Source organism: Sporosarcina cyprini (genome assembly GCF_022048975.1).
Taxonomy (GTDB): Bacteria; Bacillota; Bacilli; order Bacillales_A; family Planococcaceae; genus Sporosarcina; species Sporosarcina cyprini.
In genome coordinates, this window is sequence record NZ_JAKMHX010000006.1 from 1 (window position 1) to 57671 (window position 57671).

General features: G+C 42.0%; 51 protein-coding genes and 1 pseudogene (1 of these 52 running past the window's edge). 8 read left to right on the forward strand and 44 right to left on the reverse strand.

The window, feature by feature from the left end:
* Window positions 1–45: 45 nt before the first annotated feature.
* The 6 genes and pseudogenes from L7D49_RS00270 to L7D49_RS20285 all read right to left on the reverse strand — a co-directional run bounded on the left by L7D49_RS00270 (window position 46) and on the right by L7D49_RS20285 (window position 7746).
* Window positions 46–715 (reverse strand): annotated as a pseudogene (locus L7D49_RS00270) (Type 1 glutamine amidotransferase-like domain-containing protein).
* Window positions 716–998: 283 nt separating this feature from the next.
* Window positions 999–3131, reverse strand: a complete 2133-nt coding sequence (locus L7D49_RS00275; protein WP_238078771.1) for a DEAD/DEAH box helicase — start codon at window positions 3129–3131, stop codon at window positions 999–1001.
* A gap of 14 nt (window positions 3132–3145) precedes the next feature.
* Entirely contained in the window at window positions 3146–4462 is a 1317-nt protein-coding gene (locus L7D49_RS00280; RefSeq protein ID WP_238078772.1) for an ATP-binding protein, read from the reverse strand.
* Window positions 4462–6384, reverse strand: coding sequence for a TerB N-terminal domain-containing protein (locus L7D49_RS00285; RefSeq protein ID WP_238078773.1), 1923 nt, complete (start codon window positions 6382–6384; stop codon window positions 4462–4464). The genes L7D49_RS00280 and L7D49_RS00285 overlap by 1 nt, the downstream gene beginning before the upstream one ends.
* A 188-nt stretch (window positions 6385–6572) precedes the next feature.
* Window positions 6573–7571 (reverse strand): HNH endonuclease, encoded by a 999-nt coding sequence (locus L7D49_RS00290; RefSeq protein ID WP_238078774.1) that lies wholly within the window; start codon window positions 7569–7571, stop codon window positions 6573–6575.
* Window positions 7561–7746 carry a hypothetical protein gene (locus L7D49_RS20285; RefSeq protein WP_336246352.1) on the reverse strand — a complete coding sequence of 62 codons (186 nt, stop codon included), beginning with the start codon at window positions 7744–7746 and terminating at the stop codon, window positions 7561–7563. Before L7D49_RS20285 ends, L7D49_RS00290 begins: the two co-directional genes overlap by 11 nt.
* A gap of 641 nt (window positions 7747–8387) precedes the next feature.
* On the opposite strand from L7D49_RS20285, the gene L7D49_RS00300 reads away from it, so the two are divergent.
* Window positions 8388–9443 (forward strand): acyltransferase family protein, encoded by a 1056-nt coding sequence (locus L7D49_RS00300; protein WP_238078776.1) that lies wholly within the window; start codon window positions 8388–8390, stop codon window positions 9441–9443.
* Window positions 9444–9492: 49 nt separating this feature from the next.
* Here the strand turns inward: L7D49_RS00300 and L7D49_RS00305 are convergent, their stop codons facing one another.
* From L7D49_RS00305 to L7D49_RS00350, 10 genes are all read right to left on the reverse strand, one after another.
* On the reverse strand, window positions 9493–10203 hold the full coding sequence (locus L7D49_RS00305; protein WP_238078777.1) for a GDSL-type esterase/lipase family protein: 711 nt from the start codon (window positions 10201–10203) through the stop codon (window positions 9493–9495).
* 517 nt (window positions 10204–10720) lie between these two features.
* Window positions 10721–11944, reverse strand: coding sequence for an amidohydrolase (locus tag L7D49_RS00310; protein WP_238078778.1), 1224 nt, complete (start codon window positions 11942–11944; stop codon window positions 10721–10723).
* Window positions 11941–13188 carry an amidohydrolase gene (locus L7D49_RS00315; RefSeq protein ID WP_238078779.1) on the reverse strand — a complete coding sequence of 416 codons (1248 nt, stop codon included), beginning with the start codon at window positions 13186–13188 and terminating at the stop codon, window positions 11941–11943. The genes L7D49_RS00310 and L7D49_RS00315 overlap by 4 nt, the downstream gene beginning before the upstream one ends.
* A 152-nt stretch (window positions 13189–13340) precedes the next feature.
* A complete protein-coding gene (locus L7D49_RS00320; protein WP_238078780.1) occupies window positions 13341–13931 on the reverse strand; it encodes an ankyrin repeat domain-containing protein in 591 nt (196 codons plus the stop codon).
* Between the two features lie 330 nt (window positions 13932–14261).
* Window positions 14262–15029 carry a 3-hydroxybutyrate dehydrogenase gene (locus L7D49_RS00325; protein ID WP_238078781.1) on the reverse strand — a complete coding sequence of 256 codons (768 nt, stop codon included), beginning with the start codon at window positions 15027–15029 and terminating at the stop codon, window positions 14262–14264.
* Window positions 15030–15075: 46 nt separating this feature from the next.
* Window positions 15076–16398 (reverse strand): GntP family permease, encoded by a 1323-nt coding sequence (locus tag L7D49_RS00330; protein WP_238078835.1) that lies wholly within the window; start codon window positions 16396–16398, stop codon window positions 15076–15078.
* A gap of 27 nt (window positions 16399–16425) precedes the next feature.
* Entirely contained in the window at window positions 16426–17088 is a 663-nt protein-coding gene (locus L7D49_RS00335) for a 3-oxoacid CoA-transferase subunit B (protein WP_238078782.1), read from the reverse strand.
* 17 nt (window positions 17089–17105) lie between these two features.
* Complete coding sequence (locus L7D49_RS00340; protein ID WP_238078783.1) at window positions 17106–17798, reverse strand: CoA transferase subunit A; 693 nt, start codon at window positions 17796–17798, stop codon at window positions 17106–17108.
* Window positions 17799–18020: 222 nt separating this feature from the next.
* A complete protein-coding gene (locus L7D49_RS00345) occupies window positions 18021–19364 on the reverse strand; it encodes a sigma-54 interaction domain-containing protein (RefSeq protein ID WP_238078784.1) in 1344 nt (447 codons plus the stop codon).
* A gap of 187 nt (window positions 19365–19551) precedes the next feature.
* Entirely contained in the window at window positions 19552–19893 is a 342-nt protein-coding gene (locus L7D49_RS00350) for a VOC family protein (RefSeq protein ID WP_238078785.1), read from the reverse strand.
* A gap of 111 nt (window positions 19894–20004) precedes the next feature.
* Between L7D49_RS00350 and L7D49_RS00355 the strand changes: the two genes are divergently transcribed.
* On the forward strand, window positions 20005–20514 hold the full coding sequence (locus L7D49_RS00355; RefSeq protein WP_238078786.1) for a TetR/AcrR family transcriptional regulator: 510 nt from the start codon (window positions 20005–20007) through the stop codon (window positions 20512–20514).
* Window positions 20515–20585: 71 nt separating this feature from the next.
* On the opposite strand, the gene L7D49_RS00360 is transcribed toward L7D49_RS00355, so the two are convergent.
* The 12 genes from L7D49_RS00360 to L7D49_RS00415 all read right to left on the reverse strand — a co-directional run bounded on the left by L7D49_RS00360 (window position 20586) and on the right by L7D49_RS00415 (window position 32688).
* On the reverse strand, window positions 20586–22340 hold the full coding sequence (locus tag L7D49_RS00360; protein ID WP_238078787.1) for a sensor histidine kinase: 1755 nt from the start codon (window positions 22338–22340) through the stop codon (window positions 20586–20588).
* A gap of 2 nt (window positions 22341–22342) precedes the next feature.
* Complete coding sequence (locus tag L7D49_RS00365; RefSeq protein ID WP_238078788.1) at window positions 22343–23110, reverse strand: response regulator transcription factor; 768 nt, start codon at window positions 23108–23110, stop codon at window positions 22343–22345.
* Between the two features lie 68 nt (window positions 23111–23178).
* On the reverse strand, window positions 23179–24282 hold the full coding sequence (gene msrAB, locus L7D49_RS00370; RefSeq protein WP_269135798.1) for a bifunctional peptide-methionine (S)-S-oxide reductase MsrA/peptide-methionine (R)-S-oxide reductase MsrB: 1104 nt from the start codon (window positions 24280–24282) through the stop codon (window positions 23179–23181).
* A gap of 33 nt (window positions 24283–24315) precedes the next feature.
* Window positions 24316–24846 carry a redoxin family protein gene (locus L7D49_RS00375; RefSeq protein WP_238078790.1) on the reverse strand — a complete coding sequence of 177 codons (531 nt, stop codon included), beginning with the start codon at window positions 24844–24846 and terminating at the stop codon, window positions 24316–24318.
* Window positions 24847–24860: 14 nt separating this feature from the next.
* Window positions 24861–25577: a cytochrome c biogenesis protein CcdA gene (locus L7D49_RS00380; RefSeq protein ID WP_238078791.1), complete on the reverse strand. Its 717-nt coding sequence runs from the start codon at window positions 25575–25577 to the stop codon at window positions 24861–24863.
* A 222-nt stretch (window positions 25578–25799) separates the two neighbouring features.
* Window positions 25800–26243, reverse strand: coding sequence for a YueI family protein (locus tag L7D49_RS00385; RefSeq protein ID WP_238078792.1), 444 nt, complete (start codon window positions 26241–26243; stop codon window positions 25800–25802).
* A 295-nt stretch (window positions 26244–26538) separates the two neighbouring features.
* Window positions 26539–26856 carry a hypothetical protein gene (locus L7D49_RS00390; RefSeq protein ID WP_238078793.1) on the reverse strand — a complete coding sequence of 106 codons (318 nt, stop codon included), beginning with the start codon at window positions 26854–26856 and terminating at the stop codon, window positions 26539–26541.
* 561 nt (window positions 26857–27417) lie between these two features.
* The gene (locus L7D49_RS00395; protein ID WP_238078794.1) at window positions 27418–29286 is read right to left on the reverse strand and encodes a P-loop NTPase fold protein; all 1869 of its coding nucleotides are present in this window, start codon (window positions 29284–29286) and stop codon (window positions 27418–27420) included.
* Between the two features lie 175 nt (window positions 29287–29461).
* Entirely contained in the window at window positions 29462–30175 is a 714-nt protein-coding gene (locus tag L7D49_RS00400; protein ID WP_238078795.1) for a hypothetical protein, read from the reverse strand.
* Entirely contained in the window at window positions 30148–30432 is a 285-nt protein-coding gene (locus L7D49_RS00405; protein ID WP_238078796.1) for a hypothetical protein, read from the reverse strand. The genes L7D49_RS00400 and L7D49_RS00405 overlap by 28 nt, the downstream gene beginning before the upstream one ends.
* A 304-nt stretch (window positions 30433–30736) precedes the next feature.
* Complete coding sequence (locus L7D49_RS00410) at window positions 30737–31525, reverse strand: Nmad3 family putative nucleotide modification protein (RefSeq protein ID WP_238078797.1); 789 nt, start codon at window positions 31523–31525, stop codon at window positions 30737–30739.
* 50 nt (window positions 31526–31575) lie between these two features.
* Window positions 31576–32688 carry a hypothetical protein gene (locus L7D49_RS00415; RefSeq protein WP_238078798.1) on the reverse strand — a complete coding sequence of 371 codons (1113 nt, stop codon included), beginning with the start codon at window positions 32686–32688 and terminating at the stop codon, window positions 31576–31578.
* A 378-nt stretch (window positions 32689–33066) separates the two neighbouring features.
* Between L7D49_RS00415 and L7D49_RS00420 the strand changes: the two genes are divergently transcribed.
* Both L7D49_RS00420 and L7D49_RS00425 read left to right on the forward strand, forming a co-directional pair.
* Window positions 33067–33900 (forward strand): abortive infection system antitoxin AbiGi family protein, encoded by an 834-nt coding sequence (locus L7D49_RS00420; RefSeq protein WP_238078799.1) that lies wholly within the window; start codon window positions 33067–33069, stop codon window positions 33898–33900.
* A complete protein-coding gene (locus L7D49_RS00425) occupies window positions 33894–35108 on the forward strand; it encodes an abortive infection system toxin AbiGii family protein (protein ID WP_238078800.1) in 1215 nt (404 codons plus the stop codon). Before L7D49_RS00420 ends, L7D49_RS00425 begins: the two co-directional genes overlap by 7 nt.
* A 644-nt stretch (window positions 35109–35752) precedes the next feature.
* On the opposite strand, the gene rlmD is transcribed toward L7D49_RS00425, so the two are convergent.
* On the reverse strand, window positions 35753–37123 hold the full coding sequence (gene rlmD, locus L7D49_RS00430; protein WP_238078801.1) for a 23S rRNA (uracil(1939)-C(5))-methyltransferase RlmD: 1371 nt from the start codon (window positions 37121–37123) through the stop codon (window positions 35753–35755).
* A gap of 356 nt (window positions 37124–37479) precedes the next feature.
* On the opposite strand from rlmD, the gene L7D49_RS00435 reads away from it, so the two are divergent.
* Complete coding sequence (locus L7D49_RS00435; RefSeq protein WP_238078802.1) at window positions 37480–38052, forward strand: hypothetical protein; 573 nt, start codon at window positions 37480–37482, stop codon at window positions 38050–38052.
* Between the two features lie 51 nt (window positions 38053–38103).
* Here the strand turns inward: L7D49_RS00435 and cydS are convergent, their stop codons facing one another.
* From cydS to L7D49_RS00450, 3 genes are read right to left on the reverse strand one after another with little or no spacing between them, the layout of a single operon-like run.
* Entirely contained in the window at window positions 38104–38253 is a 150-nt protein-coding gene (gene cydS / locus L7D49_RS00440; RefSeq protein ID WP_238078803.1) for a cytochrome bd oxidase small subunit CydS family protein, read from the reverse strand.
* A 14-nt stretch (window positions 38254–38267) separates the two neighbouring features.
* Window positions 38268–39293, reverse strand: a complete 1026-nt coding sequence (locus tag L7D49_RS00445) for a cytochrome d ubiquinol oxidase subunit II (protein ID WP_238078804.1) — start codon at window positions 39291–39293, stop codon at window positions 38268–38270.
* Complete coding sequence (locus L7D49_RS00450; RefSeq protein ID WP_238078805.1) at window positions 39290–40636, reverse strand: cytochrome ubiquinol oxidase subunit I; 1347 nt, start codon at window positions 40634–40636, stop codon at window positions 39290–39292. The genes L7D49_RS00445 and L7D49_RS00450 overlap by 4 nt, the downstream gene beginning before the upstream one ends.
* Window positions 40637–41001: 365 nt before the next feature.
* Here L7D49_RS00450 and L7D49_RS00455 point away from each other — a divergent pair, with 365 nt between their 5' ends.
* Window positions 41002–41439 (forward strand): NUDIX hydrolase, encoded by a 438-nt coding sequence (locus L7D49_RS00455; RefSeq protein ID WP_238078806.1) that lies wholly within the window; start codon window positions 41002–41004, stop codon window positions 41437–41439.
* A 117-nt stretch (window positions 41440–41556) separates the two neighbouring features.
* Here L7D49_RS00455 and L7D49_RS00460 read toward each other — a convergent pair whose 3' ends face one another.
* The 12 genes from L7D49_RS00460 to L7D49_RS00515 all read right to left on the reverse strand — a co-directional run bounded on the left by L7D49_RS00460 (window position 41557) and on the right by L7D49_RS00515 (window position 56375).
* Window positions 41557–42471, reverse strand: a complete 915-nt coding sequence (locus tag L7D49_RS00460; RefSeq protein WP_238078807.1) for a diacylglycerol kinase — start codon at window positions 42469–42471, stop codon at window positions 41557–41559.
* A gap of 79 nt (window positions 42472–42550) precedes the next feature.
* Complete coding sequence (locus L7D49_RS00465) at window positions 42551–43120, reverse strand: thioredoxin family protein (RefSeq protein ID WP_238078808.1); 570 nt, start codon at window positions 43118–43120, stop codon at window positions 42551–42553.
* Between the two features lie 122 nt (window positions 43121–43242).
* Entirely contained in the window at window positions 43243–44673 is a 1431-nt protein-coding gene (gatB, locus tag L7D49_RS00470; protein ID WP_238078809.1) for an Asp-tRNA(Asn)/Glu-tRNA(Gln) amidotransferase subunit GatB, read from the reverse strand.
* Window positions 44670–46139, reverse strand: coding sequence for an Asp-tRNA(Asn)/Glu-tRNA(Gln) amidotransferase subunit GatA (gene gatA, locus L7D49_RS00475; protein WP_238078810.1), 1470 nt, complete (start codon window positions 46137–46139; stop codon window positions 44670–44672). Before gatA ends, gatB begins: the two co-directional genes overlap by 4 nt.
* Window positions 46140–46354: 215 nt before the next feature.
* Window positions 46355–46648, reverse strand: a complete 294-nt coding sequence (gene gatC, locus L7D49_RS00480) for an Asp-tRNA(Asn)/Glu-tRNA(Gln) amidotransferase subunit GatC (protein WP_238078811.1) — start codon at window positions 46646–46648, stop codon at window positions 46355–46357.
* A 276-nt stretch (window positions 46649–46924) separates the two neighbouring features.
* Window positions 46925–48052, reverse strand: a complete 1128-nt coding sequence (locus L7D49_RS00485; protein WP_238078812.1) for a CamS family sex pheromone protein — start codon at window positions 48050–48052, stop codon at window positions 46925–46927.
* 6 nt (window positions 48053–48058) lie between these two features.
* Window positions 48059–50074, reverse strand: a complete 2016-nt coding sequence (gene ligA / locus L7D49_RS00490) for an NAD-dependent DNA ligase LigA (RefSeq protein ID WP_238078813.1) — start codon at window positions 50072–50074, stop codon at window positions 48059–48061.
* Window positions 50075–50090: 16 nt separating this feature from the next.
* On the reverse strand, window positions 50091–52325 hold the full coding sequence (pcrA, locus tag L7D49_RS00495) for a DNA helicase PcrA (protein ID WP_238078814.1): 2235 nt from the start codon (window positions 52323–52325) through the stop codon (window positions 50091–50093).
* A 47-nt stretch (window positions 52326–52372) separates the two neighbouring features.
* A complete protein-coding gene (pcrB, locus tag L7D49_RS00500; RefSeq protein WP_238078815.1) occupies window positions 52373–53071 on the reverse strand; it encodes a heptaprenylglyceryl phosphate synthase in 699 nt (232 codons plus the stop codon).
* A 109-nt stretch (window positions 53072–53180) separates the two neighbouring features.
* Window positions 53181–53501 (reverse strand): YerC/YecD family TrpR-related protein, encoded by a 321-nt coding sequence (locus tag L7D49_RS00505; RefSeq protein ID WP_238078816.1) that lies wholly within the window; start codon window positions 53499–53501, stop codon window positions 53181–53183.
* A 57-nt stretch (window positions 53502–53558) separates the two neighbouring features.
* Window positions 53559–54647: a DUF3048 domain-containing protein gene (locus L7D49_RS00510; protein WP_238078817.1), complete on the reverse strand. Its 1089-nt coding sequence runs from the start codon at window positions 54645–54647 to the stop codon at window positions 53559–53561.
* Between the two features lie 9 nt (window positions 54648–54656).
* Window positions 54657–56375: an adenine deaminase C-terminal domain-containing protein gene (locus L7D49_RS00515; protein WP_238078836.1), complete on the reverse strand. Its 1719-nt coding sequence runs from the start codon at window positions 56373–56375 to the stop codon at window positions 54657–54659.
* A gap of 173 nt (window positions 56376–56548) precedes the next feature.
* On the opposite strand from L7D49_RS00515, the gene L7D49_RS00520 reads away from it, so the two are divergent.
* Together L7D49_RS00520 and L7D49_RS00525 are read left to right on the forward strand one after the other, a co-directional pair.
* On the forward strand, window positions 56549–57235 hold the full coding sequence (locus L7D49_RS00520; protein ID WP_238078818.1) for a class I SAM-dependent methyltransferase: 687 nt from the start codon (window positions 56549–56551) through the stop codon (window positions 57233–57235).
* Window positions 57236–57301: 66 nt separating this feature from the next.
* Window positions 57302–57671 carry the beginning of a spore germination protein gene (locus L7D49_RS00525; RefSeq protein ID WP_238078819.1) on the forward strand. 995 nt of this gene lie beyond the right edge of the window, so only the first 370 of its 1365 coding nucleotides appear in the window; the start codon lies at window positions 57302–57304; its stop codon lies beyond the right edge, outside the window.

Below are 57671 nucleotides of genomic sequence, written 5' to 3' on the forward strand. Positions count from 1 at the left end.
AGAGTTCTTAATTGAACTCTTTTTTGTTTTGCAGCCTATATTGAATTATGGTATAAACAGTTTCCAGTTCCCTTCGGTTATTACTTGCATCTCTCCATCGATTACTTTGATGGCAGTTTGATCATCAATCGCATACGCGGGCCCCTGCATTCCGGCTGCCCACTTCTCTGCATTCGCCATTGTTGTTGTTATATGGCAGCATTTCGTGTTCCAGATGCGGAAACATTGCAAAGTCGACAAGACCCAATGTTTCATCACTACCGTTTGGCGGCTTCCAACCTACAAAGAATTCACCAATGCTAGGTCCCATCACCATGCTCCCTGCACTCAATCCCACATAAACTGCATTCAGCGACGGCAAGAGATCTGCCAAACCAGATTGACACATCCAGTGGCACAGATAGAGTGCGTCACCGCCAGAAACTAGTAGGACATCTGCCTCTTGGACACGTAGCACCCAATGCTTTTCGTCGATGCTAGGGAGTGCTGTAAGCTCCAGCACACCGACTGATTTCCAACCAAGCCCGACCATGGAATCAGATTTTCCAGTGATAAACTCTCAAACTTTATCCCCAGGGCCTACCCACGGATGTCCATACAGAGCGGTAGGGATGCAGAGAGCTTTAGACTCGGAAATCGGCTTGCCCAGCATGTCAACCAACGCATCATGATTGCTTTTCGTATTAATGCCGGCAGAAGTAAGTAGTAATTTCATATTTCAACTCCTTCTCTTTGTGTTCGATTGATGTATGTTAGTTAGATTCAATAAAAAAGAACGAAGTCCTTTATTCGGAATTCGTTCTTAAATTTAGCTATGGAACTACTTATATCTGTGTAGAATGTATGGGGCGTCACATAAAGATGCTGGTGAGTATATTCAAAGTGCATAGCTGAAATAGAATCAATCATTTCATAACCTAGATGATCCAGGATCAGTAAAACTGCCTCGCTATCATACAACCCACTTAAAGGTATTTATTGTTCTAGCCCTATAAACCTTAAAAAATTATTTTTCTAAAGGAATAATGTTTTAAATACTCTCTCATTCCATCAATATCTATCTCACTAGCAATATGCAGTTCATTTTGTATATCCTTTGGTAAGTAAGGGGAGAATTTCGAAAAGAAAAATTCCCGGTCTGTTGTATGTTTGATGAATGTTTCTGGAGTCCATTCTATCTTGTTCATTTCCTGTAACAGTCCTTCCAAATCAATGTTTCCATCAATTTTTATTCTCCCTGCCCCATCGACTGAATTAACAGCTACACCTAGCGAGCGTAAAGCCCATACTAAATTGCGAGTGATGGTTGTACCTGTATACGTTTCAAACACCATCTCCCCTTTTTCTTCCCATATGATTCTTTCTTTAGGTTTTACATTGTAATAATGATAGATGTTCCGCATATCTGCTAATGTAATATTTGCATTCTCATCAATGTAACCAATTTCTTCATGGGAACAGAGAAGTTCCATCATTTTCTCTCCAATACGTTTATGTATCTTTACCCCACCACCTGAATATTTCGGGGGTTTTCCGTTAACAGCTTTTTGTACATAAACTTTATTTTTATCAAAATCAATGTCTTTGACAGTCCAGAGTTTCCCTGCAAGGATAATGTTATCTCCAACATTCAACATCGATGTTTTATCCAAGGTTCCTATTTTTCGAAATCCTTCTAAAACCGTGAACTCTTCTGGTGTCATAAAAACTGCATAAAAGTCTTTGCTTCTAAGAATTCGCTCACCCTCGATACCTACGATTAATTCATTTTTACCTCTTATCTCCTCTAAGTGGTCATTTTCAATCATGTGGCGAATAACTTTTTCCACTCCCAGTTCGTCTAAATTATGGAAAATATGATTAGTTTTTAATTTGGATACCAATTTTTCAAACGTGATTCCGTTTGTTTCTTGGCAAATCGATAGGATTTGGTGAAACATGATGTCATATGGTTTCGGATACCCTTCCGCAGGTTCTATCCACTTTTCTAAAATAAGCTCCATAACGGCTAACGATTGAACTAAACTATCATCTTCCGTTGAATAAAGTTGCAACATCTGATTAGCGTTTCTTTTTCTTCCCGAACGCCCTAAACGTTGTTTTAAAGAGGAAACCGTAAATGTACTATCTACTTGAATAACAATATCTACATCTCCAATATCAATCCCAAGTTCTAAAGAACTAGTAGCTATTACAGTTTTCGGCAGCTTTGAATCTACCATTGTTTTTTCTACATATTCTCTTTCTTTTTTATCAATAGACGAATGGTGTGCATAATACGATTCACCAACATTATCTTTCTCTGCTAGTCTGTTTAAAAAGACTGTCGCTTCTTCTACTTCTCCTCTACTATTACAAAAAATAATGGCTTTTTGATTTTTAGTTAATTCTCGTATATCTTCAAACAATTCAACTGGCTTTTTACGGTCTTCACCTTTTTCAAAGTGCATAAGGTGATAAAGAAGTTCTTTGTCACTACCTTTCGCTTCGATGATTTCCACATTCTCTACGTTTTCGTAATTGACCCATTCTCTTACCAATTCAAAGTTATCGATGGTCGCCGACAACCCAACAATTCTTGCTCGTTCGTTAGTATAATCTTCAATGCGAGAGAGCAACGAACGTAGTTGTACACCTCTGGCTGTATTGATAAACGAATGAATCTCATCAATCACAATAAATTCCAGTCCATTAAATAGATGCCTAATGTGTTCCGTTCGATTGATAAACAGACTTTCTACAGATTCTGGCGTAATTTGTAGAATCCCAGAAGGTTTTTTGACAAACTTATTCTTATGACTTTGACCGACATCCCCATGCCACTTATGTACAGGAATATAGCTATGCTCACACAATCGTTCAATTCGATCAAATTGATTATTGATGAGGGCTTTTAATGGGGAAATGTACAATACTTTCAATTGGTCTTCTGCGTTATTCTCGATACAAGATATGATTGGCAAAAAAGCTGCTTCCGTTTTACCAGAAGCAGTTCCTGATGATACAATTACATCTTTGTTTGTTTTCATAATAATCGGTATAGTTTTATCTTGAATAGTGGTAAACTTATCCCATTTCATATCCCATATTTTTTTTTGCATTGATTTTGATAATAATTGAAACGAACTCATAAGGAAAAAACCCCCTACCCTTCGGTTCTCGAAAATCTAGAGTGAACATTTGATTCTGGTCGTTCCTCTCCTATTTCTTGCTCTCCAAACAACTTGACGCGATCGTAGTTTGGGTTTTGATGGAGTATATTTAATGCACCAATAAAATTCCTAATGACTTCCCCCACCGTTAAATTTTCTTCCGCACCCGGTCGAGCATACTCTTCTTGAATAAAGCGCATCACTTCATCATCTGTGATGTTAGTTTTATAACCATAATGAACTCCGTGAATATCCCTCAGTTTTTGCAGCAGAACAAATGTTTCGTCATACCTTAAGGGGATTAGATTAATAACAGGCTGTGATAAATCCCGAAATTCAGTTGTCTCAAAACGATTGGATTGTAACCTTCTTTTTAATGCCCCATAACTAAACAATCCGCGTCTCTCATCCTCTAGAAACTCCGGTGTGCCCCCAAGTGTAATATAGAGGCCTTCTATATTACCTTGAAGCGTATCATTGAAAATTTTTAAAATGGTTTCATAGTTCTTATCTCTTGTTTGCGGATGGGTTATTTTATATAAATTAATAGCTTCATCTAAGTTAATAACTAGTCCTGAATAACCAATTTGTTTTACGAACTGGGAAAGAACTTTAATGTATTCATAGTAATTGTCATCAGTAATGATATCTCGTACGCCTAGGTCAGCTCGAGCTTCCGTTTTGGTTTTGTATTCACCCCTTAGCCACCTAAGCGCACAACGTTGACGTTCACTATCATCTTCTACAAACCCCTTAAAATATAAAATTAAAATGCGCGCAAAATCATAGCCACCAATGAGATCATCCATTTTCGAAACCGTTTGTGTAATCTCTAGCTCTACATCTTTTACAAAATCAGGATTATCAAATTCTACAGCACCGTACCCCTTATCCTTGACGACCTTCATTTGGACTTCACCTATCCACCTATCTAATATAGTGGGTAAAGCCCCGCCATCCGGTACCGTTGACGTTGATAAATTTTTCATCAGCTCTGTATATAAGGCAACTCCTTTTCCTTCGCTTCCATAAAGTCGTCTCTCCGGGGTAAAGTCGGCCTTTGCCACAACAAACTTTTCATTAAAAGCGATTTGTTGAATCAAAGCTTGAATAAAACTTTTCCCACTTCCAAAAGGACCAATAAACAGTTTTGTAAATGAAGAACCTTTTTTAATGTTATCTAAATCATTTAGAATTTGTTTTGCTTCATCAGCTCGACCTACCATGATATATTGTAATCCTCTACTCGGCACAACTCCTCCTGAAAGAGAGTTAAGAATTGCAGAGGAATCTCTCTTTTTTATATTCATCATGCATACTCCTTTATCGATATTAGTACATTTTCATATTCCTCATAAATTACAATGGTATCCTCTTGATTTTCAAGAAGGTTATCTCCAAGATATTCACTAGCTTTTTCATTCAATTCGCTTAAAAACATTCCGAGCATAATACCTTGCTTCTTTACAAATTGATACGCTTCTTCTTGAGAAAATTGACCATCTACAAACTGTAACAAGAAGTCTTTTTCTATATCCGATAGAACCTCTAAAAACTCCTCTTCCCCTTCGACATCACCATCTGTACCCGCAAGTACAGAAAATACATCTACTTGAGAAGACTGGTTTTCAAGTATCTTCTGATTCGAATCGGTTTTCTCTACCTCTTCTTTCTCGGTTACCGGATTCTCCTCATTAGACGGTTCATTATCAGCCTCATGTTCCGCTTCACTTCTAGAGTTAATGATTTGTATCAACCCTTCGGTATCTGATTGTAATTTCGAAATCTTTTCTTTATCAAATTCGATTTGGAATTTCTTTGGTTCTTCCTGCCTTTCTTCTGGTGGGGGTGATGGAATTTCTCCACCCTGTTCAACTGCTTCTGATTGTTGGACCACCTTGAATCTTTTATTTGCATCTTTCGCTTTTTTTGTAAACAGTTCCATCATCATATCTTTTAACCCTTCGGGTAAGTACTCTTTCTCTACCTTGACTTCTCGTTTTTCACCATTCATTAATCGAGTAACATTTTCCGATAACTTGAATAAGGCAGTGACTTCATTAAATAAGTCCTCTGTCGGTTTTACCCTCTCTGTATAAACATGTATCGGATCATAATTTCTGTCAATTACAGCGGAACCAAATAAATGCCTGATTTCTCGCTCTTCTTTAGATTGAAACCAACGGTCAATCAACTGTATATCTTCTTTTTCATATATTTGTTTAAGTAGTAGAATGCTGTCTTTAAATACTTTATAAATTTTGTTCTTGTTCTTGGTGAAAAATACTGTTTCTCGATAGTTTTTCACATATGGTTTCCAAGAAGTAATTGATATTTTAGACAAGTCATTTTCTTTGTTCAGCATTTGTTGATACAAGGGAGGGACCTGTTTTCTTTCTGAAATCCACTCTTTTGCTAATTCTTGTTCCTTCACCTCATACAACATATCCGCTATCCATCGCTCAGAATAATTGATTAGTTTCGGAACTCTCTTTTTATATTCCTCATGTAATCTAACCATCATACTGATATTAAAGGCTGCATTTTGATTGAATGAGTAATTCATTAATTCATAAATAAATAAGATGATGTAACTTAAGTCTACATCCGGATAGTGTCCGTTTAATACTTGTTCTCTCCAATAAAAATACCATTTTCGTTGTTTAGTATTTAACTGATCAAACGTAGTCCAATAAGCATGCAAGGGGATTTCCGGGCACTCTTGTCCTTTCTCTTTCGCAAAGAGCAATGAGTCCTTTACAAAATTTGAATGCGAAAAGGTGAGTTCCATAAAAACACCGTTTTCAGAATGCGTTTTTTTCTTTAAATTCCTGATTTCGTTAATGCTTTCCAAAATGTCTTTTGGTGTTTGAATATGTTTATATTCAGGGAGTATAATATTATCCTCAATGTAAAACGACAAATTATTCTTCAAGACACTCTTTTGAGGAATCGACTCTTTTACTCTTTTAGTTTCTTTCTTTTTCTCTTGCCTTTGCTCGGCTTCAACAACATTTTTGATTTTGTTTGCACCTTCGCGATTAGAAAGTAGCTCATGCCACTTTTTGATAAAGAATATATCAATCCACCCTAAAAAAATCGGGATATAAGTCCAATAAAAGACAAGATACAAGATCCCTCTCATATACCTTTTGTAGTAAAATGCATGGATTCCGAGTCCGCCCAAAAAGATTGCAAGTAAATACCCTATCGTTTTGGATTTTGTGTTCAAAATATAGCAACCTCCTCTTTTCTCACATTCTCCTAAGTAAATACTTTTTTGGTGAATGTATATCTTTTGACCTATAATTAGAAGTTATTAAGTATACCATTAATATCTTAAATAAAGTTCCGGGCACCAAACAATTCAGAATCGCGTCAGTGCCGTATGCCGGTGTCTGGTACTCTAATTAAGTATTATTATCCAAATTTCCTTTTTGGCACCCAAATATCTGTATAACCATTTTCATAGGAATATGAATATAGCTGATTCAATTTATCAAAAGTATAATATTTCATATCTACTCTGTTATTTATAGCGTTATTACTAACAAGTACTCCATTTCGGTCGATTAGCATCTCCAAATAATTCTTATCTGCAAGTTTATCACTCTTTAACAGATTGCATGTCGCACATGAAATTACCAGGTTCCACAACTGATCTGATTGAACAAAACTCCAAGGAATAAAATGGTCAACATGTAATTGTTCCTTCTTCCTGATTTCCCGCTCACAATAAAAACAAGTCCCGTCAAAGAAAGATGAGAGTATCTGATAGAAGGAATCCAGTGAAGAGCGTTTCGAAACGTTTTCGACTTTTGTAAGAAGTGTCTGAGTATCACCTGCGTTATTAAACTTCTCCAAAAACACAGCAAGGTGATAATTCGATAAGTATTTCAGTACTCTTTGGTACCTTTGGAAAAAGGAATAGAAAGACGGGTTGAACCGAATTATTTCACTTTTGTTATCAAAATCATAGATGGTCCCCTGCGTGTCACCGTAAATTGCACCCATAACATTAATCTTACACTTTTGCTTTACCTTTTTAACAATGGACACTTGTATTTCTTCCGAGAGTCTATCGAATACTAAGCTGCTCGGTATTTGGTATTTCTCTTGAAAACCAATGAGTACAGTTTGGACTTCTGCTTTTTTATAGACCATATTGATTTGGTTTAGTCCATGATGGATAACTAAATTCCAATAGATTTTAGCAAAGCTGTAGAAGATCGTGTCATAATGCAACTCCAACTTTCCATTTGCGTTGTAGAGGTTTTCAATTAAGGATTTCATTAACACAAACTTATACGTTGTGGAGTTCTTGGATTTTGCAGAGAAGATATAATTGAAATGTCCCCAAATATCCTTGTCTGACATGTAGGTAGTTTTTATTTCGCCGACTTGTAGTTTATAACTCATCACAGACCTCGACTAGATAGATTTTCTTTTCAAACCTACCGCGATTCTTCGCTTTTTCCAACCGAACCTTTTCAATCTCATCAAATGTAGATACATGTATCCCTCCCAATGAATGAATTAGTTCTACTATGTCTGCCAACTCTTCGATTGCTTCCTCATCACTACCAGCGTTCAAGTATTCTTCTATCTCCTCTGATAGTTTCTTTCGTAATTCAACCTTATAATCTATTTCATCCAAGACTCTACAGCTATATGCACTTCCGCTGTTCTTGATAATTTCCGGAATCCGATTATGAACTAATTTATTGTAATTGGGCACCGTTACCACCCCTTAGATGATTTATACCTATTAGTATATCTCACTATGTTACATAAAAATATCAATTGCACATTCTGTCCTAAATCTCGCTGAGGTATTGGGAATATTCTCCATTTTTATGCAACCTTTATAGTTTTCAGTGAAAAGGTCGAAGTCAAAGTCAATCCGCCAACACGTACAACTGAGATGAAAACAGGTTCAATGATTTTGGTGTTTATCGTCTTTATTGCAGTCGGCGCCCGTTAGTTTCAGGAGGACTGGCGAATATATTAACTTCTGTTGAACTCCCTGCCGCAATTTTCTTCAGCAAGAATTATCTGAGTTGAAACCATCTCTTCTGTTCAGTGGTTAGGAATTCTTTTATAGACACCACAAGAATCCTTTATCTCCGCATTTTACCGTTTATTTATCAATTACATATCTATATTGTTACAAAACGCTATTAACACGAAAAGGGGGTATATAATAGCAGCATATTTTTTTAGAGGTGTATATTGATGAAGAAAAAACGGATAACGTGGGTGGAAATTATGAAAGGATTCTTAATGATCCTTGTCGTTATCGGGCATTATCCAGGAGAGCTCGACTTTCCACTCGCGAAATATATTTATTGGTTTCATATGCCTGCATTTTTCATATTAAGCGGATTGTTCTTTAAGCCGGTTTTAGATAAAAAGGATATAAAGCCCACGATTCACAAGCGTTTCATGCAATTAATCATCCCTTACCTATTTTTCCTTGCTAGTATTACACTAGTCCGTTATGGAATGGAGATTTTTTCTGGCAATTGGAATTTTGAATGGTATCTTAATGACTTATGGACACTTGCCATAGGGGGGCGTTTTATTCGAGGAGCATATGGTGTTTTCTGGTTTGTGACGACATTATTCTTCACGTATTTATTATTCATGTTGTTGACAACCTACTTCAATCGAATGAAACAGTTTATAATCCTAGGTCTCTTTTATGTTTTCGCACATTTTGAGAGCATCATCGCTATGAAAGTCATCGGCGGCAAGCCCTCCGAAGCAGCGCAATCGATTCCAATGATTTGGAACATCGATGTTGTGCTGATGGCAATCGTCTATTTTGCAATCGGGTATTATTTCAAAGATCTGTTGATGGATATTTCAAAACGATGGATGAGTACAGCTGTGTTCCTGAGTGCGACGGCGTTATTGCTCGATCGCTTCAATATCATCGATTATCATTTGAGTATGAAATTCTTACGGTATGACCATTTTATATTGGATTTGGTCATTCCCTTATCATTTACAGTCGTATTAGTAGGATGCTTCCAGTTGCTCGCAGCAAAACTGTCACTCAACTGGCTTAAAAAAATAGAAAATCACTCGCTTTCCATTATGTATTTGCATATATTTGCAGATATTATTTTAAATGATTATTTCACGTACGGGCTTATTGGTTACACAACGATTGGGATATTCATTCCTATCATTGTTTCAATTTTAATAAAGAAATTGCTACCTAACGGGAAGATTCTGCTTGGCGGATTTTCAATCAAGAAAGAAAAGACAGCTATTCCGACGTAAAAAAATGCTGGACCTCATCTCTGAGGTTCAGCATTTTTTTATATTTATTTTATTTAGAGCGAAGCCTATCGACCCAAACTTCATACCCTTTTCCATTTATATGAAGCCCATCAACTGTGAACTGCTTATCCAGTTGCCCGTTTTTATCAATAAAACTCGAATACAGATCGATATACTTAATTCCCTTATCTTTCGCTATCTGTTGCAAAATACTATTAAATTGCTTCACTTTGTCATTTGTCACTTCATTCCCTAATATCCCGTTATTCACAGGTAGGATTGATTGAATAGCAAGCCTTGTATCTTTTCCTTCAAACGAATCCACGATTTTCTCGACGTTACTTTTAAATACTTCGGCTTCTGTTCCATAACGGATATCATTGACACCAATCATCAGATACGCCTCTTTGGGGTTGCGGTCCACTATTTCCTGTATCCGATTCAATACACCTTCTGTCGCATCATTCCGAATTCCTCGATTTAGCACAACTTCACCTGGAAAGTATTCTTGGAATTCTCCGTAATCGGAAATACTGTCACCAATGAACACTTTATCTACATTACTAATTGACGAATGTTCAAAGACGCTTTTTTTCGTAAGGTAATAGGCGTAATCCTTCTTAGGAGAAGGTGTTGACTGCTTTTTTGTTTTAACATATTCAAATCCACCGTTATTTTTCACCACATAGCTTCCTGTTCCTAACAACACTACATTTAAAAGTAATGAAATTATTAATATTATATAAACCTTTTCCAACATAAACACTCCTATTTCTAATTGGCTCTGGGATGCTATTCCCGCTGAGTTGCCGAACAAAACGCAAAGTTCGCTACGTCCTGTTGCAATGCCTTATTTCCATGCCTCCTGCAAGCCCCAACCACCGGGCTTTTTCGAAGCAATAGCGCTTCATTATGAAAGGCATGCCTCGAAATACCCGAAACAGCCCATTTTCACTTGTCATGGCAGCAGCATATCATTCACTACCCTATTAAAATTCAACTATAACATGGCTTATTTTTTCGAACTTTAGCATTTGTCTTAAGGAAACTCTATGTATTGATCTGGCTCTGTATCGTCCCCACGGGATGCCATGCTTTCAGAAAACTTTGCCAGTGTACTTTTGGTTGTTTCATACTCCCTTTTAGTTTCTCCCCAGTTAACCATGCTGCATGCATCAACACCACCTCCGAAATTCAATATAAAAAAGGTACTCCGTCGAGTACCTTCAAATTAACATTATAAAAGCAATTATTGCATTGGCATATCAACAATCCCATTACCGTTTTGAGCTGTATAATTTCCCTCTATGCATCATTTGTCTGTTTTTCGGCAGTCGAGCAACGGCTTCCGCGCTGCAGCTTGCATCTAAAAACACAAAACTTGCCTCATCCCCAACCATTGGCCACACTTGCTTACCTTCACCATTCAAAGGCGTTACACCTTGCGTAATTAAACTTACACTTTCGCGTAATGAACGTTCGCTGGATTTCCCTGTATAGTCACAGAAGTTATGCACCTTCTCCAAAACATCTCCAGGCACATAAGGGCTCCAAGAATCATAAAAACCGTCGCAGCCTAATGCCACGCTAACGCCTTCCGCTCTCATGATATCTATAGGAATGAGTTGAGAATTTATAGAAATAGGGATAGTAGACATAATTTCCACCTGATGCTCACTTAATTTCTTTGCAAATCGCTTTTGCATAGGAGGCGTCAATGCACTTAAACCAAACGCATGACTAAAAGCAGTGGCTCCCTTATAATCTTGTTCTTTCACCATGTCCAACCATTTATCCATTGTATAGTAGCCGACTTGTCCTCTGTCATGCAGATGCATGTCGACATCCACGTTATACTCCTTCGCAATATCCATCGTGACTTGCAAGGATTTTTCGATGTCTTTGTCAATGCCTGCCGGGTCTAGCCCTCCTAAGATTGTGGCACCAGATTCCAGTGCTTTTCTTAATAAGCCAGGCATTTCTTCATGGGCCAGCAAGCCATGTTGAGGAAACGCGACAATTTCATAGGTTACATATTGTTCATAAGCTTTCAATGCTTTCTTAACACCTTCTAAATTTTTCAGTTTAATGAAGGGATCAATATTCACATGTGTTCGAATATGGTTCACACCATTACTCAAGTGCAATTCAATCATAGCAGATGCTCTTTGTTCCACTGTTTCAGCAAGTTCCTCTAACTCTGCTGCTTCAAGTGCCAATCTCTCGGATAAGTTTTTCACAGGACGACAAGCCCGCCATCCTAGCGATAAATACGTCTTGTCCAAATGATTATGCATTTCTTTAAAGGCAGGAAGTGCTAACTTCCCTTCCATATCAATGGCATCTGCCTCCGGGACATTTTCAGTTGCGGGAACAATCGCCTCAATGACGCCTTCTTTTGCAACCTGAATATGAAATAAATCGGTAATGGTTTGAATGCCGCCATCATCATATGTTGTTTCACCAATTTCCAGACGAACGTTTCGCAGCCATGTACTCATCGGAACTCCCCCTTTAGCTCTATCTCTTCTTCATGAATGACGTTCCCTTTTGAAATCACTGTTGAAATAGGGCATTGTCTCGCAATCAGATGTGCAGAGCTGACTGCATCCACGAGTAACGCATCGGCCGCGTCTCCAACCTTTGGCCATTGTTGCTCTCCTTTTTCATCTAACGGTGTTATTCCGCCTGTCGCATATTTTAATGACTTTCCAATATGCCACTCATCTATGTAGCCAAAACGTTGGATAAAATGATTTAATTTCTGGATCGTATCGCCGCTGCCAAAAGGAGACCAGTGATCAATCAGGCTATCATGCCCAAAAGAAACTTTTACACCCCGGTCATACATATATTTCACAGGAATTGTAATAGGACCTGCACCAATAGGAACCGTTGTTGTCACGCCGACATCATTCGCAGCCATCCGTTCTATAAGATTGTCTAACGTTTGTTGTGGCAAATCTGCAAATGCGAATGCGTGACTAATGGTGACCTCATTAGTAAAAGATCTTTGTTCAATTTCATTCAGAATTTGTTGGATTTCAAATTCCCCTAATGTGTTTCGATCATGCAAATGAATGTCAATTCCTACATCATATTTTTCTGCTAATTGAAAAGTTGTTCTAATAACTTCCCCACTATTGCGGTCCATAGAAGCAGGGTCCACCCCACCGATATGAGTTGCACCCATCTGCAATGCTTTTTCAAGGATTGTTAAAAACTCTGGTCCATTGCGTAATACACCATGTTGCGGGAAAGCAACGATTTCATACGTGATTTGGTCTTCATAACTTTCGAGAACACGTTTCGTTATTTCCATATGTTTCGTTTCAATTTGCGGGTCCACATTTACATGTGTACGAATATGCGTATGTCCGTTTTTAATATAATGCCGCACCATTGCATGCGCTCTCTCTTCAGCCATATCCAATTGCTTAGGCAATAAAGTCGCTTCTTCCTTTAAACGAGTAAAAATTCCTTCTGTAGCTGGATTCGGCGCTTTCCACTCACCACCGAAATAAGTTTTATCAATATGGGTATGCATTTCTCTAAACGATGGAACAAGCAGTTGGCGCTTTGCATCTACCACTACAGCACTCTCTGCATCGATCGCTTTAGCTATCTCAATAAATTTGCCCTCTTCCATTAAGACATCAAATATGTTCGTATCTGTAGCTGTGACAAACGTTTGGTCATACAAATAGCCTGTCTCCAAACGCACATTCTTTACTAGTAATGTCAAAAGAATCTCTCCCCTTTTTAATCTTCTTTTAGTATGTAAATAAAAAGAGCAATAATAGTTTTATACGGAGTGACATCCTCAAGTCCCATTGTTTTACTCTTCCATTTTGCTAACTGCCTTTCAACATATGCCAGAGAAGGTTGGTGTCACAATTACGCACCCGCTTCTTTCAATATCTGTTGAATTTCCTTATAGCCGCGTCGTTCCGCATGATCTAGAGGGGTAACCCCATCTCTATCGGCAATATTGACGTCTGCCCCATGATCAACTAGCAGTTGCACAATCTTTTGATGCCTTTCTCCGCCGTCTCCCAAGATAACCGCTTCCAATAGCGCAGTCCAATGCAAATTATTAATATGGTTTACGTTTGTATCCGAGTTTGTTACTAGCTCCTCGACAACTTCCACATGTCCGCGTTCTGAAGCCGGAATTATTGCTATTCCACCATACCGATTTGTTAAGGTCGTATCCGCACCTGCTTGGACAGCAAGCTGAACGATTTCAAGGTATCCGGCTGCTCCAGCATATAAAAGTACATTATCCAAATTATGATTTCGAATATTTATATCTGCCCCATGTTCAATCAGTGTCTTAACCAGATCTACGTTGTTTTTCTGCGTTGCAACCATTACTGCTGTATTTCCTTGATGATCTATCGCGTTAATAGTTGCTCCCTCTTCTAATAACTCTATAACTGTTTCTATGTCCCCTTCTGCTGCGGCAGTAATTAACCGATTTTCCAAATGGGTCCCCTCCTTTTTTTCTACCTGTACTGCTGAACTTTCCTTGGATTCTGGCGCTGCGGTGCATGCAGTGAGCATCACTACAAGCAAACTAATACTAATTCCTCTCTGCCTCAACATGTTCTGTACCCCCAATATTCATGTTATCACAAGGACAAACATTCGAAAAATATCAATAATACTAGTTTTACTTCTACTTCAAAGAGCGAGATAGTCAGCGTTAGAACATCTATCTCCCCGCAATAAAAAAGTCCCTCTGACGATGATCAGAGGGATTAGGAAAAAATGCAACATATTAAACTTTTTATTGTTACGGTGTATTACACCAATTCACTGCACCGTATACCCGCCATCCAAAACAACCGCCTGGCCGGTAATCCCTTTGGCGCTGTCGCTTGCTAAATATAGGGTGAGGTCTGCAATTTCCTTCACATCAAGTAATCTCTTTTGTGGAACTAATGGATAAATGACTTCGTCTAATACGGATTCTAGCGGAACACCGCGTACCGCTGCCAAGTCTTCTAACTGATTCCGGACGAGAGGTGTATCTACATACCCGGGACAAATAGCGTTAACCGTAATCCCGTCTGTTGCGGTTTCAAGTGCAGCCACTTTGGTCAGACCGATGACCCCATGTTTGGAGGAGTTGTAGGCAGCCTTTCCGGCAAAGCCGACCAGTCCGTTAATGGAAGCCATATTTAGTATCCTGCCGAATTTCTGTTTTCTCATATGAGGCAAAACCAATTTTGTTGCAATAAACGGTGCAGTCAGCATGATTTTCACGAGCAGCTCGAACTTCTCGGTCGGAAAATCCTCGAGCATCGCGACATGCTGCAAGCCCGCATTGTTGATCAAAATATCGATTCTGCCAAACTGCTCGATCGACGCATCAATCGCTCGCTGAATGTCCAGCTCATCCGTCACATCACACTTCAGACCGATTGCCCGGCTTCCTAAATCTGCTGCAGCTTCTCGCACCTTTTCTTCATTTAAATCTGTTAGAACGACAAGCGCGCCTTCTTCATAAAAAGCTTTGGATATTTCATAACCAATTCCTTGCGCTGCGCCTGTAATAAAAAGCACTCTATCTTTCACCAAAATAACTCCTCCTTCGACGGGACAACAATCTGAACACTCAATTCATTTAAATACCGAGACCAAGTGAGAACAAGATGATGGCAATAATGACGCCGATGACCGGAACAATAACTGTTATGGCCCCCATCGCACCATAGGCGGCACGGTGCGTTTCACCTGCAATCGATTGGATCGTCGTCACGACATACCCATTATGCGGCAAGGAATCGAGTGCACCAGATGAAATAGCAACGACACGGTGGAGCGCTTCGGCATTCACACCCATATCCATATAATGCGGAGCTATGAGCGGTAACGCAATGGCTTGGCCGCCAGATGCCGATCCCGTCATCCCAGCAATCACAGATACGGCAATCGCAGCACCAATTAGCGGAGACCCAGGAATATTCGTCATAATATCGACTGCACTTTGGAACGCAGGAACCGCTTTCGCCACGCCTCCAAAACCAACTACTGCCGCTGTGTTCCCAATCGCAATAATTGCACCGAGCGTCCCTGCGGAAATAGCTGCCCCATAATTCTTCGAATATTTTCTGCCTACGAAATACGTGGCGATAATGCCTCCCAAGAGTGCAACAATTAATGCAGACTGCGCTAACTTATCATGGAAGATGAATGAAATAATGAGCACGATTGCTAGTGGAATCATGGACAGAAAAGGATTTGGCAGCGGGCGGGACGTATCAAATGCCGGATCTGTCGCACGGCCTTCAAAGCGTTCCCCTTTGTTCACAGCTTTTGTAATCATCCGCTTCAGCCACCAATAGCCGAAGAATGCCATGAATAAGCCAACAATGATGCTCACTTCCCACCCTGCATATGCATTGGTGCCTAAGTATTCGATCGGAATCCAGTTCTGAATTTCAGGTGATCCGGCAGAAGTCATCGTAAACGTAACTGAACCTAATGCCAATGTGGCAGGGATAAATCGCCTCGGCAAATTCGCTTGCTTAAACAAAGAAATCGCCATCGGATAAACAGAGAAAGCCACTACGAATAGACTGACACCCCCGTAAGTCAGGATAGCACAGGCAAGGACAATTGCCAGAACGGCATACTTCATCCCTAGCTTCTCGACAGTCCATTTGGCAACCGCATCCGCCGCCCCGCTGTCTTCCATCACTTTCCCGAATACCGCTCCGAGAAGGAACATCAAATACCATGACATGATGAAGCTCGTGAATCCGCTCATATAGCTCGTTACGAAATTCGCTTCCCCTTCAGCGGCAAGCTGGGGAAACAGGGACATCCCGCTCGTCAATGCGACAAACAATGCTGAAATCGGTCCAGCAATTAATATATTCATACCCCTCATAGTCAAAAAGATTAACAGAGCCAATCCTCCGACTAACCCAATCATTCCCAATATGCCCATTCATATACCCCCATTTAATTTCTAGATAGAAACCTGTTCTCTCGCATTCGTCACGATCAAATCTGCTTCTGTCGAGTCGATGACATCTTGCACGGAATACCCTTCAAAGACCTCTTTCAACTCTAGTCCAGCTTGCGTCACTTCAATCAATGCACGTTCCGTAATAATGACATGCACGACCCCTTTGCCTGTCAGCGGCAACGTACATTCCTTTTTTATTTTCGGCGAGCCATCCTTTGCTACATGATCCATAACGACAATGATTTTCTTTGCGCCATGAACAAGATCCATCGCTCCGCCCATTCCCTTAATCATCTTTCCCGGGATCATCCAGTTGGCAAGATCCCCTTTCTCTGAAACTTCCATCGCCCCTAATATCGCAACATCAATATGGCCGCCCCGAATCATGCCAAATGATTCAGCACTGGAAAAGAAAGCCGCGCCCGGAATGGTCGTAATGGTCTCTTTCCCTGCATTGATCAATTCCGGATCAACTTCGTCTGCACTAGGATAAGGCCCGATTCCAAGCAAGCCGTTTTCCGACTGTAGAATGACTGTTTTGCTTTCTGAAATGAAGTTTGCGACGAGCGTCGGCATACCAATTCCCAAATTGACATAGTCCCCATGTCGAATTTCCTGTTCAGCCCGCTTTGCAATCTTCTCTCTACCTGTTAACTCCTTCATGCTCCCACTCCCTATCTCTATGAGGATCTGTTTACCAGCCGCTCAATCCTTTTTTCTTGCTCCGCTTGCAGAATCGCTTGCACGTAGATGCTTGGTGTATGCACTTCAGCAGAATGTATCATTCCCGTCTCTACAATCTCTTCTACTTCAGCGATCGTAAATCTGCCCGCTGCCGCCATCATCGGATTGAAGTTCTGAGCGGTTTTGTGATAGACGAGATTTCCCAAACGGTCAGATTTTGCTGCTCTTACTAAGGCGTAATCAGCATGCAATGCTTCTTCCAGCACATATTGTTTACCGTTGAACATCCTCGTCTCTTTTCCTTCCGCGATTACCGTTCCTACACCCGCCGGCGTGAAAAACGCAGGAATTCCGGCACCACCCGCTCGGATTTTCTCCGCTAATGTGCCTTGCGGCGTTAGCTCTACCTCGATTTCTCCGGATAGCACTTGTCTTTCAAACTCTTTATTCTCACCAACATAAGATCCGATCATTTTCTTGATTTGCCTGTTCTTCAATAAAAGCCCTAATCCCCAATCATCCACACCGCAATTATTCGAAATGATGGTCAGATCAGTAACGCCCGATTCAACAAGTGCGAGGATCAGCTGCTCGGGAATGCCGACTAAACCGAATCCACCTACCATGACTGAAGAACCATTTTGTATGGAATGAACTGCTTCTATGGCAGAATCATAAATCGTTTTCACATCCTCTTCTCCCCTCATTTTTGTCTAATTTATTAACGATAAAGCGCTTTCATTCATTTAAACAGATAAAAAAAATAAATGCAAACCCACTTATATCAGGGTTTGCACGCTTTTTAGAGAGTAACCAGTCCGGTTTTCCGGACAAATTATAGAGTATACGTTAAAACACAATTGATCATAGTCCGGAAATCCGGAACCAATTCCGGATTTCCGGAAAATAGTTCATAACTCATATTTTTTCAACTTTTCATATAATGTACTTTTGCTTAATCCAAGTATGATCGCAGCATCCTTTTTATTCGGGAATTGCTGCAATGTATCCTTCAATATTTTTTCCTCCAGTTCTTCAAGAGATTCCGCAAGCGTCCTCGAACTTGGAGTATAGTAGGCATTCCGCTGCTTCACTTGTGGCGGTAACGCATCCGGATAAATGATGTTGCCGCTCGTTAAATAGACTGCCGCTTGGATGACACTTTGCAGTTCACGTATATTGCCGGGCCAATGATAACTAGTCAGATAATCCATCGTTTCCTTGGCAAGTACGAGACTCCTCTTCCCTGCTTTAACAATCGCCTGGTGAAACATGTAACTTGTAATCTCCGAGAAGTCCTCCATTCTCTCTCGCAAGGGCGGCACATGCAAAGTGATAGCCTGAATCCGGTAAAAGAGATCCTCACGGAAATGCTCAGACTGGATCAGGTCCGTCAGCGGCTGGTTGGCCGCTCCGATCACACGAACATTGACCTTGTCTGTTTGATGTGAATTTGAGGATTGTAACTCACCGGTATTGAGCAGACGCAGAAGTTTCACTTGCACGGGAAGGGGCAAGCTGCCGATGTCATCTAAAAACAACGTCCCGCCATCCGCCATGTGGATCCTGCCCTTCACTTCTGGAGAAGTCGACGTTTTCCCCCGTCCAAACAGCTCCACTTCAAGCAAATCGGGAGGAATGGCAGCACAATTCACTTTGATCAACGGCTTATCCGACCGATCGGACAAGTGATGGATACTATGAGCAAACATTTCCTTCCCTGTGCCGCTCTCCCCTTGGATTAAGACAGGCAAATCGCTCGGCGCGATCATTTGAATCGTCTTTTTTATCGACCGGATCGCCTGAGAAGACCCTTTAATATCGCTAATCCGGTAAGACGTTTCTTCTGAGGACAAGGAAGTAATATTGATTTTCTCCAGCGTCTGCTTCACATTAGAACTCAAATGATGCCAATCATGCAAATCTCGAAACACAACACTCCCAAAAGCTCCGACAATCGTGCCATCTACTTTGATTGGTATCCGGTTGGCAAGCATATAGGTTCCTTTAATAAAGTGAGGCGATGCAATATGTTCCTCCCCCGACTGAACCACCTCATGCATACGCGTATTTTCAATGACTTCATCTACCGGTTTGCCAATGGCCTCTTCCCGATCAACCTCCAGAAACTTGCAGTAGTTTTCATTTATGTACAAAATCCTCGCATTCTGATCGACAACCACAAACCATTGAAACGCGTTCTCTAAAATCTGCATCAACACATACTCAGGTACATTCATTGTCCACCGTTCCAAACTACCACTCCCCCAGTTCACGCTTGTCTATTTATTATCAGTATAGCAAATAGAAGTGCGGGTACGAGATGAAGCAGAGCCAGCAGGCAAAAAAAAGGATGCTTATTATTTGATTATTAATAAGCATCCTCTGATTCTTCAATTGATTCCAGCAAGCGAGACACGTTATAGGCACGCCCTGCTTACTTCATTGTTCGTTAGACGAATCCATAACCCGTAAATAATTCCCCGAGTTATCCTTGCATACCGCATAACGCCCGGGCGGAATATCGCTTGGCCCCTTAATAAAATCCAGTTTATCTTGATTCTCCTCGTAAAAGCGATCGACACTGTCTACGAGGAACATACCGCCTGCTGCCAGCTCCAATTCATCTTCATCAAGTAATAGTTGAACATCTGAACCTGGCAAACGCAGTGCTGCGGTGTGCTCTCCTTCGCGCCATGCTTCTTCAAAACCAAGCATATCCCGATAATACGCAAGGGACTCCTTTAGGTTTGCTACCGGGTGATACAAAAACACGAACTTCATACCCTTCTCTCCTTTTCATTGTATTCCGTAACTTAATTATGTAAAACATAAGCTGATTATGTATATCGTAATTTATTTACTCAAAACTGTCAATGTGCTACAATTCTAACTATGAAAGAGTGGATACCAATACCAGGCACAAATAAAGATACATTGATTAAAGTAGCACTAGAGGAATTTTGTTTACACGGATACCAGGAAGTTAATATTACGGAGCTCGCCAAAAAAGCGGACATGACAACTGGAGCGATTTATCATCATTTCGGCTCAAAGGCAAACTTGTATGAAGTGATTCGGACGGAGATGGAGCAAAGAGTCATTGATAGAATGGAGGGAGCCGCTTCTTTATTTACAGAGCCAGAAGAGGCTTTGCGGGCTGCTTTGTTGACGGGGATTGACGCAGCGGTGAAGTTTAACATCTGCAAATTGCTCAGCGAAGAACTGCCGTACGAAAAAGAAGATCCGATCGAAGGATTCTTTTCGAATCTTTCCATAACACATCAAGAATTGCCGATTGATATTATATTGATTTCATCCTGGCGGTCTATTTTGAAAGGCATCTCAACAAATCAGCTATCTGTTAGTCAGGGGAAAGAACTGATTAAGTGGATATTTAAATGAAAACAGCAGCCTCCTTTATTGGAGTGCTGCTGTTTTCATTGTGTAAAAACGCATAGGCTTTCCATGGAAACCTATTCCTCATTTTCCTCATGCACCTCATTCACTTCCAGCGCAATCGTAATGGTCACTGTCGTCCCCTGGTCTTCGGCAGACGAGATATGAATGCCAAAGGAATCGCCATAATACAATTTCACTCGCTGGTCGACATTGCTAATTCCTACCCCGCCCAGTTTCACATGTTGTTTGGATTCTTTATTCTGCAGTCGATTTACATCAAAACCTGCTCCATTGTCTTTCACTGTGAAAACAATCCGATCTCCAATTTTTTCAGCATGGATTTCAATCTTGCCTTGTCTCTGGATCCCTCGAATCCCATGATACAGGGCATTTTCCACGATCGGCTGCAAAATAATCTTAGGCATTCGGACCTTGGCTAAGGAGTCATTACTTGTTATGGAATAGTCGAGCATGTCACCATACCGTTCCTTTTGAATGAACAAATACTGTTTCACATGCTCCAGCTCATTTTCAACAGTAGTGAGTTCATTTCCCCCACTTAGGGAAAGGCGGAAAAATTGTGCTAATGCCTTTGTAATCTCGATGACTTTCTCGCTGTTATTAAACTCCGCCATCCACACAATCGTATCGAGCGTATTGTATAGAAAGTGCGGATTAATTTGACTGTGAAGCGTCTTAATCTCGGAGGTACGCAAATGCTTTTCTTTTTCGGTAATTTCCTGCATTAGCTTTTTAATTTTGTCGATCATCCCGTTAAAATGATTAGCAAGGCTTTGGGCTTCATAACAGCCATTTTCATCGATTTTCACTTTCTTGAGACCATGCTCAATTTCCTGCATTGCCTGTTCTAATTGTTGAAACGGCTTCGTAATTCTGCCCGCAAAAATAAACACACTTGTAGCCGCAACGGATAAGAGAACTAAACCGATGACGAGGAATATTTCAAGGAGCTGCCGCTTGATGGCATGTAAACTGTCTTGTGACGATACGCCGACAAGTGTCCAGTCTGCGTTCTTTAAGTGATAGAGTTGCGTAAGTGTATGTTCAGCTGCATCGTACTGATTCTTATTCGCTACAATTTGCTGCAGTTCTTGTTGTTTGCGGGGATCCCTGAAGTACGAAGTGTCCGCATGGTACACGACTTCCCCTTTATCATTGAGAATAAAAGAAAATCCCCGATCCCCCAATTCTCCATTTGTTAGATAATCTTCGATGACTTTATACTTGATATCGATAAGCAATACTCCGATATTTTCGCCTTGCTGATTTTTGATTTCACGGCTAATGGAGATGACCCAGTTGTCCTTATCCATGGAAAACTGCTGCATCCTCGCTGAAGTGAGCACCGGCATATTTCCACTATTAATGGCCGATTGATACCACGCCTCTTTCATCATATCGCCAGACATACTCATCGTCAGATTGCGTTCGTTTGATAAAATCCGACCATTCTTACTCACCATAATGACTGATTGGATATAAGGATCCGATGCAATAGTTGTATCAATCGTTGTTAATAGCTTCTGCCGCGTTGCATCATCTCGCTCGGTACTCGAAAAGTAATCTACCAGCTGCGGGTTTTCCGCAAGCAGACTGGAAACCGCCTTCAGCCTGTCTATATAGAGTTCAATATACATCCCGCTTTTATTGACAGCTGTTTTGGTTGTTGAAACCGATTCGCTTTGTACCAAGGAAGAAATACTGAGATACAAGATCGAGCCGATGAGAAAAAAAATCAGGACACTTGCAATAAAATAATGCAAGGCAATTTGGACGCGTAATTTTTTTATAGCTCTGCCTTTCCTCATCTTTATTCCCTCGCTTTATCTTTAAACTGATTAGGGGAACAGTTAAATCGCTTCTTGAAGGCAGCGCTAAAATAATTTGGATCTTCAAAGCCAATCGCCTTTGCGACTTCATAGTTTTTCATATTCGTACTTAACAACAAGATTTTTGCCCGATCCAATCGTGTCGACAACATATATTCCTGGAAAGGGATGCCGAACAATCGCTTAAAAAGGCTGCTGAGATAAGTGGGGTTAAGTGCCATCCGCTCTGCTAAGTATTGGAGAGAAAATTCGACATTCGAGATATTTGCTTCAATCTCCTGCTGTATTTTCACCTTATATCCTTCATCCTTGGAATTAGCCGTGCTGCTTATGACATGATCGACCAATTTCGCAAGTTGCTGCTGACCATGCGACTCCTGCAGTTTTTCAATGAGCTTGACCAGCACTTCATGGATATCATGTTTGGAAACGGGCTTCAGAATATAATCATCGATGCCCGCCTTCAACGCCGTCACTGCGTAATCAAAATAATCATAGCCGGTGATAATGGCAATTTTCAAATCCGGTTTGATTGCTTTTGCCGCAATTGAAAAATCCAGGCCGTTCATTTTTGGCATATTGATGTCGACTAACACAAGATCCGGCAGCTGCTTCTTGACGATTTCAAGTGCTTGTTCACCGTCATACGCTTCGTAAACTTCCTTAATGGAGAGGGCTTCAAAGTCCACGAACGTGCGAATCCCTTTTATTAAAATCGGCTCATCATCTACGACTAGTAATTTATACATTTTTACCACCTTCTTTGTCGTCATACAGCAAAAAAGGTGGAAACATCCACCTTTCTTTCCCTTACTATTTATTTTACAAGATGTTGTAAATAACCATAACCTTCTTTTTCTAAATCTGCTTTTGGAATAAACTTAATGGCAGCACTGTTAATGCAATAGCGCAGTCCGCCTTTATCCGCCGGCCCATCTTCGAACACATGGCCCAAGTGGCTATCGCCTGTCCGGCTTCGAACCTCCGTACGTACCATGTTAAAGCTTCGATCTTCCTTCGTCGTGATGACTTCAGGCGCAATTGGCTTCGTGAAACTTGGCCATCCACAGCCTGAATCGTATTTATCTGCAGAAGAGAAAAGTGGTTCTCCCGTTACGACATCTACATAGAGACCCGGTTCTTCATTGTCCCAGTACTCGTTGGAGAATGCAAATTCTGTGTCATTTCCTTGCGTCACTTTGTATTGAATATCTGTCAGCTTCTTTTTAATCTCTTGATCACTTGGCTTTGGATACAATGCAGGATCGACCAATTGAGGGACGTCCTGATCTTCCAGCGAATCAAAACTTACATGGCAATATCCGTCCGGATTCTTTTCCAAATAATCTTGGTGATATTCTTCAGCAAGATAGAAGTTCCGTAGCGGCTCAACTTCTGTCACAATCGGTTCATCATACTTCTTCTGTTCCTTCGCAACTATCTTTTCAATAATCGCTTTGTCTGCTTCATCTTTGAAATAAATTCCGGTGCGGTATTGTTCGCCACGATCGTTTCCTTGTTTATTCACGCTGGTCGGGTCAATAATTGTAAAATAATACGAAAGCAGTTTTTCCAGATCTACACGCTCGGGATCGTACAGCACATGCACCGTCTCCGCATGGCCAGTGTTGTTGTACACAACCTCTTCATACGTCGGATTTTCCGTATTGCCATTCGCATAGCCGGACGTCACATCGGCTACACCATAAATACGTGCCATATAGGCTTCGACACCCCAGAAGCAACCTCCCGCTAACCAAATCTCTTTCAACTTCGTATCGTCAAATGTCAAATTGAGATTCGGATTTTCAGGATATTTCGAAGAAGTTTTACTTTCCTTCTCCACTGTTCCGCTAATTGTATTCGCTCCCATTGCCGAACAGCCCGCAAGCAGCAAGATCCCCATAACGAAAACGAGCATACTTTTCTTCACAGAAAACCATCCACCTTTCTCTTAGTCCATTTCTTCAAACGTACTTATGATTTGTTCATTGCTCATATGGCCAGGCTGTGTTTTCAAAAGCTCTCCTTTGGAACTGATAAATACGGAAGTCGGATAGCCTCTCACTCCATATTTCTTTGTAAATTCTCCACCTTCATCAAGCAAAACAGTAATGTTTTCCGTATTTTCAACCCCCTTAAACCACTTTTCAAATGCTTTCGTCTCTTTTTCATTGTTATAACCAGGAGAAACGATCGTAAGCACAGCAAAATCATGGTCCTCGCCAGCCAAGGTGTTAAGCTCTTCTAGTCCCGCTAAGCAAATCGGACACCAGGAAGCCCAGAACTTCACGTACACTTGTTGCCCCTGATAATCAGAAAGTTGGTGTACCTTGCCATTCAAATCTTTTAATTCAAAATCAGGCGCGAGTTTCGCATTCGCCGCTTGTTCCGGCGACGAACTGCTGGAAGAGCTTCCTTGGGAACAACCGGCTAGCGCGAGCAAAACAGCTGACACAAGAATCAGCTTCTTAAACAGCTTCATACTGCCTCATCTCCTTATCCTGTAATCAAAGCTGCAAAGACATTTAAATTATTGGTCATGAGCAAAATGCCCATTAAAATGACGAGTACCCCTCCGGCCACTTGGATCTTCCGCATATGCTTCTGAACTTTCTTCACTTGGCGCATGACCACATCCGAAAATACAGCGAGCAATAAAAATGGAATGAGCAGCCCTAAGGCATAGACAAACATCAGAAAGGCACCATACGTCGCTTGCCCTTCACTGGCGGACAATCCAAGCACTGCACCCAAAGCCGGCCCGATACAAGGCGTCCATCCGAAGCTAAATGTGAAACCAAGCAAAAACGTACCGAAAATATCACGTTTCTCACTGCGTTTCAGCTGCATCTTACTTTCTTTATTCAAAAAGGCGAAGTTGAATAAACCGATCTGATAGAGACCGAGCAAAATAACAATTCCGCCGCAAACAACCATAAACCAACTGGAACTTAACAGGACGCCAAGTGCCCCTGCCCCAAACCCGAGCAACACAAAACTCATCGAGAGGCCCGACACAAAGACAATCGTTTTCACAAGAAGCGTCGGATGAATCGTTACCCTGCCCACGCGAAACTCACGTCCTCCAGCCCGCTCCGCATTCGTCGAAAGCACCAACAAATACACCGGCAACAAAGGTAAAATACAAGGTGCAAAAAAAGACAGCACCCCCGCTACGAAAACCGTACTAATTAGAACTTGTTCACCAGCCATAGAGGAACCTCCCTTCGTTACTTCCATCTTACGTCCCTACGGAAAAAACCAACATAGAATCATTTCACGTAAATCTTTGAAATGATTGTTTGTTGGCTGAGCGGGTTGTTGCGAACAGGAAGGACCATATAGAAAACCTTCGACATGGTGCTGAGTCGAAGGTTGTTCAGTCTATGTAATCGTTACATATGATCGGATATATATTTATGGAAGATATGCTACTTACCCTTGCTGGAATAACTTCTTGAAGAAGCCTGCCAGGCCTTTCTTGCTCTTTGTTTCTGTCTTAGGAAGCGGCTCCTTTTTTTCTACAAAAATCTCTTCTTTATCAATCGCATGATCATATGCCAAAACGAGCCCAATGTCCGTATCAGCTTCCAAATTGGTCACGATGGTATAAAGAACATTATTTTTGGAAGCAATCTTTGTGTACTTGGATAAAACGGCATAGTTGATAGTGCCATTCAAATATAAATGAGCTGCCTTATTCTCTTTGATCGATTCCTCGACTTGCTTATAAATCCCCCGTTCCCTCACTTGACCTAGTGTCAACGCAATAACAATGCGTTCCCGAATCGTCCCAAGAAACTTCTTACGCTCTGCCCGCTTCGTTTCTTTATGTCCATACATGCCTTGCTGAATATAATCATCCACGTTGTTTGACATTGAAGCACCCCCAGTTGCGGATTTCTTTCATTAGACTCCATTACAAGTAAACTACATTCTAAATCACGAGAGGGCAGAAGACAAGAAATGCCCGCCTGGATATGGATCTCAAGATAACAGTTAGCAACTGGTTGCCTGTTATGCGGAGGCAACCACTTGTCACTGAAGTTTGCAGTTGGTTTTTCTCCGAAAATGGTTGTACATCTCATCGGTTTGTAGGCTGACTTTTGTGGATCCAACGGAAAACACTTCTATTAAAAACCTGGTTAATTATTTTGGCCCCATTGCGAAACAATTACGGGGAAGCTTCCGCAGTCTTGCTATAAACTTCGTATGCAACATATCCAAGTAATAAACCAATTCCAGGCCCAAAACCGATGGCAGTCGTTAAAGAGATTGAGGTATATATGCCAACCAGTATCGCAACATTACAACCAATCATCATGCCAAGTGGTATGAGACTATCCAGTAAATATTGAGCACCTTTTGATTTTTTCTTTCCAAGAGTGCCCTTCTTATATTTATGTTTCATTCTTATAACTACAAACAGTGCAATCCCACCTGACAGTACAACAGGAAGTAAAATACGTGCAATTTCCAACACCAAGCTCATATTCGAATCCTCCTTATTGTGTAAGACTTCTTCTCTCACTGTACTTCTATTTCCAGTCTATTGTACCATATCGAAATTATTAGTTGTTTCGCTGTAAAAACTCTTGCGTCTTTGTGATTGGTTGCCGGGATTAAAAAATCCCCCCGAACTAATAGTCCGAGGGAAGAAAAATGTTCATTTTCTTTATAGATTTAGAAACTGCTATGAGGATTATTTTTGTCCATTTAAAAAATACTCCTGCACCTTCACCCCACCCAAACCCGCATTCCTTCGTTACCGTTTAAAATAAAGTCTTTCATCTTTCCCTCATTTTCACACATTTTTGGTCACGTTTTGACCACTTTTCACTGCTTTTCTCACGCTTTTTGTTCACGTTTTTCTCGGTTTAAAAAGAAGTAGAGTAGAAATAAGGATCAAGGAACAGCGTAGTGACAAGGGTTTCAGGGATTTTGGGTACAGGACTTTGTTTTAAACGGCTGGACAAAGATGTTGCGAGATTATTGTAAAGTGCTGGAGTTTATTGCTGAGCTACATAGAAGAGACAAGGCTCAAGGGAAAGTATTAGGATGAAACATGCTCCTTTACCTTTTTCACTTGCTCTGTTAGCTCCGAAATATTGAAAATAAATATTTTATCAATATCACCATCACCCATTTGTGAAAAATGTTCTATTTGTTCGATAAACTTTTCAATATAAGGTATCTCTTGCGAGTGAAAGTCTTTTGCATTTGATATTTTCAGATACTTGTGGTGTAAGAATCCTGTTAGGTAATTCACAAAAACTTTACTGTTAAACACATATTCCTCTACAACATTTAGTTCAATAAAAATTTCAAAAAGATTATTTTCAAACTCAATCTTTTTGTAGGTTTCAGGATTCACATCCCCCTCTATTACTTCTTTTATCCATTTGGTTATATCCTCCTTTACCTTTTCAGCCTTGAAATTCGATGTTTTTTCAATTAAGGCCTTCTTCATTTCATAATAATAGTTTTCTTCCTTTTCTCTTTCTCTCCAATGCGGATGCTCATAATTATTAGGTATCCATTTTTCTAAAGCTATTTCAAAGCCTTTTTCAAAAACACTGTCCTTGTCTACTTCAACCAATATAAGGTCTATTTCTTCAAAGTACGAAAATAAACTATATACCCCTAAATACTCACTTGCAAGGAATTCTCCATTCTCTATTTTCTGCAATATATTTTGTTGTGCTTCTTTTACCCTTGCCTCGCTAAATGATCTAAAATCATGAAGGATTTGAATAGGTTGCAAATCATTACCAGAACTAAAAGAATTTTTACGTTTACTGAGATAGTTCAAAATCTGTTTTCTGTATTCCTCCATGTCGGTAAAGCCTTCTAAAACAAATTGCGTTATCCCTTCAAAGAAATGCAGGTGTTCATTTATAAAATTGGTCTTTCCATAATAACGGTCAATAAATTGGTTTTCGAAGGATGACTCATCATTTTTATTAAACATTTTTGAGAAATAGATATTTTCATCATGGGCAAATGTCATTTGATCTACTGAAAGAATATTCCCTTCCTTATATTCCGCACTAACAATGAGTACATTCAGAAAAATCGTTTGTATTATTCTCTCAAAATCGGTCGGATCTTCAATAATATTTTTTGTTCGATTGTAAAAAATGTTGAATGTATCGAAGACAAATCTGATCGTTCTTAAATTTAGTTTGGGTAGTACAAAATATACTGCCTCCAAAATATTCCTTTTATTATTTACAAAAAACTCCATAAAGTCTGCTTGCTCTTCATACACACTGGTGAAAATTTCTTCTATAATACCAGATGAGACATTTTTAAATGTAAGGGTTTTACCGATAATTTTTTCTTTAGTCAAATTATATGTTGCTTTATCATGAATCTCCGTATCATTGGAGACAAAAATAACTTTTGCATATTGGCTCTCCAAGTAGTTTGAATTTATATACCCAAATACTTCTTTAATTGAAAGTACATCACTGATACGTTCCAAATCGTCAAAAATAATAACATAGTTCAATAAATTGTTTGTGGCATTAATTTTGACTCTATCACCTGCTGTCTCAGATATTCCCTTCAATATTTGATCACTAATTTCTTTAAATGGACCCACAAAGCTTGTCATTGTTGATCCATATTTCCCTACCATTTTGATACCTTGAACTACAAATTTATTTTTGGTATTTGCTAATTCAAAGAACACCGCTTCCCCAATCTGTTCTACCGTCGAAAAGCCATTCAATGAAACATAGCATACTTTGAACTTTGAAGTATGATCATTATCATTGTGTACCTCCTCAATGATATCTATCAGTGTATGTGTAATGTAGTGTGTTTTACCGATTCCCCACGGCCCATTTATTTGAATAGCGTAGTTAGTCTTTGGCAGACTTAAATAACTAAGCACCACGTCATCTAACTGTTTCATATCCCTTACTCCCCTTATATTCATAATTGCTCAAAGGCTATTTTTTAGTAATCAAAAGGATAAAACGCATACAATTCCAAATAACTATGTTCAAATTATTCCTCAATTAGAACCCCTTGGTAATTTGAGAGCCAATAAGCTTTTCTTTATCATTTGCTGTCAATAAGTTGTCTGGCTATTTGTCAGAATCCCTAATCCAATTTGCTTTATTCTTAACCCAATCATATTCATCCATGGTCTCGTCCACTTCAGATACAATATAGTTTTCTACTAATTGCGAGTAGAAGTGATGAATTGACTTTCTTAGTAATTCCTCTGTACGTCTATACTCCTGATTGTTTCGCTCTTTTATTATTGCTTTTTGTTCTTCCTCTTGTCTTTTTTTCTCTTCTTCAATTTCATGAGCCTTCACTTTCTCGTCAAGCTTTTGAGGAAGTGAAAAAATATAAAGAAATACTTTCTTTAACAGGGAATCAAAAGAATCCGTTTTAGTTTGCTGAATTAGCTTTTCATTTTTACTCCACTTCAACCATTCAAGGTGATAGCCTACTTCTACATTTATTTTTCCAGTTGACACATATTTAATAGTATTAAAGGTTGAATACTCTTTATCGTCAGGCGACAGCTTCACTTTCTTCGACGGCAACTTGAATTTCAGGTAAAAGATGTAACTTTTATACATAACCTGTGTTTCATCATGCGTGATGTTTATTTTTGCTCCTGCCTTTTCAAGAGCCTTAAATAAGCTATCAATAAAAGGTAAAGCATCTGGAATAATTACACCAGAAGAAGGATTAATTTGTAATTTTTCTTCCCTATGATAATACGAAAAACCATCTTTTTTCTTTTGACGATATTTAACTATCTCTTTGTGCGGGTTTGTAGACAAGGTTTTATTGATGAATTAAAAATCTGAATAAGTTGCGATTGTTCGGCATCGAGATACGAGAAGTACACCTGTTGTTTCGCTATTTCATTCTTTGTAGAAGGAACATCGTTATTGTCATTTATTTTAGGACTTTGCTCTATTTGGGGGGATAACATTTTTTGTGGTGGTGCAGTTTTCACTCTTACTTCTTCAATAATAATTTCTGGGTTATTATTTGGATTGGGAAGTAATAATTGTGTAGGTTTTTCCTTACCCATGTGCAATCGACCCCAATACGATGGCGTGGGCAGTGGAATATTATTGGACATACAGGCATTTTTCAGCTTATTGTATGGACATTTAGTTCTTTTGCTGTTTTTGAAGTTCCAATAGATCAGAGCATTTCATAAAGTTCTTTTTGGGATATAGATGCCATAAGCTCAACCTCCTTTAAACTTTCTACATTGTCGAAAGTTGCTATTATAGTGGATTTAGGGTGAATTAGTTTAAATGATAATCTTATCCTTTCAACTAATCAGTTATAAATAGAACATGACTTAATTAAATCCTCTGCCCATTTAACTACGTCGGGATTGCTACTGATAGATCTCCCATGCCCTTTGTTTTCATTTCTACACGTCCATTCGGAAGCTCATTCCATGTTTCAATCGCATGTACGAAATTGTCTTGTTCCCCTTGAAAACAAGTAGGAAGCTCCCACAGAGTTCTGATTTTCGACTTAGATTTTGTAAGTATTAGTCGTTCATTAAAATTGAAACAACCCCAACCAGGCTTTCCTTTATCTGCTGTAAATGATTTAGTTGCCATATACACGCTGTTCTGTTGCTTTCCATACTCTTTTTTATCTCTAATATGAGGATGATATTCAGACCACGAAGGAACCTCATCTCCTGCCTTTATATCAAATACCTCATCAACCTCTAAGTAACCGAAAATTGCATGGATATTCAATGCCTTTCGAATATATTCCCATTGCCCATTATTATTTTGTGTATTTCTAAACCATCCAAAGAATAGAAATATGTCTCCTTTGCCGACGCTATTCTTTTTTAAACGTACCTGCGAAGTACCACTCTGTCCAAATAACCCACGCCATTCAGCAGGACGATCCTTTAAAATGGAACGTTGTAGATCAGGATCTAAATGAGCTTCCGAGAAAAGCTTTATCCCCAGTTCTTTCATTACCTTTAAGTAGCTTTCAGTCGAGGAGATATTAAGGTTTTTATAAAAATCTCCTGAATCCGCTCTCGGAATCGGTAATGAAACAAGATTATCCTTCATAATAGGGCTTGCTTTTCCACCTGTCGTTTTATCAAACCCTTTTCTGCTCAAAATTACTTTTCTCGCCATTTTTTCACCTTCTACAAACTAATTTTTTATTTATATTTTCAACTTCGGGATTATCGTTCAAATAATTGAATAGATTCGTTTCTATTAAAGCTAAGCGTATTAATCACTAAAAGCAATTCATCTTTTGATAAATTCAATGCATAATTAGGTAGTTCGTTTGCGTCCATAAGCATCTTGATTGAGATCTCTGCTTTTGAATAAGCTATAAAGTCATTATCGTCATTGTGTATATAGTCAAAAACTTTACTATACTCATATTGGAATTCTGTATTATTTTCGGGATGTACAATGGCATATGTGGATAAATCCTTTAACTCCATTTCCTGTAGATTGTTTTGAATTTCATCCAGCACCAGACTCAGCTTCTTTAAATATTCAGTTGCTTCTTTTTTAATAGGTAACTTATCATATGAGATTTGTAACAATCGTTTAATAATAGATAACTCATAAGAATAAGCATCACTACCCCCATACCTTTTTTCATTTTCTTTTAAGAGAATCTCAACTTGCTCCTGCATTTTCACATTTTTCGGTATTACTTTTACTTTCAAAGATTTAATGTGTTCCTCGTGTTCTTTTTCCACAAAATCGTTTAGTTGATTAAGTAAGTCATATCTTAGCGTAATATAGCGGAATAAGTTCTCAATTTTCACCGAAAATATATAACTTTTTTTCTCCAATGAGTTAGAATACATTACGACCGAGAAATCATCTCTAATATTTGCAGAAGACCAACTTGCATAATACTTTCCATTATCCCCTTTGGAAACTCCCTTCAGATTTACAGGATGAGTACCAAAAACAGCCCGAACATGTTTAAAGTATGAATCATCGCTGACTTCATTATTAAACACCGAAGAATCATTCGTATAAGGATATGTCACTGAGAACACCCGAAATAATTGATCAATTGCTTCCTTTACCAAATCCATTGCACAAACAAGTTGCATGAAATTTAAGGAAAGAACATTAGCATTGGAATGTTTAAGGTCAATTGCTGGCATTCCTTCGACTGCAACTTCAATCCAATCCATAGCTGAACAAATAATATTCCATTTATTCTTCCCTTCATGATTCCTATATCTATTTAAAACAAAAAAATTATTACCGCTAATCGTATTTCTAAAGTCCTTAATAACGGATTTTTTTAATTGAAAACTCAATTCTCTCACCTCGATTCAACTTAATCTTACACTGTAGGGTGAATCTAATAAAGTTTAGGCCATGCCACTTACTTGATATCTTTCAACATTCCCTACCAAGAATTTTTTATTAAATATAATTCTATCATAATCTTCAATCTTCAATCTTCAATCTTCAATCTTCACGAGATTCTAAGCTATATCGGATTCTTACTTCCTAAATTTCCTTCGTTAGATTAGATAATGTTAATCTAAAGCACCCAAATTCCCTTATAAGTTAGTTCTAATTTATTTGATGAATAGACGGTAGCCTACAAAAATGTATCACCAGCATTATCCGCCTTTTGTGGTAATATTGTTATTGATCTACTTTTCGGACTTTTAAAGGAGATAGAAACAATGAATAGTGAAAATAAAACAATCATAGAGATTGGTTCACCTTTGCAGGATAGAGACCCTTATATTAAATCTCAGCAAAGTGCGAATGTATTATTTAATTTTATGAGACAACTTGATTATCTTAAGATGATTATTAAAAACCAAGCTATTATTCCACGTTATTATGAAGAAACTATTGAGCATTTAGAAATTGAGGAATTAAAGAAAATATCATTTCCAATGACATGTTTTTGTGATATTAACCTTCAAAAATTAATACCACACGTAGAGTTTTATGGATTTTATGGAATCGGATTAGATAAAAAATGGGGTATAGATCAAGGGCTCCAGCCTATTAGATATATAAATAAAAATTCCAAGTTAAAATCTGACTTTTTATATGTATTTTCCAAGTCCCTTGATAGAATTTACGAAGAAACAAATCAACTTGAAGAATATAATAATTATTTATTAACCGATTTATTATTTACAAAACCATTAAATGGTGAAATGTATTTATACCGTGATAAAAGGTATATTATACGAAACTTTCACGACGAAATGGAGTGGAGATACGTTCCCGATATGAGTAAACAAGACGATTTGCCTCTTGTTATTCCCCAGAACCACCTAAATCCTAAAGCAAGCTCAACTTATTCCGAAGGCTTAAGAAAACGTAGTCAGTTCTGGTTAAAATTTGACTATGAATTTATTAAATACTTAATTGTTAAAGACGAAAACGATAGAGATAATTTGATTAGATTTATTTCTCAAGAGTTGGAGATTAATGGAATGAGTAAAGGTATATTAATATCAAAGATTATGGTATTTAATAATATAAGAGAGGATTGGTAAAAGGAATGTTCTCGAATTTCAAAAAGGCTTTTAAAGTAGATGAAAGTAACACTAAGATTCCAGATGCAGTTATTGATGCTCTTAGCGATAATTTGCCTGTAGGGTTTAAATACACCCAAGTTGATAAAGAAGCGATCGGAATAATAACTACATCTGAACGAATGCAAATGAAGGTTAATCTTAAGTACCCCTATGATTTTAAACCGGAATCTACAGAAGAATTAATGGAATATCTTTATCGAACCCAACAAGAATTATCAGTACCAACTAATTCAATAGAAATAAACGGACACAGTTTTACCCCTGAGCAACTAATAAATTTTCCGTTATCTGAAATTAAAGTATCAAATGATGATTTTAACTTGGTGATAAAACCTTATCCATTCCCCGAACCCTTTCAAGTATTTATCGAGTTAGAAGATAAGGATTTCACAAGAAAGAATTTTCAAATAAAAAGGCAACCTTATGCACATATGGAAAAAAGTCATTTTAAATCCATTGATATAGGGCCTTTAAAACTTTCGTATGTAATAGATGAAAAGAATCACAGTTTGAATTTAACTCTTAAATTGAATATTGACAATGCCGATAATCCTAAAGATGCCGTTGAAGCATACAAAATTTATAATGGTTTTATTCAAGGCAAAATCAGTTTTAATGGGGCAGAACTAAATGCAGTTCCCAACAAAAATGAAGATTTGGCATCTATTAAGGAAGCAATAAAACTGTGGGAGAAGGTAGATTTAATTGGCGAAAAACTTAAAAAAGATTTTAAGCCTAATGATAATCTTTCACAAAATGATGTTTTATGGATTGAAAAATTGTATAAATCGTTCATCAAAGAAGAGCCTTATAAAGAGTATATTAAAATTGATAGCATGGCGACAGAAGTAGTTGATATTGATAAAGAAGAAATAATGAATTCGAAAGGATTAGCCTTACAATTTATTAATAATGAGGAAATAAAGTTATTAGGAGAAAATATTATTTTATATAATTTGGTTGCAATGTTTGATTTAAAAGTAATTGAAATCTTGGAAAAAGAGGATAAAAAATATGAATTTATAATTGAACCAACTACGAATAACGGTATATATCGATCGGTTCAACATTTTATTAATGAAAATGACATAAATAAATACAAGCCTTTTGAATTATTACAAGGGCTACAAAAAGCAGAATTGCTAAGTTCGGATATTACCGATTAAAAAAATTGCTTATTTGTAGATTTTTCATTCTTTCCTTTCAAGAAGGATCGACTTATCCCTTCTTGAAAGGAATAATAATAATACAGATACATACAAGATTCTATCTATACTTCATATACTGCTGTATGAAAAAGCAGTGCTTTCCAATTAATCTAATCTCCTGCACATTCACCCCATCCAAACCCGGGTTCCACCATTGCCTTTTAAAATAAGTCTTTCAACTTTCCCTCACTCACATTTTTTGTTACGCTTTGACCACTTTTTACTGCTTTCTCACGCTTTTTGTTTATGTTTTTCAGGGTTTAAAAGTAGTGAAAAGGGTTTAAAGGTTTTTGAATAACAAGCTTTGTTTTAAACGATCGGGACTAGGTATTGAGAGTTTATATTAAAATGCCGGAGTTTATTGCTAGGCAAGAACCCTCATTTCCCCCCGCGTTTTCTTCAAGTTTTGCGCGCTTTTTCACGCTTTTTGCTCACGTTTTTTTCAGTTTCGAATAAAGCCTTGAATTTCCCACTATTTACCAAAAAAATGAAATGACGGGGATCAAGAGCCAGGGAGAGACCTCGATTGGCGCCGACTTTGTTTAAAATGGTGTGGCGGCGCATTTGGACTTTATTTTAAAGGGTGTGACTTTATTGTGTGGTTACAAGAATGTTAATTTCAACCAAGTCACACACTCCACATGACTGCTCTGAGGGAACATATCCACCGGCTGCACTTCCTGTGTCTGGTAGCCGCCATCCTCCAAAATTCGCAGATCGCGTGCCAGCGTGCCCGGGTTGCAGGAAACATAGACGATCCGCTCTGGTTTGTATTTCAAAATTGTTTGCAGCAGCTTTTCATCGCAGCCTTTGCGCGGCGGATCCACCACAAGCACATCGAACCGTTTTCCTTCAGCATACCATCTTGGGATTACGTCTTCTGCTGCTCCGGCCTCGAAGTGAGCATTCGCTATCCCATTTAATTCAGCATTCCGCTTGGCATCTTCAATTGCCTGCGGAACGATTTCAACGCCGTATACTTCCTTCGCCTGCTGGGCAAGGAACAACGATATCGTTCCTATTCCACAATAAGCGTCAATCACGGTTTCATCACCGGAAAGGTGGGCGTATGCCAGCGCTTGTCCATACAGGACTTCCGTTTGCACAGGGTTCACTTGATAAAAGGAGCGAGCGGAAATTTCAAACTGGACGTCCCCAATTTTATCGATAATGACTGACTTGCCATACAGATTTATTGTTTCATTTCCGAATATGACGTTCGTTTTGTCCGAATTGACGTTCTGCATGATGGATGTCACTTCAGGTACGACTCGCTTGATTAAATCCACAACGGCCTGCTTTTGCGGAAACTTCTTTTTCAATGTCACGAGAACGACCATGATCTCGCCTGTCGCCCGCCCTTTCCGGACAATCAAATGCCGCAGCATACCACGATGCGCCTTCTCATCATAGGCGTCCAGGCCAAGCGCATGCACTTCATGCTTCAGCGTGGACATCAGCTCATCCGCTTCCTCGCTCTGAATAATGCAGACATCTGTGTCGACGATATGATGTGTACGCGTCTTAAAGAAACCCGATACAACGTGACCGTTCCGTTCGCTGAAGGGAATCTGCGATTTATTGCGATAGCGCCAAGGGTCTTGCATTCCTTTGACAGGATGGACAGGGACATGAGGCAGCTTCGCGATCCGGTCGATGACATCGCGTACTTGCTTTTGTTTTTGCTGAAGCTGTGCTTCATAGGAGAGATGCTGCAATTGGCAGCCTCCGCATTCCCAGAACACATGGCATGGGGCTTCTACCCGGCTCGGCGCTTGCCGTTTCACTTCAAGCAGTTCAGCAAAACCGTAATTTTTCAATGTTTTTCCGACTTTGATTTCCACTTCCTCACCAGGCAGCGCACCTGGAATGAATAACGGATATCCTTCCACTTTCGCAACGCCTGACCCGTCATGTGTCAAATCCTCTACAGACACGGTGAGGCGATCATTTTGATTTACTATAAAAGACATGTCGTTCTTCCTCCACATTTCGTATGTACACAGTGTAGCATGTTTTACTGACGGTAAGCAGTTTCTGAACATTTTCTCATAAAGAAAAGGGACATCTCTCATCTTGTGGAATGGAGAATTGTCCCTTTTAACGTTTTGATTTTAGCATTGAAGCTCGCTTCAATGGTTGCGCGTCCAATTCCTGAATTGTGATTACTGCATTTCCTGCTTCATTTTGGCGCACTTGCCTACTTATTTGGCGTGCCAACGCTGTTATTTGGCGTTTTTTCCGCTCATTTGGCGCGTAAGCAGCTGAATTTGGCACACCCACATGTTATTTTGGCGAATTTTTCTTTTATTTGGCGCCTCGCCTTAACATGACTGAGTTATTGGCGTTCAGCTCGCATTATTGGCGTTCAAACCAAGTTATTGGCGTTCAACACGGAGTTATTGGCGTTCACCCCGAGTTATTGGCGTTCAAACCAAGTTATTGGCGTTCCCCCCGAGTTATTGGCGTTCAGCCCGGGTTATTGGCGTTCAACTCGGGTTATTGGCGTTCAACTCGGGTTATTGGCGTTCAACCCGGGTTTCTGGCGTTCAGCCAGGCTTTCTGGCGTTCAAACCGGCTTTCTGGCGTTCACCCTGGGTTTCTGGCGTTCAAACCAGGTTTCTGGCGTTCAACCAGATATTCTGGCGTTCAAACCGGGTTTCTGGCGTTCAGCCAGGGTTTCTGGCGTTCAAACCAGGTTTCTGGCGTTCAACCAGTTATTCTGGCGTTCAACCAGGCTTTCTGGCGTTCAACCAGGCTTTCTGGCGTTCAACCAGATATTCTGGCGTTCAAACCAGGTTTCTGGCGTTCAACCAGATATTCTAACGTTGAAACCAAGTTACTGGCGTTCAGCCCGGCTTTCTGGCGTTCAGCTAAATTAACCGGCATCCAAGCCGCTTAACCCGCATGCAAGCCAGACACCAATCCACCGATCCGCCACCATCAAACCCGTTCACTTCTTCGACTTACGCTTTGCCTTTCGTCCTGCGGCGTTGATAATCGCTTCGTCTTTCGGGGCGATGAAGAACCCGATGACGAGGGCGGCGATGAGCACGAGGAAGGGGGCAATGAAAATATAGAATTCCGTAAATGTTATTGGCATGTTTCATCATCTCCTTATGCGTGATGGTCGCTCTTTCCGCGGACGTATTCTTTGTTAAATAGGAACAGCCGCATGATCAGGATGAGCGACGGTATGAGCAGACATAGGCCAAGGATGAACGCGATGACGAGGGCGGTCGCCATGGCCGGGTTGGTGAAGCTGTCGTACAGTGTTAAGTACGGGTAGAGCAAGTATGGATAATGGGACGCGCCGTAGCCGAAAAAGGCGAAGGCGAATTGGCCGCCGAGCAGGCCGAATGCCCAACCGTATTGTTTTCGTGCGGCGAGCAGGTAGACGGTCCCGATGAATAAGATGAACGAGATGAGAAACATCGGCCAGAACGTTTGGATGTTCTCGTAATGATCCGGGTTGTGCTTGCGTAATTCGAAAATGATGCCGCCAGCCGTAATTATCGTTGGGAGCGACCAAATGAGCGCATATTTCCGGAGCAGGCCGGTTGCCTCGATGTCGCCTGCTTTATTGGCATACCATGTAAGGAACACCGCAGAAATGTAAAGTGTTGCGGACAGACTCAGTACGACAATCGACCAGGTCAGCGGGCTTGTGAATAGTAGCCAATAATCCAAGACTGGACGGCCATCAATCATTTCGATAAAACCGCCTTCGGAGATCGTCAGTACGATGGATAAGGAAGCGGGTATGAGTAGTCCGGCCAAGCCGTACATGAATGAATACCCTTTATGCCCCCTGGCTCCGTATGTTTCGAATGCATAGTACGAACCGCGCACGGCCAGCAGGATGATTCCAAAGCTGACCGGAATTAGCAAGGTCGTTCCGTAATAAAAGGCTGTTTTCGGAAAGAAACCAATGATCCCGACGAAGAAGAAGACGAGAAAGACGTTGGTCACTTCCCATACCGGGGACAGGTAACGCTGGATGACGTTTGTCAAAATCCGCTGTTTTCCCGTCAGCAAGCTGTAAGCATTAAAGAAGCCTGCTCCGAAATCAATGGCACCTACCATAATGTAGCCGAACAAAAATGTCCAAAGAACCGATATACCAAGAATCTCTAAATTCATCGTACATCACTTCCCCTTTCCGCATGACGATCTTCCAGTTCACGTTCCACCGGATTTTTGCGGAACATTCTTCTCAGAACGACCACACTGCCGGTACCGAGTACCAAGTATAGGGCACAGAATAAAACGAGCATCAGATCTACGTGATTGCTTGTCGTTGCTGCTTCCTCGACGCGCATAATTCGGCGCAAAATCCACGGCTGCCGTCCGACTTCCGCAAGCCACCATCCGAATTCAATGGCAAGGAATGATAAGGGACCGCCTAAAACGATAAGCCAGCGGAACCACCTGGATTGGACAGATTTCCAGCCTCTTCGAATGCCGAACCAGAACCAGGCCGCAAGAAACGCCATCCACATACCAATCAATACCATGAAGTTGAAAAGAAAATGAATATACAAAGGTGGGCGTTCATCCACAGGGAATTGATCCAGACCTATTACTTCTGCTGTTGGATCATTATGGGCAAGCAATGAAAGGCCAAATGGCACTTTAATTGCATATTTCACTTCATCATTTTTCAGAATGCCTAACAACACCAGCTCGGCGTTCTCTTTTGTTTCAAAATGCCATTCAGCTGCGGCGAGCTTCTCCGGCTGATACTCCGCCAAATATTTACCCGAAAAATCACCGATGATTGCGGTGGCGATGGAAAATACCAAGCCGAGCTTCATTGTTAAGTAGAGCGCTTTTTTGTGATACATATGGTCGGAGCCCTTCAGCAATCTGAACGCGGCTATTGCAGCAAGAACGAATGCCGCTGTCATATATGCCGTAATGACGACATGCGCCACTTTGGTCGGCATCGCCGGGTTGAACATGGCGATAATCGGATTAATATTAACGAGCTGCCCATTGACTATATCAAAGCCTTGCGGTGCATTCATGAAGGCATTGACGATGGTAATGAATACGGCAGAAAAAGAAGCTCCGATGGCTACTGGAACGAGCAGCAGCAAGTGTTTCTTCTGATTCTCGAATCGATCCCATGTGTACAAATAAATCCCAAGGAAAATTGCTTCAAAAAAGAATGCAAAGGTTTCCATAAATAATGGCAATGCAATTACATTACCGGCGAGCTCCATGAAATTCGGCCACAATAACGATAATTGGAGTCCGATAGCCGTACCTGTCACAACTCCGACCGCCACCGTAATAACGAAACCGCGTGCCCAACGTCTGGCCAGTAATATGTAGTGCTCGTCATTTTTCTTAATGCCGACCCATTGAGCAATCATGATCATGATGGGCACACCGACACCAATTGTGGCATACAAAATGTGAAAGCTCAGCGTCAACTCTGTTAAGACGCGCGAATAGAAGACCGCTTCTTCATTTATCATTTGCCCTGCCCCCTCATCCGAAAATTCGTCCAAGAATTGAAATAAACATAATGCCTGCTACGATGAACGCTAGCCATATCAGCCACTTTTCATGATTTTTATACATAAGATATCAACCACTTTCCCCATTCATTATTCATTCGATATCCACTCTTTCTTGTTGAAGTCATTCCTTCTTATCCTTCCCTCATTTATAGGAAGAATAACTTTCATTTATGAGCTATCTGTGAATAATCTTCGTCCAATCGGGTACAGAACAGGGACAAATGCATGACATTGACAAAAACCAATTTAAACAGCACACTTGCGAATCTTTGGAATCTTATGTAGAATGAATTAATTAACGAGTTTGTGAGGTGAGCACAATGGAAGTGAAACGAAAAGTATTAGCGTATATTACGAAAGGGACACAAGACGACCTAAAACTCCTTGTGTTCGAGCAGAAGGATCATCCCGAAGCCGGCATCCAAGTGCCTGGAGGAACTATAGAGGAAGATGAATTGCTGATCGATGCACTGTACCGAGAAGTGGAGGAAGAGACTGGGATCCCCCGAGATCGTTTAGAATTGGTCGGTAAGCTGCACAAAAAGAACCATTACCCTAAAAACCAGGAAGATGTTGTGTATGAACGCAATATTTTTCATTTGTCCTACACGGGCAATAGCGAGGACGCGTGGGAAAATCATGTCTATAGCGACGGCAAGGACAATGGATTGACCTTTTGTTGCCGATGGGTGCCGATGAGCCAACTCCCGGATTTGGCAGGACGGCAGGACGAAGCACTTGATTTTATGGACTCATGAACTTATTCCAATTCTATTCCCTAAAAACGAGCTAAAAAACCTGCAAATCCCTTTAGAGGATGTGCAGGTTTTTCAGTTCATCTATAAGTGGTCAGGCATACTTCAAAAATCCGCAAATTATGCCCGGTCCTGTTCGCGCAGTTCATCATACGGCGCGAACATTTCAATATGACGGTACAAGTTCTCAAATGTAGCAGGCAATGTGCCGCCGTATTCGCCGTCGAGATTCAGCAATACTTCCTCATCCGATGTCACTTTGATACGCTCAGCGCTCGTTGAAATGACAAGAGGATCATCCAAATGCTCTCCGCGAAGCGCCAATGAAACAACCCGAATGAATTCGGCGATATTGCATTTTTTCAAAATAAGCAATGTGAATTTGCCATCGTTGATACTCGATTGCGGTGCCAGTTTTTCAAAACCGCCAACCGAATTGGTTAACCCGACAAGGAAAAGCATAGCCTCTTCATCAAACACTTCTCCGTCATATTCGATGCGAACAGGGCTGGAGTGGATGGAGGGCAGCATTTCAATCCCTTTTAAATAATAGGCAAGCTGGCCTAGCATCGTCTTCAGACGGCTTGGCACTTCATATGTCAATTCGGTCAATCGGCCGCCTCCGGCAATATTAATGAAATAACGATTGCCGTTCATCAAGCCGACGTCGACTGGAATTGACTTTCCTTCGATAATAATATCAAGCGCGGCATCGATATCCCGAGGGATACGGAGTGCCCTCGCAAAGTCATTCGTTGTACCAGTCGGAATCAAACCGATTTTGGGACGTTTCTCGTAGGAGGAGACACCGGCCACAACCTCATTCAACGTACCGTCTCCGCCTGACGCGATGATCAGGTCGAATCCCCTCTCCACGGCATGCTTGGCGGCTTCTGTCGCATCCCCTTCGCAAGTCGTCGCATGGGCGGACGTTTCATAGCCTGCCTGTTCGAGTCTTTCTAATACTTCAGCCAGATGCTTGCGAAACACTTCTCTGCCCGCTGTCGGATTGTAAATAATTCGTGCACGCTTCATCCTCGTTACCTCTCAATTCAACAATTATGATAATAGTCCATCATTCATAAGACGTATCCGGACCATCCGGGTTTCCGACTTATGCCTTTTCCTGCAAGACAGGCATGAATGTTTTTCGCATATCTTCATAAACCGTCAACCAAAGTTCCGGTTTCGATGTGTATTCTGCCATTAACGTCTCAATGAATGCTCTCTGCTTCTCCTCAAATTCCGGATGTTCCTTTGGAGGCAATTGCTTGCGGCGCTCCAACACATCCTGCTGGATAGAAGCTGCCCGAGGTCCCCATTTCGCAGCCACTTCCCCATTGGCATCAAGTAGCAAGTAAATCGGTATGGACCGGCCGCCGTTCGTCAAATGCCTGTCAATCAAATCCGTGTCTTCATCCCGATATACGGTTCGCACATCCAAATCAGCCGCTTCCGCGATCCTGCGCAAAATGGCATTGTTCATCATGGCATCCCCGCACCAGTCTTCAGTAATGACAAGAATTTCAGGTCTTTTTTCCTTCAGCAATTCGATGAAACCATCATCTTGCGGTACTTCGAATTTTTCATATACCCGTTCTGTGTTCTCTTTATGCTTCTCCATTTTAGCCGTATAGTCGGCGAGGGAGATTGCTTCGTCAAAATATTGTTTTTCCGTTTTCATTCTCTCCACACTCCTTTACCCCAGTTTACGTATAGAAACGCCGCGAGGCAAACAACACGTTCAGAAAACGCCCTATGTCTTGACTCGGTGAAGCCAACCATAGGACGTCCATAACATCGCTCTTAGCGTTTATTGATTTCTTCAAGAAGCAGCTTGTTAACAAGCGGTGGATTTGCCTGGCCTTTTGTCGCCTTCATCACTTGGCCGACAAGGAATCCGACTGCCCGGTCCTTACCATTCTTGTAATCCTCAATGGATTGTTCGTTGGCATCCAGGATTTCGGTAATGACAGTACGAAGCGTACCTTCATCTGAAATTTGGACAAGCCCTTTTGCTTTAACGATTTCTGCTGCGTCGCCGCCGTTCTCGATCAATTCTTTAAATACTTTCTTCGCAATTTTAGAAGAGATCGTTCCGTCCGTGATCAATTTGATCATGCTCGCAAGCCCTTCCGGCGTCAAAGCCGTTTCGTGCAATTCTTTCTGTTCCGCATTCAGATAAGCGGATACTTCACCCATGAGCCAGTTGGAAGCGAGCTTCGCATCAGCTCCTGCTTTTACTGTCGCATCGAAGAAATCAGACATTTCCTTCGTCAATGTCAACACGTGTGCATCATACTCTGGCAAGTCGAGTTCTTGTACATATCTTGCCTTACGAGCATCCGGCAATTCTGGAATCTCTGCGCGGACACGGTCCATCCATTCTTGGTCGATGTGGATTTCCGACAAGTCTGGTTCATTGATGAAACGGTAGTCGTTCGCACTGCCTTTCACACGCATTAATACGGTTTGGCCAGTCGCTTCGTCATACCGGCGAGTTTCTTGAACAATCTTGCCGCCTGACAGCAAAATCTTCTCTTGGCGCTCTACTTCATTCGCAATTCCTCTGCGGACAAAGTTGAATGAGTTCAAGTTTTTCAACTCGGTTTTCGTACCGAACTCTTTTTGGCCAAATGGACGGATTGAAATATTGGCGTCACAGCGAAGTGATCCTTCTTCCATCCGCACATCCGATACGCCAGTGTATTGAATGATGGCTTTTAATTTTTCTAGGAATGCATACGCTTCTTCTGGAGAGCGGATATCTGCTTCCGTTACGATTTCGATTAGAGGCGTGCCTTGTCTGTTCAAATCGACAAGAGAATATCCGCCTTCCGCATGCGTCAGTTTGCCTGCATCTTCTTCAAGATGGACACGTTCGATGCGAATTTTCTTCTTCTTGCCTTCCACTTCGATTTCAATCCAGCCATTTGATCCGACTGGGCGCTTATCTTGGGAGATTTGGAACGCTTTCGGATTGTCCGGATAGAAATAATGTTTCCGGTCAAAGTTCATGACCGGTGCAATCTCACAGTTCAATGCCATGGATGCTTTCATTCCATAGTCGATTGCCCGCTTATTCATAGTAGGCAATGTGCCTGGATATGCTAAATCGGTCACATGAATGTTCATGTTCGGGTCTGCACCAAAATGAGCGGGAGCCGGCGAGAAGATTTTTGTATCAGTTTTCAATTCTACGTGGACTTCAAGTCCGACAATTGTTTCAAAGTTCATCGGTTTTGTCCCTCCCCAACTAACGGAGTGCCCGCCTTGAAATCGGACGCTTGCTCAAAGGCATGCGCCACTTTGTAAAGCAATCCTTCTTCGAAGTGGTTTCCGATAAATTGCAATCCGATCGGCAAACCTTCAGCAGCGCCGCATGGTACTGAGATGGCTGGTACGCCTGCCAGGTTAACCGGTACAGTTAAGATGTCATTCGCATAGAGGGTTAACGGATCAAGCAACGTTTTTCCAATCTCATATGCTGTTGTAGCACTTGTCGGGCCGACGATGACATCATATTTCTGGAATAATTCCGCGAAATCTTGCGAAATCAAAGAACGGACTTTTTGTGCCTTTACATATACGTCTTCGTATTGGTTTGCACTTAAAGCATATGTTCCATATAGAATTCGTTTCTTTACTTCTGGGCCAAACCCTTCAGAACGGGAACGGAAATAAAGTTCTTCGAGATTTTTCACATTTTCAGGACGGTAGCCGTAACGGATTCCGTCGAATCTTGCCAAGTTGGATGAAGCCTCGCCGCAAGCGATGACATAATAAGTCGGCGCTCCGTATTTGGCATGCGGCAAATCAACTTCTTCTATCACTGCTCCAAGGGATTCAAGGACTTTCAAGGCGTCACGGACAGACGCTTTGACCGCTTCGTCCACACCTTCCCCTAAAAATTCTCTTGGAACGGCCACTTTTAAGCCTTTGATATCGCCTGTTAACGCCTTGCGGTAATCTGGAACTTCTTTTGAAGATGATGAGAAGTCGCGGTGATCATTTCCTGCAATGACGTTAAGGAGCATAGCATTGTCTTCTACGTTGCGTGTCAATGGGCCGATTTGATCCAAAGAGGAAGCAAATGCGACAAGTCCATAACGGGATACACGTCCATATGTCGGTTTCATGCCGACTACGCCACAAAATGCAGCTGGCTGGCGAACAGAGCCGCCTGTGTCAGTACCTAGAGAAAATAGTGCTTCTCCTGATGCAACAGCTGCAGCAGAGCCGCCGGAAGAACCGCCCGGAACATAGTTCAGATTCCAAGGATTATGAGTCACTTGGAAAGCGGAGTGTTCCGTCGTGGAACCCATAGCAAATTCATCCATGTTCAATTTGCCCAGGGTAACCATTCCAGCCTCTTTTACTCGTTCTACTACGTGTGCATCATAAACTGGCACGAAGTCTTCTAACATTTTACTCGCACAAGTTGTTTTCGTGCCTTTTGTAACGATGTTATCTTTAATGCCGATCGGCAATCCAAATAACGGACCGCGTTGCTCCAGCGGGACGTTGTCCAATTGGTCCGCCTGCGCCTTCGCTTCCTGTTCCGTAACCGTCAAAAATGCTTGTACATCCCCTTCGACAGCCGCAATCCGGCTGAATGCGTCCTCGGTGATTTCTTTGACGGAGACTTCACGATTATGTAATAGCTGTTGAAGCTCTGTTGCCGTTTTAGAAAATAAGGTCATCGGTTTCCCTCCTATCAATTGCGCCCTAGCGTGTTCTCGTTTCAAAAAGAAAATCAGCAAATTCCTGCTGATACTATACTGCAGAGCAGCACTCCTTTTGATTTGGAACATTTTTCGCTGCAGGCTTTAGACCGACCTTAAGTCAGCCATCCAGGTACCTGCAATTATTTGCAAGCTTCCCAGCGTTCGTTTTACTTACAAGCCATTTATCAGAGTCATGAAAGGATATTCGGAACTTTAATCATTCCATCTTCATGTTCCTTCACGCTGGCCAACATTTCGTCTCGATTTAAAATATCTGTCGGAACGTCTTCGCGAAGAACATTCACCTGATGAAGCGGATGTGTCATTGGCTGAACATTCGCCGTATCAACTTCTTCAAATCTTTCCGCGAACTTGTCCAATTCACTTAACTGGTCAGCGTATTGCTCGGCTTCTTCATCAGTGAACGCGATCCGTGCAAAATTTGCGAAATAATAAACGTCATCTTTTGTAAATTGGTGAGTCATTTGCTCGCCTCCTCTGTATCATATTGTACGATTAATCTTATCACCTAACAACTTCGTTGAAAAGCGGCTCCTTATTAGTGTAACCGAATTTCGCAGGAGTCGTACAAGCTGTTGAAATTATTTCGATCATTCATTGCAAAATAAGAATGAGGATGGTGCATGTCACACCATCCGCAAAAGTAAATGATCCCTTTTGAACAGCGCAGCAATTAAAAAGATTGTCTAGCACTCGTTCAAATGTTTCTCAAGGCTGTCGCAGAAGGACAACCTCAAAGGTCAATACCCATAAATATGAACAAACGGTTCTTCCCCTGCATTCTTAACGATTAAGGCCTCTGGGCCATTCACCGATGTGATACTCACTTCTACATTCAGGTTCGCGAAATATGAATTGACGAGCGAGGTCAAATATTGAGTGAAACCGATTGTTTCGCTCGTTCCGAAAAATTGAATCGGAACTTCAATTCGCAGTGATTCATATTGGTCATCGCGAAAATGCGCTGTCCCAATCACGTTGACAAAGCTAGGAAAATACTTATCAATATCCTGTTTGAATTTGCTGAAGTCATTATTGATATCCCGATAATTCGTGAGGGATGACGGCGCAGGAAGTGTGACATACTTTTCGTTCACTTCTTTCCACCCGGAAGCGGCTGTTTTCCCTTTATCCGCATATGCAGTCGCAAAGTATGTGCCGGGGACGATCGAACTTCTGCTTTCCTGCTTGAATAACCCTATGACAATCGGAATGTCCGAAAGCCCTTCTTTCGCCCGTAATCGGCTGACAATCTCATCGGCCATTTTCATGCCTTCCTTTTGCAATTTGTCATCCGGGATGCGGGTTTCTGTGCCATCCCTAGAGTAATAAATTGAATTAAGGGCCAGGCCGATTGAAATTCCGGAGAGGCGGACCTTATTTTCTCCAGTTTTTTGCAAATAATTCTGCTCTACAATATGTGCTAAATAAATCGGTGCCTGTTCAGCTACTTCCTCCGCACTGGCTCCTTTTGGTGCACCCGCAGGATTCAGCCCCTCTTCGTTGTCACTTTTACGGGCCAGCCATTTGCCGGCCGTCTGTTTATCGATGTATTGGCCTTCTTGAAAGAAGTACTTGTCCGTGTCGAAATGCCGTGCGGATAGGCGCAGCAAGCCCTCCTCTGCTTCTTTCATATCGTATTTCGTGTGCAGATTGTTGACAACCATTCCGCGGCTGGCACTTTGTTTAAAGGGCACGAATGTCCTATAAAATTCATCCTTCAACTGAACATCCGGAATGATGACAGTTTCTTGCGCCTTCTCTTCATTCTCCTGGATGACCTCATCCTTTTCCGGTGCAAATGAAGGAAGGCAGCCTCCGAGGAAGAGCACGGCGGCTACTCCTGGTGCTACCCATATCCTTTTCATTACGTATTACTCCTTTTCGCCAAGCGATTCGATTAATTGTTCTTCATTCCAAACTGGAACACCGAGTTCTTGGGCTTTCGCCAGCTTCGATCCGGCATCTTCGCCTGCAATGACTAAATCTGTCTTCTTGCTGACACTGCCGCTGACGTTTCCGCCAAGCGCTTCAATCTTCTCTTTCGCCTCATTCCGCGTCAAGATGGAAAGTTTTCCAGTCAGCACGACTGTTTTACCTGAGAACGGGCTATCAGTCGGCAATTCTTCGCGCGTTCTGCCTTTGTATGTCATGTTGACACCATACGATTTTAATTTCGTAACCACTTCCAGCACATCTTCATTTTGAAAATAGGTCGTTACAGCATCCGCTACTTTGTCTCCTATTTCATGAATGGCAGTAAGCTGTTCTGCTTCCGCTTCCATCAAACGGTCAATTGTCCCGAATTCTTCCGACAAGATGTGGGCCGCCTTTTCACCGACATGACGGATGCCAAGGCCGAATAGTAATTTTTCGAGAGAGTTTCCTTTTGACGCTTCGATCGCTGACAATAAATTGCTGGCGGATTTCTCTCCCATCCGTTCTAGCCCCAGCAGCTGCTCCTTTGTCAGCGTATAAAGATCAGAGACATCCTGAACAAGGCCCGCTGTGTACAATTGATTGACGACCCGCTCTCCGATTCCTTCAATATTCATCGCATTACGCGAAACGAAATGGATGAGGGCTTCTTTCATTTGAGCCGGACATTGCGGGTTGACGCAACGAAGCGCCACTTCTCCTTCGATCCGTACAAGCGTGGAATCGCAAACAGGGCAAGTTTCAGGCATTTCAAACGGTTTTTCATCGCCTGTCCGTTCCTGTTCGATGACGCTGACCACCTCCGGGATAATATCTCCCGCTTTTCTGATGATCACTTTATCCCCGATTCGAATATCCTTTTCTTTAATCAAATCTTCATTGTGTAAGGAAGCGCGTCCGACTGTCGTTCCGGCTACCCGTACTGGCACGAGAATTGCTGTCGGTGTGACGACACCAGTCCGTCCCACGCTCAGTTCAATGTCTGTCAATGTCGTAATGACTTCCTCTGCCGGGAATTTATAAGCCGTCGCCCAGCGCGGGCTTTTAGCCGTAAATCCTAGCTGTTCCTGATCTTCAAATCGGTCCACTTTAATGACGATGCCATCGATTTCGTACTCGAGATCCTGCCGCCGCTCTTTCCAGCCTTCAATAAACTCGATCACTTCTTCAATGGTTTTACATCTTTTGCTCTTTTGATTTGTCTCGAAACCGAGTGTGTGCAAATAATCAAGCGAATCGGAGTGGCTGTCCTGCCCATAAGCACTGCCATCGCCGCCGATTCCATAGATGAATACAGACAAGTTGCGGCTCGCTGCTATTTTCGGATCGAGCTGGCGCAATGAACCGGCAGCCGCATTCCGTGGATTCGCAAATGGTTCTTCCCCGTTTTCATCCCGTTTTGCGTTAAGTTTCACGAATGAACTTTTTGGCATATATGCCTCACCGCGAACTTCGATCGTTACAGGCTGTGATAATCCAAGCGGAATCGTCCTGATTGTCCGTAAGTTGGCTGTGATATCCTCACCGACTGTCCCATCGCCTCGGGTAGAGCCCTGCACGAACTTTCCATCCTCATATTTCAAGGACACGGCCAAGCCATCTATTTTCAATTCGCAAATATAGGAGACTGTTTCTTGTCCAAGTCCTGATCGTACACGCCGATCAAAATCCCGGATGTCCTCTTCATTGAACACATTCGACAGGCTGAGCATCGGATGTTCATGAACGACTTTTCCAAAACCGGATAGAATGTCCCCGCCTACCCGTTGTGTCGGGGAGTTCGGGTAGATCAAATCAGGATGCTCTGTTTCAATGGCGATCAATTCCTGCATGAGCTGATCATATACGGAATCCGGCACAACCGGTTTATCCAGAACATAATAGGCATGGCCATATTCTTGAAGGAGCTTGTTCAGTTCTTTCACCCGTTGCTCCATTACATGACGATCCATCGTTTCCACTCCTCCATTACGCCTTTTCTATCGGTGCGAATTTCGCTAATAATCGTTTGATCCCGACCGGATCTGGAAATGCGATATCCAGCTCCGTATCGTCTGCCGTTCCCCGGACACTTACAACCATGCCGGTGCCCCATTTCTTATGAACAGCTTTATCTCCTGCCTTCCAGCCCATCTTCTCGCCGCCGCTCGTTTGATACACCGGCTTCTTGACAGCTGGACGTACTGGGGCTGCGGAGCGTGCAAATGCATTTCCGACCGTGAAGCCGGAATCGTTCGAAATAACTTCGGTTACCGCCTCTGATATTTCATTTAAGAAACGGGACGGGTTATTGTAGCTCGAGCGTCCGAATAATGTCCGGTACGCTGCGCTCGTCAAATATAACTTCTGCTCCGCCCGCGTGATTGCCACGTAAGCGAGACGTCGCTCCTCTTCCATTTCCTCTTCATCGGCAATCGATCTCGCATGCGGAAACACATTCTCTTCCATCCCGATGACGAAAACGACAGGGAACTCAAGCCCTTTTGCCGCATGCATCGTCATTAGGACGATTTTCTCGCTGGACTGGTTCTCTTCTTTATCCAACGAATCGATATCTGCGATCAGTGCCAGGTCTGTCAGGAATGCGACGAGGGAACGGTCTCCGTTTTCCTCCTCCGCCCGCTTTTCAAATGCCTCCGTAACGGAAAGGAACTCTTGTATATTTTCCAAGCGGCTTTCCGCTTCAATCGTCTTTTCCCTTTCGAGCATGGCACGGTAGCCTGTTTTGTCCAGCACCTGCTCGACAAGTTCCGAGACGGATAAGTATTCCTGCATTTGCGTGAAACCTGCAATCAATTCTCTAAACTTCACAGCTTCATTAGCGGCGCGCGCCGTTAAGCCCATGAAGTGAACCTCCTGCATGGCATCGAAGATCGAGCGGTCATTTTCAATCGCAAACCGCGCCATTCGTTCAAATGAAGTGGCTCCGATGCTTCGTTTCGGCTCATTGATAATTCTTGCCAATGCCAAATCGTCATCATTATTTGCAATCAAGCGCAAGTACGCCAGCAAATCTTTAATCTCTTTCCTGTCATAGAACTTCGTACCGCCGACAATGGTGTATTCCATGTTTGATTTGACGAGAAATTCCTCCATTACACGCGATTGGGCATTCGTCCGGTATAAAATCGCGAACTTGTCGAGTGTCAGATTTTCTTTCTCTTTCAAATCGATGATCGTCTGAACAACAAACTGAGCTTCAGCCTTCTCATCATTCGCTTTATAAATATAAATTGAATCGCCTTCATCGTTTTCCGTGCGCAATGTTTTATCGTAGCGGCTGCGGTTGTTTTGAATGACATCATTTGCTGCCTTTAGAATGCGTTTCGTCGATCTGTAGTTTTGCTCCAACATGATGACTGTCGCATCCGGGTAGTCCTTTTCAAAAGAAAGGATATTTCCGATATCTGCTCCCCGCCATCTATAAATGGACTGGTCTGAATCCCCGACAACGCAAAGATTCCGGAACTTGGCTGCCAGCATGTTGACGAGCCGGTATTGGGCATTGTTCGTATCTTGGTATTCATCCACATGAATGTATTGGAATTTGTTTTGATAATAGTCGAGGACTTCCGGGACTCTTTCAAACAATTTGAGGGTCATCATAATTAGATCATCAAAATCGAGCGACTGATTTTGTCGCAGCTTTTTGGAGTAGCCTTCATAGACATCGGCCACTACTTTCTCGTATGGATTGAATGAATTGATTTGCCCTTTGAACGTTTCGGCATCAATGCATTCATTTTTCGCGGAGCTGATTGCGTTTAACATGGAACGCGGATCATATTGCTTTGGATCGATATTTCGTTCTTTCAATACGTTTTTAATGACCGTCAGCTGATCCGAGCCATCGAGAATGGAAAACGATTTGGCGATGCCGATCCGGTCAATATTACGGCGTAAAATTCGTACGCACATCGAGTGGAACGTGGAGACCCACATCCGTTCACCCGAGCCTGCACCAAGCAGACCGTCAATCCGCTCTCGCATTTCTCGCGCCGCTTTATTTGTAAATGTAATGGCGAGTATGTTGGAAGGATAGACGTCCTTCTCCACGACGAGGTACGCAATCCGATGCGTCAGCACTCGCGTCTTTCCAGAACCCGCCCCCGCCATGATAAGCAATGGCCCTTCCGTCTTCTTGACGGCCCGTGCTTGCTCCGGATTCATGCCGTCCAGCAGATTTTGAGCGATTCTATTCATTTCATCCACACCTTTCGAGGAACATCTGTTCTTCATTATACACCGTTTTATCCTTCATGGGGCGTTTTCTTGACAGCTTCCACTGTCTCGAGTGCAGCCTCCAAGTTTTCGTAGAGTACATTGCCAACGATAACCGTATGAGCGTATGCAGCCATTTGGCGTGCCTGTTCTGCATTTTTAATCCCGCCGCCGTAAAACAGCCGGGTCGATTCCAGAATCCGGGAGACAGAACGCACCACGTCCGGATCTCCGAAAGTTCCGCTATATTCCAAATAAAAGACTGGCATATGAAAGAGATGCTCCGCCATGCGGGCATACGCAATGACATCGTCCTCATCCGGAATCGCAGAGACCCCTGTCAGCTCAGCTGCTTTGCATTCAGGATTCATGATACAGTAGCCTTCTGTCAGGATCTCATCCCAATTCATCATGTGGCCATATTCGCGCAACGCCGCATGATGAATGCCATTGATCCATTCCGCTTTCGTGGAGTTCAGCACAGTGGGGATGAAATAATAATCAAATCCTGGGGTTACTGAATCGACCGTCGACACTTCAAGTGCGACAGGAACAGAATAGCGCCTGATTCTTGCGAGCAAATCCAGCACATTCTCCAATGTCACATGATCGGTGCCCCCGACAATAAGACCGTCTGTACCTGATTCCGCAATCCGCTCCAATTGTTCGTCTGTCACTGATTTCGCAGGATCCAGCTTAAAGGCATGTCGCCAAGTTCTATAATCCATGTTCAACCACCTTGTCCCTATTATGTACGTTCTTTTAGTATACCAAAAAAAAGGACGGAATCCTCGCTCCGTCCTTTCAAAAAATGTTATTCAGTTGATGTGCCTTGCCTTATTTACCGCTTTCGTTGCCCTCTTCCAATTCAGGATACAGGCGTCCCAAAACCGTATTGTAGCCGTCCGACCCATAATCGACACAGCGTCGAACTCTGGAAATGGTTGCAGTGCTCGCTCCCGTTTCACTTTGAATCCGTTCATAGGTTCTTTTCAGCTTCAGCATATGAGCCACTTCCAGACGCTGCGCCATTGACTGAATTTCACTCATTGTACAGAGATCATCGAAAAAGGAGTAGCATTCTTCTAGATCCTTCAGTTCCAAAATCGCCTTGAACAGCTGGTCTGTCTGTGGACCGCGTATTTTATCGATTTGCAAATTGTCTCCCCCGTTTCAATCGATTTTTTTCTGTGCCATAATCCATAAGCGATCTGCTTAGGGCGTATAGGTGACAGCTTTTGCAATTCCCGATGTAGTTGGAACGATATTAATCCATGTTTTACCCGGTACCAATTCAACAGGCACCCCATTCTCAACAGGTGTCAGGAAGCCGTCAATATTCTTCCATTCAATCTCTTTCACGATCCCCGCTTGGAATAAAATCGCTTTGCCGCCCGCTTCCAAATCGACCGCCTGTCTTCCGACACTGTCAATTGTCCGATGCGGCGCTTCGAATACGAGGACATTGGATACTTCAACTTGCTCGCCATTTTCCTTATCAATCGTAACGGTCCCTTTTACAGAACGTTTATACGTCTCCTCTTCAGGCTGGTACGTAAAGGTGCTGATAAAGTCCTGATTGGTACTGAAACGCACGACAAGTTCCGATGCGGTATCTCCTATTTTAGCACTTTCAATGGAATCATGAAACGCAAGGGACGGCATCTTCTCGATGGATTCATGCCCGCTCATTTTATCCATGGCCTCTACAATATGCTCCCCTGATATATAGGAATTGTGCGGCGCACGCCGTTCCTTTGATCGTTTGAACAGCGTTCCATCATACTGCATGCCATTCACATGATCGACATAACGGCTGCTCAGCAGTTTTTGCGCGTCAGGACTATAACCATGCGCAATATAGAAAGCGTCCATCCCTTTCGCCATGTAAATGAAATAATCACGTGCGCTGCGGATCGGCCCGACCTGCTCCGGCAATTCACTTTGGAACAAAGCAAGATACCTTGTGACATTTCCTTCTGCCAAGAATTCAAAAATCATATCCGCTTCGCTGATTCCTGATTGCGGCCTTGCAAGCGGATGGTTGTTGATCGTTGCCAATATAGGACGGCGCCATTGCTTTTCTTCCTGCAATTCACCAGTAAACGGAGATTGGTACAGCAAGGCTCCTTCCGCATCCTCTTCCGGCTCTTCAACCGGATCCTCTTCCTGAATCACTTCTTCTTCCACATCGCTTGGTTCTGGCTGCTCCGCTTCTACTTTATCTTTTTTTGAGCAAGCGGAGACAATCAACAGCATGAAAGCCGCCATGAACAACAGCCATATTCTCTTTTTCCCTTTCATCATTGCCCCCTATCTTCCGGTCGCCGGAAAGATCACTTTATTTTTCAATACATTGAATAACCCGTTTTGCGTCACCCTGACATATGGCAAATGGGTCGATTGCAAAAATAGGAATGTATACACTGCATCCCCGAAACTATAGCCCCGCTCTGCAAGTGCCTCTTTCAATTCTTTCTCTTGGCTGATCAACACGTCTACATTCTCTGCAGATAACCCTCCGCCGATAGGCAGTGGAATGGATGCGGCAACTTGTCCATCTTCGATGAGCACCATGCCGCCTCCCATCTTCTTCATCTCCATAAATGCCTGTAACATGGCTTGCTTGTCCTTCCCGATCAGGATGATATCCCCTGTGTTCGAATAAGAAGAAGCCATTCCTTGGATGCGTGTAGCAAACCCTTTTATGAGCGTATTAACACGCCATTCACCTTGTCGGTCGACTAACATCAGGAAGCTTTCATCGTTGCCTGAAGCTAAAACATCTGCAGCGACATCCAGATTTGATTCATACGGTTTGGTGATGACATCGTTTACCATTTCTATGCCGACTTGCGGAAACTCCGCAAAATCTTCTTCCGTCAAATCAAATGATGGATTGAATTCAGGAATGATCGACCAGTCCACTTTGTTGAAGCTGCACATCGGTTGGTTGTCACGAAGGAGCCAAACGCCCTTGGACAACACATCGGTCGGAACCGGATTCGTTTCCTCTTCAAGAAAATTCAACGTTGCATACCTGCCTGTCGCAATAACTCCCTGGATATCATCGATTCCGTAATAGCGGGCGACATTATAGGAAGCCATTAAATAGGCATCAACCGGGGAAACCCCCGCATCAAGCGCTGCCTGTATGCACTTGTCCATCACGCCATCCACATGGAACGATGGAGTAGACCCGTCTGTCGTCATCATTAAGTGATCGAATACATCCCATTCTGCTGCCACAATATCACGCAGCATGACAGGAAGATCCGGACGAATCGAGGAATGGCGAAGCGTCACGGCATACCCTTGCAGTAAACGCCGTTCCACTTCCTCGGCTGTCATTGCTTCATGATCGCCATCTGTACCGAGCAGCTTCATGCGGGCTAATGTCCTGTCCGAAGCGCCTGGGAAATGGCCTTCGACTTTTTTCCCTGCCTGTTTGGCGGCACCCATTGCTTCCAGCATCGCTTGGTCCCCATTGAGCAATCGAGGCCACCCAGTCAATTCCCCACCCATGAGGACATCTTTTCGTGCAATCCATTCCTTTATATCATGTATGTTGAAAATCTCTTTTTCATGACGCAGCACAGTTTGCGAATCAAAACGGGCCCACCAGTAAAACGTAAACGGCAGCTCGTTTAATTGGTCCAAAACCTTGAAAGCCTTTTCATTGCCGAGCATCATGAAAAAAGTCAAATTGTCCGCCAGGAACGTTGTAGTCCCTAGCCGGCCTGCATATTGGGCAAATGTTTCCGGATTGTAAAGCTGGAACGGATGGACGTGAGGCTCAATATAACCGGGCACGATTCGTTTTCCTGTAGCGTCGACGATTTCTGTCCCTTCGAGTTGGACAGGCATTTTCGATCCCGTGTAAATAATTCGGTCCCCTGCGATCCAAATATTGCCGGTCACCCATTTTTTAACGATTGAATGCAAATAGATTGCGTTCTGAATGACCAGTGTCGGCGCCTTTTTGCCATCAATAATTTCAATCTGTTCAAAGATTTCTTTTTGGTTCCACATCATGCTGGTCCCCTTTTTCAAAATAGTGCTGTTTTTATCGTAGCATAGCAGTCTCTTGAAACATAGAGCGTTCTTGTATTTATTCTAGAAATTTGAAGGAAATGGGAGACTCGGGGCGAAGTGTACTAGACTGGCAAACGCCGGACTTATGAAAGCAAAGGAGTAGGAGACAGATGGAATTCAACCATGAAATGGCTACCGAATATGACCGGGGCATCCGCAGAACCTTCCCCGCCTATGAGGCCATGTTTAAAATGACCCGAGCCTACTTGTATCATGCAGTCGGACCTGATGCTGAAATCCTCCTCGCTGGAGCAGGCGGAGGCAATGAACTGGAGTTCTTTGGCCCGCCGCATCCGAATTGGCGCTTCACAGCCGTCGATCCTTCCCGAGATATGCTCGAACTGGCAGCTCGCAAAGCAACAGCTCTCGGTCTCTCTGAACGCATTCGCTTTGTCGAAGGGACAGTGGATAACGTAAAGGATTTTAAACTTTTCGATGCAGCGACCTGTCTGCTTGTCCTTCATTTTATTCAGGATGAACAGGAAAAAGAAGAGTTGCTCCGATCTATACGGAAACGGTTAAAGCCCGGGGCGCCTTTCATCTTGGCTGCCATGTACCGGCAAGGACCTGTTGACGAGTTCGACAGACTGGTGAATCTTTGGAAGGTATATTGGCTGGAGACGACCGGACTATCGAAAGAAGAAGTCGATAAGATGGAGGAAAGTGTACGGTCTCTCTCCTTTCTTACAGAAGAGGCAATGAGGGATTTATTACATAAAACAGGATTCAGCACACCGACAAAGTTTTTGCAGAATACTTTCTTCGGCTGCTGGATATGCCATGCTGGCCAGGCCTGAAAGGAATGATTTGCGAATAAATGGATACCCTACCTAACAGCACCTGTTAGATGGGAGTGAAGGAAAATGGGATCGTCTTCGGAAAAACAGCAGCCGCCTGAGCTGCTGCTACAACTGGCACAACAGCTTTCCCCAACCAAGGATATTGTACAAACCACTTTGCATGTGGATGGGATGGCCGCTCATCTGCTCTATTTAAAGAGTGCTGTAGATAGTATTGTGCTGCAGAAAACAATTATTCAACCTTTTTTCCAAGTTACTTCTTTAGACGATTATGCGAGTTACCTAAATTCCGACCCCAATCAAACAGAAATGGCCGATGAGCAAACTGTTCTCGTCGATTTGACAAAAGGGAATGTCCTCGTTGCGGTCGAGCACCGTTTCTTCCTGCTCGAAGTTCGGAAAGTCGGTTTCAATGAAGTGCAACAAATCACAT

Excerpts from the sequence above, each read along its gene's own strand:
- pcrB (WP_238078815.1), bottom strand. The coding sequence starts at position 53,071 with ATGGATTATAGAACTTGGCGACATGCCTTTAAGCTGGATCCTGCGAAA.
- L7D49_RS00290 (WP_238078774.1), bottom strand. The coding sequence starts at position 7,571 with ATGAGTTATAAACTACAAGTCGGCGAAATAAAAACTACCTACATGTCA.
- L7D49_RS00485 (WP_238078812.1), bottom strand. The coding sequence starts at position 48,052 with ATGAAAAGGATATGGGTAGCACCAGGAGTAGCCGCCGTGCTCTTCCTC.
- msrAB (WP_269135798.1), bottom strand. The coding sequence starts at position 24,282 with ATGCTCGTTTTCGTTATGGGGATCTTGCTGCTTGCGGGCTGTTCGGCA.
- pcrA (WP_238078814.1), bottom strand. The coding sequence starts at position 52,325 with ATGAATAGAATCGCTCAAAATCTGCTGGACGGCATGAATCCGGAGCAA.
- L7D49_RS00280 (WP_238078772.1), bottom strand. The coding sequence starts at position 4,462 with ATGAATATAAAAAAGAGAGATTCCTCTGCAATTCTTAACTCTCTTTCA.
- L7D49_RS00395 (WP_238078794.1), bottom strand. The coding sequence starts at position 29,286 with ATGAAACAGTTAGATGACGTGGTGCTTAGTTATTTAAGTCTGCCAAAG.
- L7D49_RS00405 (WP_238078796.1), bottom strand. The coding sequence starts at position 30,432 with ATGGGTAAGGAAAAACCTACACAATTATTACTTCCCAATCCAAATAAT.
- gatA (WP_238078810.1), bottom strand. The coding sequence starts at position 46,139 with ATGACCTTATTTTCTAAAACGGCAACAGAGCTTCAACAGCTATTACAT.
- L7D49_RS00510 (WP_238078817.1), bottom strand. The coding sequence starts at position 54,647 with ATGAAAGGGAAAAAGAGAATATGGCTGTTGTTCATGGCGGCTTTCATG.
- L7D49_RS00445 (WP_238078804.1), bottom strand. The coding sequence starts at position 39,293 with ATGAATTTAGAGATTCTTGGTATATCGGTTCTTTGGACATTTTTGTTC.
- L7D49_RS00515 (WP_238078836.1), bottom strand. The coding sequence starts at position 56,375 with ATGTGGAACCAAAAAGAAATCTTTGAACAGATTGAAATTATTGATGGC.
- L7D49_RS00365 (WP_238078788.1), bottom strand. The coding sequence starts at position 23,110 with ATGTATAAATTACTAGTCGTAGATGATGAGCCGATTTTAATAAAAGGG.
- L7D49_RS00355 (WP_238078786.1), top strand. The coding sequence starts at position 20,005 with ATGAAAGAGTGGATACCAATACCAGGCACAAATAAAGATACATTGATT.
- cydS (WP_238078803.1), bottom strand. The coding sequence starts at position 38,253 with ATGCCAATAACATTTACGGAATTCTATATTTTCATTGCCCCCTTCCTC.
- L7D49_RS00300 (WP_238078776.1), top strand. The coding sequence starts at position 8,388 with ATGAAGAAAAAACGGATAACGTGGGTGGAAATTATGAAAGGATTCTTA.
- L7D49_RS00450 (WP_238078805.1), bottom strand. The coding sequence starts at position 40,636 with ATGATAAATGAAGAAGCGGTCTTCTATTCGCGCGTCTTAACAGAGTTG.
- ligA (WP_238078813.1), bottom strand. The coding sequence starts at position 50,074 with ATGGATCGTCATGTAATGGAGCAACGGGTGAAAGAACTGAACAAGCTC.
- L7D49_RS00435 (WP_238078802.1), top strand. The coding sequence starts at position 37,480 with ATGACTGAGTTATTGGCGTTCAGCTCGCATTATTGGCGTTCAAACCAA.
- L7D49_RS00465 (WP_238078808.1), bottom strand. The coding sequence starts at position 43,120 with ATGAAAACGGAAAAACAATATTTTGACGAAGCAATCTCCCTCGCCGAC.
- L7D49_RS00350 (WP_238078785.1), bottom strand. The coding sequence starts at position 19,893 with ATGAAGTTCGTGTTTTTGTATCACCCGGTAGCAAACCTAAAGGAGTCC.
- L7D49_RS00390 (WP_238078793.1), bottom strand. The coding sequence starts at position 26,856 with ATGAGCTTGGTGTTGGAAATTGCACGTATTTTACTTCCTGTTGTACTG.
- L7D49_RS00460 (WP_238078807.1), bottom strand. The coding sequence starts at position 42,471 with ATGAAGCGTGCACGAATTATTTACAATCCGACAGCGGGCAGAGAAGTG.
- L7D49_RS00375 (WP_238078790.1), bottom strand. The coding sequence starts at position 24,846 with ATGAAGCTGTTTAAGAAGCTGATTCTTGTGTCAGCTGTTTTGCTCGCG.
- gatC (WP_238078811.1), bottom strand. The coding sequence starts at position 46,648 with ATGACTCACCAATTTACAAAAGATGACGTTTATTATTTCGCAAATTTT.
- L7D49_RS00380 (WP_238078791.1), bottom strand. The coding sequence starts at position 25,577 with ATGGCTGGTGAACAAGTTCTAATTAGTACGGTTTTCGTAGCGGGGGTG.
- L7D49_RS00305 (WP_238078777.1), bottom strand. The coding sequence starts at position 10,203 with ATGTTGGAAAAGGTTTATATAATATTAATAATTTCATTACTTTTAAAT.
- rlmD (WP_238078801.1), bottom strand. The coding sequence starts at position 37,123 with ATGTCTTTTATAGTAAATCAAAATGATCGCCTCACCGTGTCTGTAGAG.
- L7D49_RS00310 (WP_238078778.1), bottom strand. The coding sequence starts at position 11,944 with ATGAGTACATGGCTGCGAAACGTTCGTCTGGAAATTGGTGAAACAACA.
- L7D49_RS00455 (WP_238078806.1), top strand. The coding sequence starts at position 41,002 with ATGGAAGTGAAACGAAAAGTATTAGCGTATATTACGAAAGGGACACAA.
- L7D49_RS00335 (WP_238078782.1), bottom strand. The coding sequence starts at position 17,088 with ATGAAGGAGTTAACAGGTAGAGAGAAGATTGCAAAGCGGGCTGAACAG.
- L7D49_RS00385 (WP_238078792.1), bottom strand. The coding sequence starts at position 26,243 with ATGTCAAACAACGTGGATGATTATATTCAGCAAGGCATGTATGGACAT.
- L7D49_RS00420 (WP_238078799.1), top strand. The coding sequence starts at position 33,067 with ATGAATAGTGAAAATAAAACAATCATAGAGATTGGTTCACCTTTGCAG.
- L7D49_RS00520 (WP_238078818.1), top strand. The coding sequence starts at position 56,549 with ATGGAATTCAACCATGAAATGGCTACCGAATATGACCGGGGCATCCGC.
- L7D49_RS00410 (WP_238078797.1), bottom strand. The coding sequence starts at position 31,525 with ATGGCGAGAAAAGTAATTTTGAGCAGAAAAGGGTTTGATAAAACGACA.
- gatB (WP_238078809.1), bottom strand. The coding sequence starts at position 44,673 with ATGAACTTTGAAACAATTGTCGGACTTGAAGTCCACGTAGAATTGAAA.
- L7D49_RS00360 (WP_238078787.1), bottom strand. The coding sequence starts at position 22,340 with ATGAGGAAAGGCAGAGCTATAAAAAAATTACGCGTCCAAATTGCCTTG.
- L7D49_RS00275 (WP_238078771.1), bottom strand. The coding sequence starts at position 3,131 with ATGAGTTCGTTTCAATTATTATCAAAATCAATGCAAAAAAAAATATGG.